The 57,671-nt window shown below is 70.7% G+C and carries 43 protein-coding genes and 4 pseudogenes; 23 read left to right on the top strand and 24 right to left on the bottom strand.

What is annotated here, in order from left to right:
• Positions 1-1,600, bottom strand: a 1,600-nt coding sequence (locus ABZ192_RS30320) for a helix-turn-helix transcriptional regulator (RefSeq protein WP_356927668.1), incomplete at its 3' end; no start/stop codon positions are given.
• Between the two features lie 207 nt (positions 1,601-1,807).
• Between ABZ192_RS30320 and ABZ192_RS30325 the strand changes: the two are divergent.
• The 11 genes and pseudogenes from ABZ192_RS30325 to ABZ192_RS30375 form a co-directional block, all read left to right on the top strand.
• Positions 1,808-2,252: pseudogene (locus tag ABZ192_RS30325) on the top strand (family 1 glycosylhydrolase); the annotation flags it as partial.
• A 24-nt stretch (positions 2,253-2,276) separates the two neighbouring features.
• Positions 2,277-2,393 (top strand): annotated as a pseudogene (locus tag ABZ192_RS30330) (hypothetical protein); the annotation flags it as partial.
• A 77-nt stretch (positions 2,394-2,470) separates the two neighbouring features.
• Entirely contained in the window at positions 2,471-3,100 is a 630-nt protein-coding gene (locus tag ABZ192_RS30335) for a TetR/AcrR family transcriptional regulator (RefSeq protein WP_356927669.1), read from the top strand.
• A 102-nt stretch (positions 3,101-3,202) separates the two neighbouring features.
• A complete protein-coding gene (locus ABZ192_RS30340) occupies positions 3,203-4,324 on the top strand; it encodes a PP2C family protein-serine/threonine phosphatase (protein ID WP_356927670.1) in 1,122 nt (373 codons plus the stop codon).
• 139 nt (positions 4,325-4,463) lie between these two features.
• Complete coding sequence (gene ltnD, locus ABZ192_RS30345; protein WP_356927671.1) at positions 4,464-5,381, top strand: L-threonate dehydrogenase; 918 nt, start codon at positions 4,464-4,466, stop codon at positions 5,379-5,381.
• A gap of 1 nt (position 5,382) precedes the next feature.
• Entirely contained in the window at positions 5,383-6,663 is a 1,281-nt protein-coding gene (otnK, locus tag ABZ192_RS30350; RefSeq protein ID WP_356927672.1) for a 3-oxo-tetronate kinase, read from the top strand.
• Positions 6,660-7,430 (top strand): aldolase, encoded by a 771-nt coding sequence (locus tag ABZ192_RS30355; protein ID WP_356927673.1) that lies wholly within the window; start codon positions 6,660-6,662, stop codon positions 7,428-7,430. The genes otnK and ABZ192_RS30355 overlap by 4 nt, the downstream gene beginning before the upstream one ends.
• A gap of 52 nt (positions 7,431-7,482) precedes the next feature.
• Positions 7,483-8,790, top strand: coding sequence for an MFS transporter (locus tag ABZ192_RS30360; protein WP_356927674.1), 1,308 nt, complete (start codon positions 7,483-7,485; stop codon positions 8,788-8,790).
• A gap of 36 nt (positions 8,791-8,826) precedes the next feature.
• Complete coding sequence (otnI, locus tag ABZ192_RS30365) at positions 8,827-9,645, top strand: 2-oxo-tetronate isomerase (RefSeq protein WP_356927675.1); 819 nt, start codon at positions 8,827-8,829, stop codon at positions 9,643-9,645.
• Positions 9,642-10,688 (top strand): D-erythronate dehydrogenase, encoded by a 1,047-nt coding sequence (denD, locus tag ABZ192_RS30370; protein ID WP_356927676.1) that lies wholly within the window; start codon positions 9,642-9,644, stop codon positions 10,686-10,688. Before otnI ends, denD begins: the two co-directional genes overlap by 4 nt.
• Positions 10,689-10,698: 10 nt before the next feature.
• Positions 10,699-11,445 (top strand): FadR/GntR family transcriptional regulator, encoded by a 747-nt coding sequence (locus tag ABZ192_RS30375; RefSeq protein ID WP_356927677.1) that lies wholly within the window; start codon positions 10,699-10,701, stop codon positions 11,443-11,445.
• Between the two features lie 39 nt (positions 11,446-11,484).
• On the opposite strand, the gene ABZ192_RS30380 is transcribed toward ABZ192_RS30375, so the two are convergent.
• Positions 11,485-12,606 (bottom strand): aromatic ring-hydroxylating dioxygenase subunit alpha, encoded by a 1,122-nt coding sequence (locus ABZ192_RS30380; RefSeq protein WP_356927678.1) that lies wholly within the window; start codon positions 12,604-12,606, stop codon positions 11,485-11,487.
• A gap of 194 nt (positions 12,607-12,800) precedes the next feature.
• Here ABZ192_RS30380 and purU point away from each other — a divergent pair, with 194 nt between their 5' ends.
• Both purU and ABZ192_RS30390 read left to right on the top strand, forming a co-directional pair.
• The gene (purU, locus tag ABZ192_RS30385) at positions 12,801-13,673 is read left to right on the top strand and encodes a formyltetrahydrofolate deformylase (RefSeq protein ID WP_356927679.1); all 873 of its coding nucleotides are present in this window, start codon (positions 12,801-12,803) and stop codon (positions 13,671-13,673) included.
• A 91-nt stretch (positions 13,674-13,764) separates the two neighbouring features.
• Positions 13,765-14,556, top strand: a complete 792-nt coding sequence (locus ABZ192_RS30390) for an IclR family transcriptional regulator (protein ID WP_356927680.1) — start codon at positions 13,765-13,767, stop codon at positions 14,554-14,556.
• A 100-nt stretch (positions 14,557-14,656) separates the two neighbouring features.
• On the opposite strand, the gene ABZ192_RS30395 is transcribed toward ABZ192_RS30390, so the two are convergent.
• From ABZ192_RS30395 to betA, 11 genes are all read right to left on the bottom strand, one after another.
• Positions 14,657-15,262 carry a sarcosine oxidase subunit gamma family protein gene (locus tag ABZ192_RS30395; RefSeq protein ID WP_356927681.1) on the bottom strand — a complete coding sequence of 202 codons (606 nt, stop codon included), beginning with the start codon at positions 15,260-15,262 and terminating at the stop codon, positions 14,657-14,659.
• Positions 15,255-18,680: a sarcosine oxidase subunit alpha family protein gene (locus tag ABZ192_RS30400; protein ID WP_356927682.1), complete on the bottom strand. Its 3,426-nt coding sequence runs from the start codon at positions 18,678-18,680 to the stop codon at positions 15,255-15,257. Before ABZ192_RS30400 ends, ABZ192_RS30395 begins: the two co-directional genes overlap by 8 nt.
• Positions 18,681-18,700: 20 nt before the next feature.
• Positions 18,701-19,933 carry a sarcosine oxidase subunit beta family protein gene (locus tag ABZ192_RS30405; RefSeq protein WP_356927683.1) on the bottom strand — a complete coding sequence of 411 codons (1,233 nt, stop codon included), beginning with the start codon at positions 19,931-19,933 and terminating at the stop codon, positions 18,701-18,703.
• Positions 19,930-21,213, bottom strand: coding sequence for a serine hydroxymethyltransferase (gene glyA / locus ABZ192_RS30410; protein WP_356927684.1), 1,284 nt, complete (start codon positions 21,211-21,213; stop codon positions 19,930-19,932). The genes ABZ192_RS30405 and glyA overlap by 4 nt, the downstream gene beginning before the upstream one ends.
• Positions 21,210-22,070 carry a bifunctional methylenetetrahydrofolate dehydrogenase/methenyltetrahydrofolate cyclohydrolase gene (locus ABZ192_RS30415; protein WP_356927685.1) on the bottom strand — a complete coding sequence of 287 codons (861 nt, stop codon included), beginning with the start codon at positions 22,068-22,070 and terminating at the stop codon, positions 21,210-21,212. Before ABZ192_RS30415 ends, glyA begins: the two co-directional genes overlap by 4 nt.
• A gap of 92 nt (positions 22,071-22,162) precedes the next feature.
• Complete coding sequence (locus ABZ192_RS30420; RefSeq protein ID WP_356927686.1) at positions 22,163-24,601, bottom strand: FAD-dependent oxidoreductase; 2,439 nt, start codon at positions 24,599-24,601, stop codon at positions 22,163-22,165.
• Positions 24,602-24,827: 226 nt separating this feature from the next.
• Positions 24,828-25,790: an ABC transporter substrate-binding protein gene (locus tag ABZ192_RS30425; protein ID WP_356927687.1), complete on the bottom strand. Its 963-nt coding sequence runs from the start codon at positions 25,788-25,790 to the stop codon at positions 24,828-24,830.
• Positions 25,791-25,803: 13 nt separating this feature from the next.
• Positions 25,804-27,804 (bottom strand): ABC transporter permease subunit, encoded by a 2,001-nt coding sequence (locus tag ABZ192_RS30430; RefSeq protein ID WP_356927688.1) that lies wholly within the window; start codon positions 27,802-27,804, stop codon positions 25,804-25,806.
• Positions 27,804-28,892 carry a glycine betaine/L-proline ABC transporter ATP-binding protein gene (locus ABZ192_RS30435; protein ID WP_356927689.1) on the bottom strand — a complete coding sequence of 363 codons (1,089 nt, stop codon included), beginning with the start codon at positions 28,890-28,892 and terminating at the stop codon, positions 27,804-27,806. Before ABZ192_RS30435 ends, ABZ192_RS30430 begins: the two co-directional genes overlap by 1 nt.
• A gap of 19 nt (positions 28,893-28,911) precedes the next feature.
• On the bottom strand, positions 28,912-30,381 hold the full coding sequence (locus ABZ192_RS30440; RefSeq protein WP_356927690.1) for an aldehyde dehydrogenase family protein: 1,470 nt from the start codon (positions 30,379-30,381) through the stop codon (positions 28,912-28,914).
• 195 nt (positions 30,382-30,576) lie between these two features.
• Positions 30,577-32,235, bottom strand: a complete 1,659-nt coding sequence (gene betA, locus ABZ192_RS30445) for a choline dehydrogenase (protein ID WP_356927691.1) — start codon at positions 32,233-32,235, stop codon at positions 30,577-30,579.
• A gap of 208 nt (positions 32,236-32,443) precedes the next feature.
• Here betA and ABZ192_RS30450 point away from each other — a divergent pair, with 208 nt between their 5' ends.
• The gene (locus ABZ192_RS30450) at positions 32,444-33,190 is read left to right on the top strand and encodes an IclR family transcriptional regulator (protein ID WP_356927751.1); all 747 of its coding nucleotides are present in this window, start codon (positions 32,444-32,446) and stop codon (positions 33,188-33,190) included.
• On the opposite strand, the gene ABZ192_RS30455 is transcribed toward ABZ192_RS30450, so the two are convergent.
• The 6 genes and pseudogenes from ABZ192_RS30455 to ABZ192_RS30480 form a co-directional block, all read right to left on the bottom strand.
• Positions 33,162-34,322: an aromatic ring-hydroxylating dioxygenase subunit alpha gene (locus ABZ192_RS30455; protein ID WP_356927692.1), complete on the bottom strand. Its 1,161-nt coding sequence runs from the start codon at positions 34,320-34,322 to the stop codon at positions 33,162-33,164. The two genes, ABZ192_RS30450 and ABZ192_RS30455, sit on opposite strands and share 29 nt — an antisense overlap.
• 37 nt (positions 34,323-34,359) lie before the next feature.
• Entirely contained in the window at positions 34,360-35,523 is a 1,164-nt protein-coding gene (locus ABZ192_RS30460; protein WP_356927693.1) for an FAD-dependent oxidoreductase, read from the bottom strand.
• Entirely contained in the window at positions 35,520-35,882 is a 363-nt protein-coding gene (locus ABZ192_RS30465) for a bifunctional 3-phenylpropionate/cinnamic acid dioxygenase ferredoxin subunit (RefSeq protein ID WP_037673830.1), read from the bottom strand. The genes ABZ192_RS30460 and ABZ192_RS30465 overlap by 4 nt, the downstream gene beginning before the upstream one ends.
• Before the next feature lie 214 nt (positions 35,883-36,096).
• Positions 36,097-36,732 carry an MBL fold metallo-hydrolase gene (locus ABZ192_RS30470; protein ID WP_356927694.1) on the bottom strand — a complete coding sequence of 212 codons (636 nt, stop codon included), beginning with the start codon at positions 36,730-36,732 and terminating at the stop codon, positions 36,097-36,099.
• On the bottom strand, positions 36,732-37,817 hold the full coding sequence (locus ABZ192_RS30475) for an S-(hydroxymethyl)mycothiol dehydrogenase (RefSeq protein ID WP_356927695.1): 1,086 nt from the start codon (positions 37,815-37,817) through the stop codon (positions 36,732-36,734). The genes ABZ192_RS30470 and ABZ192_RS30475 overlap by 1 nt, the downstream gene beginning before the upstream one ends.
• Before the next feature lie 250 nt (positions 37,818-38,067).
• Positions 38,068-38,291: pseudogene (locus ABZ192_RS30480) on the bottom strand (MFS transporter); the annotation flags it as partial.
• A gap of 94 nt (positions 38,292-38,385) precedes the next feature.
• Between ABZ192_RS30480 and ABZ192_RS30485 the strand changes: the two are divergent.
• Positions 38,386-38,538 (top strand): annotated as a pseudogene (locus ABZ192_RS30485) (DUF4396 domain-containing protein); the annotation flags it as partial.
• Positions 38,539-38,566: 28 nt separating this feature from the next.
• Here ABZ192_RS30485 and ABZ192_RS30490 read toward each other — a convergent pair.
• The 3 genes from ABZ192_RS30490 to ABZ192_RS30500 form a co-directional block, all read right to left on the bottom strand.
• The gene (locus ABZ192_RS30490; RefSeq protein WP_356927696.1) at positions 38,567-39,799 is read right to left on the bottom strand and encodes a GNAT family N-acetyltransferase; all 1,233 of its coding nucleotides are present in this window, start codon (positions 39,797-39,799) and stop codon (positions 38,567-38,569) included.
• A 198-nt stretch (positions 39,800-39,997) separates the two neighbouring features.
• Positions 39,998-40,300 carry a putative quinol monooxygenase gene (locus ABZ192_RS30495; protein WP_356927697.1) on the bottom strand — a complete coding sequence of 101 codons (303 nt, stop codon included), beginning with the start codon at positions 40,298-40,300 and terminating at the stop codon, positions 39,998-40,000.
• A gap of 14 nt (positions 40,301-40,314) precedes the next feature.
• Positions 40,315-41,301 carry a carbohydrate kinase gene (locus ABZ192_RS30500; RefSeq protein WP_356927698.1) on the bottom strand — a complete coding sequence of 329 codons (987 nt, stop codon included), beginning with the start codon at positions 41,299-41,301 and terminating at the stop codon, positions 40,315-40,317.
• Between the two features lie 245 nt (positions 41,302-41,546).
• Here ABZ192_RS30500 and ABZ192_RS30505 point away from each other — a divergent pair, with 245 nt between their 5' ends.
• From ABZ192_RS30505 to ABZ192_RS30520, 4 genes are all read left to right on the top strand, one after another.
• Positions 41,547-42,569 carry a sugar ABC transporter substrate-binding protein gene (locus ABZ192_RS30505; RefSeq protein ID WP_356927699.1) on the top strand — a complete coding sequence of 341 codons (1,023 nt, stop codon included), beginning with the start codon at positions 41,547-41,549 and terminating at the stop codon, positions 42,567-42,569.
• A 224-nt stretch (positions 42,570-42,793) separates the two neighbouring features.
• Positions 42,794-43,819, top strand: a complete 1,026-nt coding sequence (locus ABZ192_RS30510; RefSeq protein ID WP_356927700.1) for an ABC transporter permease — start codon at positions 42,794-42,796, stop codon at positions 43,817-43,819.
• Complete coding sequence (locus tag ABZ192_RS30515) at positions 43,816-44,643, top strand: ATP-binding cassette domain-containing protein (RefSeq protein ID WP_356927701.1); 828 nt, start codon at positions 43,816-43,818, stop codon at positions 44,641-44,643. The genes ABZ192_RS30510 and ABZ192_RS30515 overlap by 4 nt, the downstream gene beginning before the upstream one ends.
• Positions 44,644-44,720: 77 nt before the next feature.
• A complete protein-coding gene (locus tag ABZ192_RS30520; RefSeq protein ID WP_356927702.1) occupies positions 44,721-45,743 on the top strand; it encodes a LacI family DNA-binding transcriptional regulator in 1,023 nt (340 codons plus the stop codon).
• A gap of 445 nt (positions 45,744-46,188) precedes the next feature.
• Here ABZ192_RS30520 and ABZ192_RS30525 read toward each other — a convergent pair whose 3' ends face one another.
• Positions 46,189-46,908 (bottom strand): FadR/GntR family transcriptional regulator, encoded by a 720-nt coding sequence (locus ABZ192_RS30525; RefSeq protein ID WP_356927703.1) that lies wholly within the window; start codon positions 46,906-46,908, stop codon positions 46,189-46,191.
• A 288-nt stretch (positions 46,909-47,196) separates the two neighbouring features.
• On the opposite strand from ABZ192_RS30525, the gene ABZ192_RS30530 reads away from it, so the two are divergent.
• The 4 genes from ABZ192_RS30530 to ABZ192_RS30545 all read left to right on the top strand — a co-directional run bounded on the left by ABZ192_RS30530 (position 47,197) and on the right by ABZ192_RS30545 (position 55,923).
• Entirely contained in the window at positions 47,197-49,428 is a 2,232-nt protein-coding gene (locus ABZ192_RS30530; RefSeq protein WP_356927704.1) for an alpha-L-fucosidase, read from the top strand.
• 193 nt (positions 49,429-49,621) lie between these two features.
• A complete protein-coding gene (locus tag ABZ192_RS30535) occupies positions 49,622-52,090 on the top strand; it encodes a SpoIIE family protein phosphatase (protein WP_356927752.1) in 2,469 nt (822 codons plus the stop codon).
• 122 nt (positions 52,091-52,212) lie between these two features.
• A complete protein-coding gene (locus ABZ192_RS30540; protein ID WP_356927705.1) occupies positions 52,213-54,348 on the top strand; it encodes an alpha-galactosidase in 2,136 nt (711 codons plus the stop codon).
• Between the two features lie 48 nt (positions 54,349-54,396).
• Positions 54,397-55,923 (top strand): glycoside hydrolase family 43 protein, encoded by a 1,527-nt coding sequence (locus ABZ192_RS30545; RefSeq protein WP_356927706.1) that lies wholly within the window; start codon positions 54,397-54,399, stop codon positions 55,921-55,923.
• Between the two features lie 16 nt (positions 55,924-55,939).
• On the opposite strand, the gene ABZ192_RS30550 is transcribed toward ABZ192_RS30545, so the two are convergent.
• Positions 55,940-57,586 carry a ricin-type beta-trefoil lectin domain protein gene (locus tag ABZ192_RS30550; protein WP_356927707.1) on the bottom strand — a complete coding sequence of 549 codons (1,647 nt, stop codon included), beginning with the start codon at positions 57,584-57,586 and terminating at the stop codon, positions 55,940-55,942.
• Between the last annotated feature and the right edge of the window lie 85 nt (positions 57,587-57,671).

The following is a 57,671-nucleotide window of genomic DNA, read 5'->3' on the forward strand; positions in this document are numbered from 1 at the left end:
GCTCGGCCGGCCGGACGTGGTCGTCGTCGCGCTCGGCCGGCCGGGCATGGTCGTCGTCGCGCTCGGCCGGCCGGACGTGGTCGTCGTCGCGCTCGTCCGGCCGGGCATGGTCGTCGTCCGGCTCAGTGGGCCGGGGGTGGTAGCCGTTCGACTTGGCCAGCCGAACCAGTCCCGTGACGTCGACGTCCCGCTGCCGGGCGAACAGTTCCTCCGCCCGGGACAGCCGCGTCCCCCGGTACAGCGCGCCCGGGTCGCGTTCCAGTTCCTCCCAGCCGCGCGCCGCCTCGCCGAGCCGGCGTTGTGCGCGCAGGCGGTCACGGCCCTCCTCGATCCAGCCGGCCAGCCGCGGCCACCCGGTGATCAGCGCCTCGTGCGCGAGCTCCACCGTGTCGCCGTCCAGGGTGACCAGCCGGGCGCCGGCGAGGCGCTCCAGCACGTCCCGCGAGCCGCTGCCGAGCTCGGTCCGGGATGCCGGACGGCGAGTGTCGGCCGTGCCGTCGCCCGGCGCGATCAGCCGCAGCAGAATCCGCCGGGCGACCCGCCCCTGCGCCGCCGACAGTCCGCCGTACACCTCCTCGGCGGTGGCGGCGATCGCACCCCGTACGCCGCCCGCCTCCTCGTACGCCGCCACGGTCAGCATCCGGCCGCGACGGCGCCGCCAGGTCTCCAGCAGGGCGTGCGAGAGCATGGGCAGCGCGCCCGGCTGGTCGACGACTTCGTCGACGATCCGGGCGGTGAGAGCGCGTTCCACGGTCAGGCCGGCACAGGCGGCCGGCCCGGTGATGACCTCGCGCAGTTCGTCCCGGTCCAGCGGCCCGACCAGCAGGTTCGCCCGGCAGACGGCCTCGGCCAGTTCACGGTGGTCGGCGCAGTGACCGTAGAAGTCGCCGCGGACCGCGACCACCACGCGCAACCGGCTCTCCGGCCGCTGGGCCGCCAGCAGCAGAGCGAGGAACCGGTCGCGTTCCGCGCGGTCGTGGCAGAGGGTGAACAGTTCCTCGAACTGGTCGACGATCACCCAGGTCTCCGCGTCGCCGTCGCGCGCGACGAGCGCCTGCTCGTGCGTGCGCGCGGGCCGCTCCCCCGGTGTGAGCACCCGGATCACCGCCGGCCGCTCCGCCCCCGCCGCCTGCCGCAACCGCGGAATCAGTCCCGCCCGCAGCAACGACGACTTGCCGCTGCCGGACGCCCCGAACACCGCCGCGAACCGGTGCTCGCGCACCAGCTCCACCAGGTCGGTGACGAGCGCCTCCCGCCCGAAGAACAGGTCGCTGTCGTCCGGCTCGAAGCGGGCCAGCCCCCGGTACGGCGGCCTCTCGTCCGGCGCGGGCCCCCGGACCTCGGCGTCCGTCTCCCGCCAGCGCCGTTCCCACTCGTCCGGATCGCCGTCCAGCGCCTCGGCGTAGGCGCGTACCACCGCCAGGGACGGCAGCTGCTCGCCGGCCGCCGCCTGGGACACCGCGGTGATCGAGTACCCGGCCCGCTGGGCGATCTCCCGGTACGGGGGCTTCCCGGCCTTCTCCCGGAGCACCCGCAGATCGTGCGCAAGCCGCTGTACGGGACCGGCGTCGGGGTCGACCGGCTTCTCGCGTCGCCCCACCGGGACACCTCTCAAACACGCAGCTCGAAGAACAGGCGTTCAAGCTACGTTTTCGCCCCATCTCGCGCAATCTCCGCGTGACCGCAAGATCATCGCCGCTTCACACCGCACCCTTCCCGCGAAAACAAACCACGTGGCAGACATTGGCCACTCGCGAAGTGGGCCACTCACTCTCCAGCCGACCGACACTCAGGAAGGCAGTCGACGATGACTGAACGCGCTCCGGGATTCCTCTGGGGAGCCTCCACCGCCCCGCACCAGATCGAGGGCAACAACCTCAACAGCGACTTCTGGACGAGCGAGGGGCGCATGCCGGGCATGGAGCGCAGCGGTGACGCCTGCGACAGCTACCACCGGTACCGCGAGGACATGACTCTGCTCGCCGAGGCCGGGCTCGACGCCTACCGCTTCGGCATCGAGTGGGCACGGATCGAGCCGGTCCCCGGAATGATCTCGCGCGCCGAACTGGCCCACTACCGGCGGATGATCGACACGGCCTTCGAGCTGGGTCTGGCCCCGGTCGTGACCCTGCACCACTTCACCAGCACTCTCTGGTTCGCGCAGGACGGCGGCTGGCTCGGCGACCGAGCCGTCGAGCGGTTCCGGGCGTACGCCGAAGCGGTCGCCCCGATCCTCGACGGCCGTCGAGTGGCGCACGGCCGGCGACGAACCGACCCTCACCGTCGACGTGCCACCGGCCACCACCGCCCGTGTCGTCTTCCCCGACGGCACCACCGAGACCGCCACGGCGGGCACCTTCCGTGCCACTCGCCGTAGGAAGAGGACGCCGTGACCGGTGGTAGGTTTTCAGCGGTCAATCGCTGCGCACGACCTGTCCGGACCGGCTTCGTTGGGGAGAGTGAGCGCACCGTGGGTCAGGCAACAGCGCGCGGGCCGTACGCCAAGACACCGGCCCGCCGAGCGGAGATCGTACGGGCGGCCCGCGACAGTTTCGCCGAGAACGGCTACGCCAAGGCCTCCCTGCGGGACATCGCGGAGCGGGCCGGCATCACCCACGCCGGACTCCTCCATCACTTCCGCAACAAGGACGAGATCCTCGCCGAAGTGCTCGCCGAGCGGGACTCCGAGGAGTGGCAGCACGGCGCGGCGCAGGTCGACAGCGTCGACCAGCTCGCGCCCTACCTCGACGAACTCATCCGCCACCACCAGAAGGCGCCCGAGCTGATGCGCCTGTGGATCGAGCTCGCCGCGGCGGCCTCCCGCACGGATCACCCGGCCCACGCCTACTTCGTCGAGCGTTACGAACGCGGGCGCACACAGTTCGCCGAGGGATTCCTCGACAAGGCGGCCCGCGGCCGGTTGCGCGAGGGGGTCAGCCCCCAGAGCGCCGCGGCTCTCTTCCACGCCGTGCTCAACGGCCTCCAGTTGCAGTGGGTCCTGGACCAGGACCTCGACATCATCGGACCGCTCAACGACTTCGTCCGTCTGCTGCTCGACCAGGGCGACCGAGGCGACCTGGACGACCCGGACAACCAGTAGGGGAGCGCCACCCGGGCGGACAAGGGCGCGGCGGGGCGCCCGCCCGCGAGCGCCGGGCCTGCTTAACGTACGGGAGAGATCACGAGCTGCCCGGGAGTTCCCATGATCGACACCCGCCGGAGAAGGCCGTCGGACGCCCTCGAAGCGATCGAGCCCCCGGGCAACCTGGAGCTGGCCGCCGGCGTGGTCTCGGTGACGGCCCTGGTGGAGATCCTGGGCGCCCTGTCCGGGTCCGCGGTGTGGCTCCTCGGTCTCCTGGTCTTCCTCCCGGGTACGGCGTCGGCGCTGTGCACCGCCGCGCAGACGAGGTTCGTCGCCGCCTGGACCACGGTCATCGTCACCCTCACCGTGCTGCTGCGCGGCAGTGACGTGGGCCGGTCGCTCGACCGCGCCCTGCTGGTCCTGCTGACCCTCGCCTTGGGAGTGACCTCCGTCTACGCCTGCCAGCGCCGCATCAGGCGCGAGCACGAGATGCTCCGCCTGCGCTCCACCGCCGCCGCCATGCAGCGGCACATCCTGCACCCGCTGCCCCTGGTCACCGACGACGTCCTGGTCAACGGCGTCTACGAGCCCGTCCAGGAGGACCGGCTCGTCGGCGGCGACATCTACGAGGTCGTCGCCTCGCCCTTCGGGACCCGGGTGCTGATCGGTGACGTGCAGGGCAAGGGGCTGGCCGCCGTGGGGGCCGCGTTCGCCGTGATCGGCGCCTTCCGCGAGGCGGCCCACCGGGAACCCACGCTCACCGCGCTCGTCGACACGCTGGACGCCTCGGTCGTCCGGCACAACTCCTACGCCGAACAGAACGGCGACGACGAGCGGTTCGTCACCGCGCTCGTCGTCTCGGTCGACGCCCACGCCGAGGCGCAGGTCGTCAACTGCGGGCACATCCCGCCCCGCCTGATGCACGACGGCGTGGTCACGGCGCCGCCGCTGGAGTCCGGTGTGCCGCTCGGTCTCGCCGAGCTGGCCTGCGAACCGACGACCGTGGGCTGGTTCGACTTCCCGGCCGGTTCCACACTGCTGCTGACCACCGACGGCCTCACCGAGACCCGCGCCACCGACGGCACGTTCTACCCGGTCGACGAACGGCTGACGGAACACCTCGCCCTCTCCCCCACCGAACTGCCCCGGGCCCTGTACGAGGACGCCCGCGCCTTCGCCGGTGACGTCAACCAGCACGACGACGTCGCCGTCCTGACCGTGCGCCGGTCTCCGTACCGCTGACCGGCACCCCGGCCGGCTCCTCCGCATATGTGACCGACATCACAGCAGGCAAATCATCGTCCTCAGGTCATCATATGACCTGATCTCCTCCGGGAATCAGGCCGACCCTTCTGGACGACACGGCAGGACGAGGATGGGCATGGACGACGAGAGCAAGCCCGCACGAGTGCGTGTGGGCGTGGTGGGACTGGGAGCCATGGGCCTCGGGATGGCCCGCAGTCTGCGGAACGCGGGCTACGACGTGGGGGTCCACGACCTGCGGCCGGGGGTGTCCGCGGCCTTCGCCCGCGACGGCGGCACCGCGTTCGCCTCCTGCGGGCAGCTGGCAGCCGAGGTGGACGTCCTGGTCGGCGTGGTGGTCAACGCGGAGCAGGTCGAGTCCGTGCTGTTCGGCGCCGACGGCGCGGCCGGCCGGCTCCGCCCGGGCTCCGTGTTCGTCATGTGTTCCACGGTCGACCCGGGCTGGTCCGCGCGGCTCGAAGGCCGCCTGGCCGAGTCGGGTGTGCTCTATCTGGACGCTCCCGTCTCCGGTGGCGCCGCGCGTGCGGCGGCCGGCGAGCTCACGATGATGACGTCGGGCTCCGCCGCCGCGTACGCCCTCGCCGACCCGGTACTGGAGGCCATGAGCAGCACCGTCTACCGCCTGGGCGACCGCGCCGGACTTGGCTCGAAGGTCAAGATCGTGAACCAGCTCCTCGCGGGCGTGCACATCGCCGCCGCGGCCGAGGCGATGGCCCTCGGCATCAGGTCCGGCGTTCCCGCCGAGGCGCTGTACGAGGTCGTCACGCACAGCGCCGGCAACTCCTGGATGTTCGAGAACCGCATGGCCCATGTGCTCGCCGGGGATTACACACCCCTGTCCGCCGTCGACATCTTCGTCAAGGACCTGGGGCTCGTACTGGACTCCGCCCGCCCGGAGCGGTTCCCGCTCCCCCTGGCCGCCACCGCCCACCAGATGTTCCTCCAGGCGTCGGCGTCCGGGCTGGGTGCTGAGGACGACAGCGCGGTGATCAAGGTCTTCCCGGGGATCGACCTGCCCGAGCCGGTGGAGGCGTGACATGGGAATCCGCCTCGGATGCATCGCCGACGACTTCACCGGCGCCACCGATCTGGCCAACAACCTGGTGCGCGCGGGCATGCGCGTCGTCCAGCTGATCGACGTGCCGCCGGCCGGCGCCGGGCGGGCGGTGGACGCCGATGCCGTGGTCATCGCCCTCAAGTCGCGTACCGTTCCGGCCGCCGACGCCGTGGACGCCTCGCTCCGGGCGCTCGCCTGGTTGCGGTCCGCCGGCGCCGAGCAGGTGTACTTCAAGTACTGCTCCACCTTCGACTCGACACCGGCCGGCAATATCGGCCCGGTCACCGAGGCGCTGATGGACGCGCTGGGCACCGACTTCACGATCGCGACGCCCGCCTTCCCCGACAACGGACGCACGGTCTTCAAGGGCCATCTCTTCGTCGGTGACGTGCTGCTCGGCGACAGCGGCATGCGCCACCATCCGCTCACCCCGATGACCGACTCCAACCTGGTCTCCGTCCTCGGCGCGCAGACCCGGCGGGCAGTCGGCCTGATCGACCACACGGTCGTCGCCGGCGGCGCCGAGGCGATCCGGGCCCGTATCGACGCCCTGCGCGAGGACGGCTTCGGGATCGCCGTCGCCGACGCCGTCTCCAACGACGACCTCCTGCGCCTGGGTGCGGCGGTCCGGGGGCTTCCGCTGGTCACCGCCGGTTCGGGTCTGGCGATCGGGCTGCCGGCGAACTGGGGGTTCGAGCCGTCCCCCGCCGCAGCGCAGCTGCCGCCCTCCGGCGGCCACCGGGCCATCGTCTCGGGATCGGTCTCCGCCGCCACCAACGGCCAGGTCCTCCGGTACCTGCGCGGCGGCCGGCCCGCGTTCAGCGTGGATCCGCTGCGCGTGGCGGCCGGTGAGGACGTGGCCGGGCAGGCCCTGGCCTTCGCAGAGTCCCATCTGGACGACGGGCCGGTGCTGGTCTACTCCACCGAGCCGGCCGACGCGGTCCGCTCCGTCCAGGGCCGGCTCGGTGCCGCCGCGGCCGGTGAGCTCGTGGAGCGGACGCTGGCCCGTGTCGCGCAAGGGCTGGTGGAACGGGGCGTCCGCCGGCTCGTCGTCGCGGGCGGTGAGACCTCGGGAGCGGTCGTGCGGGCGCTCGGTGTCACCGGGCTCAGGATCGGACCGCAGATCGACCCCGGTGTCCCGTGGTGCGCGGCCACCCTGTCCGACGGGGACACGCTCCACATCACGCTCAAGTCCGGCAACTTCGGCGGCCCCGACTTCTTCACCTCCTCCTTCGCCCTGCTGGACGAGGAGGCCGCATGACCGAGCAGCCGGACACCACCGCCGGGACAGGCCACGACGCGGCGGTCGACAAGGCCGTGGACGAGGCCGTGAACAGGACGATGGACAACGTCGTGGACAAGGCCGTGGACGGGACCCTCGACGAGGCGCGCGACGAGATCGTCCGCGTGGGCACCACTCTCTTCACCCGGGGCTACGTCCACGCCAGCGCCGGCAACATCAGCGCCAAGGCCGGCGACCACCACCTGATCACCCCCACCGACGCCGCCCTCGGGTTCCTGGAACCCGGCCGCCTCGCCCTGGTGGACCCCCGCGGCGAGCAGATCGCCGGTGATCGCGCCAGCAAGACCCTGACCCTGCACCGGCGCGTCTGCTCCGCCGACCCCACGGCCCGGTTCGTCATCCACACCCACTCCACGCACCTGGTCGCGCTCACCCTGGCCGGCGTGTGGAGCGACGACGACGTCCTTCCGCCCCTCACGCCGTACTACGTGATGAAGGTCGGGCACGTCCCGCTCATCCCCTACCACCGGCCCGGCGACCCGCGCGTGGCCGACCTGGTGACCGCCCGGATCGCCGCACACGCGGCGAGCCGTACATCCCTGCGGGCCGTGCTGCTCGACAGGCTGGGCCCCGTCGTCTGGGGACCCGACGCGGCCACCGCCCTCGCCGTCCTCGAAGAACTCGAGGAGACGGCACGTCTCTGGCTCCTGACCGACCGTCGCCCCGAGCCGCTCCCGTCCCACGCGATCGACGAACTGAGGTCCGCGTTCGACGCCGCGTGGTGACCCGCTCCCCACCCGTCAGAGAATTCCCCCTGAGCCGCACGAGGGATCACCCATGTCCATGCCCATAACGGCGTCGGCATCCGCCGACGTCGCCCGTGAGAACGCCGTCTTCCGCAAGGTCGTGCGGCGTATCGTCCCCTTCCTCGTCCTGTGCTACATCGTCTCCTACCTGGACCGGGTCAACGTCGGCTTCGCCAAGCTCCAGATGGCCGGTGACCTCGGCTTCAGCGAAGCGGCGTACGGCCTCGGTGCCGGACTGTTCTTCATCGGCTACTTCCTCTTCGAGGTGCCGTCCAACCTGATGCTCCAGCGCGTCGGCGCCCGCACCTGGATCGCCCGGATCATGATCAGCTGGGGTCTGGTCTCGGGGGCGTTCATGTTCGTCCACAACGAGGCGATGTTCTACGTCCTCAGGTTCCTGCTCGGAGCCGCGGAGGCGGGGTTCTATCCGGGGGTGATCCTGTACTGCACCTACTGGTTCCCCTCCCACCGCCGTGCCCGGGTGATCGCGCTGTTCATGTCCGCCATCCCGGTGGCCGGCATCTTCGGCAACCCGCTCTCCGGCTGGATCATGGACCGGTTCCAGGGCGTGAACGGCTGGCAGGGCTGGCAGTGGATGTTCCTGCTGGAGGCGATCCCCGCCCTCCTCATCGGGGTGGCCACGCTGTTCTACCTCGACAACAGCGTGCGCGCCGCGAAGTGGCTCACCGACGAGGAGAAGGCCGTCGTCGAGCGGGCGATCGCCGAGGACGCCGCGCACCAGACCGTGCACGGCCGGGTCTGGGACGCCTTCCGCGAGCCCAAGGTGTGGCTGATGTGCCTCATCTACTTCTGCTTCGTGATGGGCCAGTACGCGCTGACCTTCTGGATGCCCACGTTCATCGAGACCACCGGGATCGAGGGCAACCTCGCGATCGGCCTGCTCAGCGCGGTGCCGTTCCTGGCCGCGCTCGTCACGATGAACCTGCTCGGGCGTTCGGCGGACAAGCGCCGTGAGCGCCGCTGGCATCTGGTGGTGCCCAGTCTCATGGGCGCGGTCGGCTTCTCACTGGCGGCGGGCTGGGCCGGGTCGACCGCGCTGTCCCTGGTCGCGCTGTCCATCGCCGCGGCGGGCGTACTGACCTGCGCGCCGCTGTTCTGGTCGCTGCCCACCGCGTTCCTCGGCGGCACCGCCGCCGCGGTCGGCCTCGCCGCGATCAACTCGGTCGGCAACCTCGCCGGCTTCGTCAGTCCCTACATGATCGGCGCGCTGAAGGACGCCACCGGCTCGACGTCGGTTCCGATGTACGTCCTGGCGCTCAGCCTCGTCGTCGGTGCCGCCGCGGTGCTCACCACCGACAAGCACGTCGTCAACCGCTGACCGGGCCTCCCGGTCCCCCCACACACAGGAGCCAGCATGCCGAGGTTCGCAGCGAACCTGTCCCTGATGTACACCGAGCACGATTTCCCCGACCGCTTCGCCGCGGCCTCGGCCGACGGCTTCACCGCCGTCGAATACCTCTTCCCCTACGCCTACGACGCCGAGGAGCTGCGCCGCCGGCTCGACGAGCACGGCCTCACGCAGGTGCTGTTCAACGCCCCGCCCGGAGCCTGGGAGTCCGGAGAACGCGGGATCGCGGCGCTGCCCGGCCGTGAGGCGGAGCTGCGCTCCGGGATCGCCCGGGCCCTGGAGTACGCCGCCGCACTGGACTGCCCGCGGCTGCACGTGATGGCCGGGCTGGTACCGCCCGACGCCACGCCGGAGGAACGGGCCGGGCATCGCGCCACCTACCTGGCCAACCTCGCGTGGGCCGCCGAGCGCGCCGCCCCGCAGGGCGTCGACATCCTGATCGAGCCGATCAACGGTCGCGACATGCCGGGCTACTTCCTGTCCCGGCAGGCCGAGGCGCACGCGGTCGTGCGGGAGGTGGGGGCCCCGAACCTCAAAGTGCAGCTCGACCTCTACCACTGCCAGATCGTCGAGGGCGACCTCACCACCACCCTGCGCCGCGACCTGCCGACCGGCCGGGTCGGTCATCTGCAGATCGCGGGCGTGCCCGACCGTCATGAGCCCGACCGGGGCGAACTCGATGTGAGCCACCTGTTCCGCGTCGTCGACGACCTGGGTTTCGACGGGTGGATCGGCTGCGAATACGTCCCCCTCGCCGGCACGAGCGAAGGCCTCGGCTGGCTGAGCGACTACCGCCCGAACGACTACCGAGGAGACACCGCATGAGGATCGTCATCACGGGCGGCTTCGGCTTCCTTGGACGACAGGTCACCGGCGCCCTGCTCAGAACGCGGACCTTCCGCGGCGCACCGATCGACCGGCTGGTGCTCGCCGACCGGATCGTGCCGCCCGGTGCCCCGGAGACGGCCGACCCGCTCGTGGAGACGGTGCGGGGTGACCTGGCCGAGTGCCTCGACGCCGTGTTCGCGGAGCCGGTGGACGTGCTGATCCACCTCGCCGCCGCCGTCTCGGCGGAGTGCGAGGCCGACTTCGACCTGGGCATGAGCGCCAACCTGGACACCACCCGCGCGCTCCTCGAAGCCGCCCGGGCGCAGTCGTCGGCCGGCGGGCCCGCACCGCTCCTGGTGTTCGCCAGCAGTGTGGCGGTCTACGGCTCCGACCCGGCGCTGCCGCTCCCGCCGGTGGTCAGCGAGTCGACGCTGCCCACGCCCCGCTCCAGCTACGGCATCCAGAAACTCGTGTGCGAGCAGCTCGTCGCGGACTACACCCGCCGGGGCTTCCTCGACGGGCGCGTGGCCCGTCTGATGACCGTGTCGGTGCGGCCCGGCAAGCCGAACGCGGCCGCCTCCGGCTTCCTGTCCGGCATCATCCGCGAGCCGCTCGCGGGCCTGCCCGCGGTCTGCCCCGTGCGTCCCGATCTGCGGGTGGCCCTGGCGTCGCCCCGGCGCACGGTCGAGGGGATCCTCCGCATCGCGGAGGCCGAGCGCGGTACCGGGAGGGGCCGCTTGCAGGGCGGCCTGCCGGTCAACCTTCCGGGGCTCACGGTCTCGGTCGCCGAGATGCTGGCCACGCTGCGGCACCTGGCCGGCGACGCCGTCGCCGACCTGGTGACGATCGCACCCGACCGCGATGTCGAGGCCATCGTGGGTTCTTGGCCTTCCGTCTTCGACCACACGCGGGCCGCGGCACTCGGGCTCGGGCCCGATCCGGACTTCGCGGCGGTGGTGCGGGACTACGTCGCCGATCACCGTGACGCGGTCCTGGTCGACGGGCCGCTCACGGCGGAGCGACCGAGCGGGGGTCTATAGACTGAAAACCATGTTTTCCAAGGTGCCCGGTCCCGTCCGGCTCGCCGACCAGGTCGCCGCGACGCTCTCCGAGGAGATCGAGTCGGGGCGGCTCGCCGAGGGCGACCGGCTGCCGACCGAGGTGGAGCTGGTCAAGCAGCTGGGCGTCAGCCGCACCGTGGTGCGCGAGGCCCTGTCCAGGCTCCGCAACGCGGGCCTGATCGAACCCCGGCAGGGCATCGGCGTCTTCGTCCTGCCGCGGCGCACCCGCCCGCTCGACCTCGACGCCGCCGACACCAAGGCGAAGGTGCTGCAGATCGTCGAGGTGCGCCGGGCCATGGAGGGCGAGGCGGCCAGCCTCGCCGCCACCCGGGCCACCCCGCAGGACCTCGCGCGGATGCGCGAGGCACTGGACACGATCGACTCGGCGGTCGCGGCCGGCGGCGACGGCGTGGACGAGGACCTGGCCTTCCACCGGTCCATCGCCGAGTCGACCGGCAACGCCGTGATGGTCTCGACGGTGCGGTACCTGGGCGACGTGTCGCGCAGCGGTATCCGCGTCACACGCGCGAACGAGGCACGCCGGAACGACTTCATCGAAGCGGTCCGGGACGAGCACCACGCCATCCTCGCCGCCATCGAAGCAGGCGACCCCGAGGCGGCACGCGCCGCCGCACGCCGCCATATGAAACACGCCGCCGGCCGGCTCCAGGACGCCGACGACGGCTTCTGGACGGAGACCGAGGATCTGGCCGTGGATCTCGGCACGGCCCCCTGACAGCGACCGAGCCGGCGTCAGGAGTTGCCCCGGGCCGGGTTACTCCGACAGTGCGACCCGGACCCAGTCGTGGAACTCGCCGATGTGGTGCTCGCTGGGGACCAGGACGCCGCCCTTGGCGTAGAGCCGGGAGCTCATCGCGGGCTGGCAGCGCTCACAGGCGTCGAAGTCCTGCCGGTTGACGCGGTCGAACAGCTCGACCGACCGGCTCACGTCCCGGCCGCTGTCCACCACGCCCTTCAGGTACAGCCAGTCGCACTCCACGATCGTGCGGTCGACCGACACCGGGAACATCCGGTGGAAGATCACGTGGTCGGGGACCAGGTTGATGAACACCTGCGGGCGCACCGTGATCGCGTAGTACCGGCGGTCCTGTTCCTCGGAGACCGTGGGGATGCGGTCCAGGCCCTGCGAGCCGTCCACGGTGAAGCCCTGGACGTCCGAGCCGAACTCGGCGCCGTGCCCCACGTAGAACTGCGCCGCGTAGCCGTCGGCGAACTCCGGGAGGACCTCCGTCAGTTCGGGGTGGATCGTCGCGCAGTGGTAGCACTCCATGAAGTTCTCGATGATGAGCTTCCAGTTGGCCTTGACGTCGTAGACGATCCGCCGGCCGACCTCCAGGCTCTCGACGTCGTACCGCTCGATGGATTCCACGTCGCCCAGGCGCGCGACCACGTCCGCGATCACCGACTGCTCGAACGAGGGCGGGTTCTCGGCCAGGCACACCCACACATAGCCGAGCCACTCGCGTACCGCCACGCTCGCCAGGCCGTACTCGGTGCGGCCGACGTCCGGCATCCTGGTCAGGTTGGGGGCCGCGACCAGCTTGCCGTCGAGGCCGTACGTCCAGGCGTGGTACGGGCACTGGAAGGCCCGCTTCACCTCGCCGGACTCCTGTGTGCACAGCCTCGCGCCCCGGTGCCGGCACACGTTGAAGAAGGCCCGGACGGAGCCGTCCCGCGACCGGGTCAGCAGGATGCTCTCCCGCCCGACGTCCACGGTCCGGAAGGCGCCCGGCTTCGACAGTTCCGACGCGCGTGCCGCGCAGAACCACATGGACTCAAATATGTGTTCCTGCTCCAGGCGGAAGATCTCCGGGTCCGTGTAGTGGTCACCGGGGAGGGTCGCGATCAGGCTCTCCGGCAGGCCGGTGGTCGTCATGGTTCACCTCGGAGGGAAGCGCCTCGGGGCAGGCGAGTGGTTGCCTCATGTGCAACGTGCTTCTTGCTACGCAACTCACGGTGCAGTCCGACCGAAGCGGTGTCAAGCCCTTGACCGCGGACCGTCGCAGCCAGGACCATGTTGCGTATCAGTCAGCTCGTTGCGTAATACGCACTTCCCTCTGGGAGGGCTCCGTGTCTCTTCGACCCACCACCGGCCGCGAGTTCGTCCTCACTTTGTCGTGCCCCGACCGCTCGGGCCTCGTCCACGCCGTCACCGGCTTCCTGGTCCGGCACTCCGGGAACATCCAGGAGAGCCAGCAGTTCGACGACCGGCTGCGGGACCGCTTCTTCATGCGGGTGCACTTCGACGTGTCGGAGCCCGGCACGACGCTGGAGGACCTGAAGTCCGGTTTCGCGCAGGTGGCGGAGGCGTACCGCATCTCCTGGCAGCTGTACGAGGCGTCGACGCCGACGCGCACGCTGATCATGGTGTCGAAGTTCGGGCACTGCCTGAACGACCTGCTCTTCCGCTGGCGCGCGGGCGCGCTGAACATCGAGGTGCCGGCGATCGTCTCCAACCACCGGGACTTCGAGCCGCTCGCCGAGAGCTACGGGATCCCCTTCCACCACGTGCCCGTCACCCGTGAGACGAAGCCCGAGGCGGAGGCGCGGCTGCTGGAGCTCGTCGGCGAGCTGGACATCGATCTGGTGGTCCTCGCCCGCTACATGCAGATCCTGTCGAACGACCTGTGCAAGCAGCTCGAGGGCCGGGCGATCAACATCCACCACTCGTTCCTGCCGAGCTTCAAGGGCGCCCGCCCTTATGTCCAGGCGTACGACCGCGGCGTCAAGCTCGTCGGGGCGACGGCGCACTACGTCACCCCGGACCTCGACGAGGGCCCCATCATCGAGCAGGACGTCATCCGCGTGAACCACTCGCAGGGGCCCGACAGCATGGTCGCCCTGGGGCGCGACGTCGAGGCGCAGGTCCTGGCGCGGGCGGTGGAATGGCACAGTCAGAGCCGCGTCATGGTCAACGGCAACCGTACGGTCGTCTTCCGTTGAGGAATCCCCTGAGGAAGCCACTGAGGAATCTCCTGAGGAAATTCATTCCCACCCCCTCACACCTGTTGCTCAATTCACCTAGGGTTTCGCCATGAGCAACCACGGCGCTGAGACCTCAGGCGCTCCCAGTGGCGGAGTGCAATCCGTTGACCGTGCTGTCGCCGTGCTGGAGATCCTCGCCCAGCACGGCGAGGCGGGCGTGAGTGAGGTGGCCGCGGCGATCGACGTCCACAAGTCCACCGCTTTCCGTCTGCTCGGCGCGCTGGAAGCACATGGGATGGTCGAGCAGGAGAGCGACCGGGGAAAGTACCGTCTCGGCTTCGGTGTCGTGCGCCTGGCCGGCGCCGTGACGGGCCGTATCGCCGTCACCAGGTACGGGCGCGGGATCTGTGAGCGCCTCGTCGACGACGTGGGCGAGACGATGAACATCGCCGTGCTCGAGGCTCACCACGCGATCAACCTCTACCAGGTGCGCGGCTCGGCGGCCATCGCCGCGCAGAACTGGGTGGGACGGCTGACGCCGCTGCACTGCACGTCGAGCGGCAAGATCCTCCTGGCCCACCTCGCCCGCGAGGAACGCGACGCGCTCCTCGCCGAGGCCGGCCTCCCCCGTCTGACACCGCGCACGGTGACCTCCAGGAAGAAACTGGAGGCGGACCTGTCCGAAGCCCGTGAGCAGGGCTATGCCATCACGCTGGAGGAATACGAGGAGGGTCTCAACGCCCTGTCCGTCCCCGTGCGTTCGGACGGCGGCGAGGTCGTCGCCGCCCTCAGCGCGTCGGGGCCGGCCTTCCGGCTCACCGTGGAGCGGATGCACGAACTCGCGCCCCTGCTGGTCGCGGGAGCGGACGAGCTCGGCCACCGTCTCGCCCATGCGGACTGAGGTGCACGACAAGCGCCGAACAGGCCCCTCACGACAAGCGACAGGCGGCGGTCGGTGATCCGGTGTCCGGATCGCCGACCGCCGCTTCGCGCTGCCCGCGTCAGCCCGTCCACTCCACGGCCGCGTCCAGCAGCCAGTCCGTCAGGTAGCCGGCGAAGGACGAACGGACCAGCACCCAGAACCCGGCCCTGGGCTCGTCGCGGGCGACCAGGACGACCTGGGCGCGGGCCAGGTTCGTCTGGGCGCAGCGCCCCGGGCCGAAGACCCGCGGGTGAAGATCGAGCGAGCAGCCGTGGGCCAGCAGGTCGCGGGCCCGGGGACCGGCGACGAGGAGCGTGGTGCGCTGAGCCGACACATCGATGACGGACACGGGCTCCTCGCCCGCGGCCTCACGGATCCGGCTCTCCAGGTCCCGCCCACCGCCCGGCGGTCCCACCACGAGCCATTCGTCGGGGCCGAGCCACAGCGCGGTCAGTTCCCCGGCCCGCACCACGGTGCCGGGTTCGACGGGGAGTTGGAGCCCCAGCGCCAGCCCCACGGCGTCCGCCGCCGCTCCCTTGGGGTCGAGACGCACATTGATCTGGGTCAGGAAGGGCAGTTCCGCCAGCCGGATCGCGCCCCCGGAGGCGCGGGTCGCGGCGGCCAGCCGGCCGGCGGCATGCGACAGGGGGCTGCGGAGCGGGGTGGTAACGGCGGTGTCAGCCATCGCGGCGGGCTCCCTCGGGGTCGTAGAGGACGGGGCTCGCGACGGTCACCGGGACCAGCCGGTCGCCCACGGGTGCGAAGAGGCGCTCACCGATGCGGTCCCGGCCGCCCTTGACGAGCGCGAGGGCGAAGGTCCGGCCGAGGGCCGCGCTGCGGTAGCTGGACGTGACGTGACCGAGCATCGGGACGGGCGGCGCGGGCAGCACGCTGTCGGCGACCAGGTGCGTGCCTTCGGGGAGGAACGTGCCCGGGTCCTCCGGAAGCAGCCCGACCAGGTGCTTGCGGTCGGGGCGGGCGGTGTCGGCGCGGGCGTGGGACCGCTTGCCGATGAAGTCCCGCTTCTTCTTCGACACCACCCAGCTCATGCCGAGGTCCTGCGGCGTCACCGTGCCGTCGGTGTCCTGGCCGACGATCGGATAGCCCTTCTCCGCGCGCAGGACGTGCATGGTCTCCGTGCCGTAGGGGGTGATGCCGTACGGCGCGCCGGCCTCGTACAGCGCCTCCCACAGGGCGACGGCCTCCCACGGTGACACGTTGATCTCATAGGCGAGTTCGCCGGAGAAGCTGATCCGGCACACGCGCGCGTCGATGCCGGCGACGGTCGTATCGCGCCACGCCATGAAGGGGAAGTCCTCGTTGGCGACGGCGAGTCGGGGCGCGAGCGAGCCGAGGACCTCGCGGGAGCGCGGGCCGACCAGGGCGACGGTGGCCCACTGTTCGGTCACCGACGTGCAGTGGACGCGCAGTTCGGGCCACTCCGTCTGCAGCCACTCCTCCATCCAGTCCAGCACGGCGGCGGCGTTGCCCGTCGTGGTGGTGACCAGGTAGCGGTCCTGGTCGAGGCGGATCACCGTGCCGTCGTCGAAGACCATCCCGTCCGGGCGGCACATCACGCCGTAGCGGATCATGCCGACCTTCAGGGTGCTCATCATGTTGGTGTAGAGCAGGTCGAGGAAGACGCCGGCGTCCGGGCCCTGCACGTCGATCTTGCCGAGGGTGGAGGCGTCCATGAAGGCGACGCCCTCGCGGGCGGCTGCGCACTCGCGCAGTACGGCCGTCTCCATGTCCTCGCCGTCCTGCGGGTAGTACCAGGGCCGCTTCCACTGGCCGACGTTCTCGAACAGGGCGCCGTGCGCGACGTGCCATGCGTGCAGGGCGGTGATGCGGATCGGGTCGAGCAGGGCGCCACGGTCGCGGCCGGCGAGGGCGGCGAAGGAGACGGGGGTGTACGGCGGCCGGAAGGTGGTGGTGCCGAGCGCGGAGATGTCCACGCCGAGCAGTTCGGCGACGACGCCGCTGGCCAGGACGCCGGAGGTCTTGCCCTGGTCGTTCGCCGTGCCGGCCGTGGTGTAGCGCTTGGTGTGCTCCACGGAGCGCATGCCGGCACCGGTCGCCCGGGCCAGGTCGTCGACGGTGACGTCGCGTTGCAGGTCGACGAAGCGCGGGGCGCCTTCCCGGCCCGGGACGGTGAAGACCTGCATGGGCGGCGTCTGCGGCATGGTGGCCACGCGTGGCAGATGGACCTCTTCCGGGGTGTAGCCCTCGGCCTCGATCGCGCGGGCGCCGGCGGCGGCCCCTTGTGCGAGAACTCGCGCCAAGCCGAAGACGCCGCTCGCGGCGCCCGCGACGTCGACCGCCTGGCGGCAGGTGTCGGGGACGAAGGTGCCGAGTTCCTCGTCGTGGCGGAGTTTGCCTCCCGCCTGGCTGAACAGGTGTGCGACCGGGTTCCAGCCGCCGGAGACCAGGAGCAGGTCGGCGGCGAACTCCCGTCGGCCTGCTGTCTGTCCGTACGGAGCGACGGTCACGGAAGTGAGCCGGGGGGCGCCTTCCGTGCCGGTGACGGCGTGGCCTGTCAGCACCTCGATGCCGGCCTCGCGGGCGCGCTCGGCCCACGCCCCCGGCTCGGCGCGGGTGTCGACGACGGCCTCGACGGTCACGCCCGCCGCGGCTAGGTCCAGTGCTGCCGCGTAGGCGCTGTCGTTGGTGGTGAAGACGACCGCGTGACGGCCGGGCAGGACGCCGTGGCGGTTGACGTAGGCGCGGGCCGAGGCGGCCAGCATCACGCCGGGGCGGTCGTTGTCCGCGAAGGCCAGCGAGCGTTCGTGCGCGCCGGTGGCGAGGACGACCCGGCGGGCGCGGATGCGCCAGACGCGTTCGCGCGAGACGTGCTCCGGGGCCTCGGCGCCGAGGTGGTTGGTGCGGCGCTCCACGGCGAGGAGGTGGTTGTCGTCGTAGTAGCCGAAGACGGTGGTGCGGCGCAGGACGCGTACGTCGGGAGCCGCGTCGAGTCGGGCGGTCGTGTCGTCCACCCAGTCGAGGAGTTCGCCGGTGCCGAGGAGGCTGCCGCCGGGTTCGGGCTGGTCGTCGGCGACGATGACGCGGGCGCCTGAGCGGGCGGCGGCTGCCGCTGCGGCGAGGCCGGCCGGGCCCGCGCCGACGACCAGGAGGTCGCAGTGGGCGTGTACGGCGTCGTAGCGGGCCGGGTCGGGGGTGGTGGCGAGGCGCCCCTGGCCGGGGAGGCCGGTCGCGGCGAGGCCGTCGTAGAGCTCGACGGTGGTGGCGGGGAGCATGGGCTCGGGGAACGGGGCCTCGATCTGGACGACCGCGTTGGGTTCCTCGGCGCCGGCCGAGAAGATGCCGCGGGGGCGGCCCAGTTTGATGCTGGTGCCGGTCTGGATGACGCCGTTGGCGAGGAGGGCGGAGGCGAGGGTGTCGCCCTTGTAGCCCTGGTATGCGGTGCCGTCGAAGGTGAAGGTGAGCGGGGTGTCGCGGTGGATTCGGCCGTGGGTGGGGTGGCGGAACGGCTGGGTTTCCTCGCCCCCGCCGCCCCTACCCGTCCCATCCTCCAGGGGCTCCGCCCCTTCGACCCCGCTGGGGGCTACGCCCCCAGGCCCCCGCGGGGGCTTCGCCCCCTGCACCCCCACCGGGGCTGCCGCCCCAGGCCCCGACACCCGAGCGGGCTGCGCCCCGTGCCCCCCTACCGGGGCTGCCGCCCCAGGCCCGGACGCCGGCGGGGGCTTCGCCCCCTGCACCCCCACCGGGGCTGCCGCCCCGGGCCCCGCTTCGGCCTGAACGGCCTCGTCCTCAAGCGCCGGACGGGCTGGTTGTGCCGAACTCGGCTGGAATGTGGCCGGACGCGAGTTCACCGTTTCCGGGCGCTCCTCCCCCGCCCGGTACACCGTGAGGATCTCGTTCGTCGATGTGTCCCGCACCGCGTTGAACCAGCGGCGGCAGCCCGCCGCGTGGGTCCAGCGTTCGGCGAAGGGGCCCCGGGGGTTGTCGCGGAAGAAGAGGTAGCGGGCCCACTCCTCGTCGGTGAGGGAGGACGGGTCCTGCGGGTAGGGCACGTGGGCCTGGCCGCCGTAGTGGAACTCGGCCTCGTCGCGCGGCCCGCACCACGGGCAGGGGATCAGCAGCATGGGTCGGCTCCCTGATGGTCCTAGTGGGCCACCGCGGCCGCGCCGTGCTCGTCGACGAGCGCGCCGGTGGTGAAACGGTCGAGCGAGAAGGGGGCGTTCAGCGGATGCGGTGTGTCGTGGGCGATGGTGTGGGCGTAGACCCAGCCGACCCCGGGGGTGGCCTTGAAACCGCCGGTTCCCCAGCCGCAGTTGAGGTAGAGGTTGTCGACGGGGCTGAGCCCGATGATCGGTGAGGCGTCGGGACTGACGTCGACGATGCCGCCCCAGGTGCGCAGGACGTGGGCCCGGGCGAAGACCGGGAAGAGCTCCAGGGCCGCCGACATCTGCTCTTCGATGATGTGGAAGGCGCCGCGCTGGGTGTAGGAGTTGTACGCGTCGATGCCCGCGCCCATGACCAGCTCGCCCTTGTGGGCCTGGCTGACGTACACGTGGACGGCGTTGGACATGACGACCGTCGGGTGGACGGGTTCCAGCAGTTCCGACACCAGGGCCTGCAGGGGGTGGCTCTGGACGGGGAGTTCGATGCCCGCCATGGCCGCCAGGACCGAGGTGTGGCCGGCCGAGCAGAGTGCGACCTTTCCCGCCGCGATCGGGCCGCGGGTGGTCCGGACTCCCACCACCCGGTTGCCGACGACGTCGAGGCCGGTCACCTCGCAGTTCTGGATGATGTCGATCCCGGCGGCGTCGGCGGAGCGGGCGAGGCCCCATGCCACGTGGTCGTGCTTGGCGATGCCCGCGCGCGGCTGGTAGGTCGCACCCAGGACCGGATAGCGCACGTCCGGGGAGATGTTGACGATGGGGCAGACGTCCTTGACGCCGTCCGCGTCGAGCCACTCGGCGTCCACGCCGTTGAGGCGGTTGGCCTCGACGCGGCGCACGCTGTCGCGGACGTCCTGAAGGCTGTGGGCGAGGTTGAGGACGCCACGCTGGGAGAAGAGGATCGGGTAGTCGAGCTCCTCGGCCAGGCCCTCCCACAGCTTGAGCGCGTGCTCGTAGATGCCGGCGCTCTCGTCCCAGAGGTAGTTGGAGCGGATGATCGTGGTGTTGCGGGCCATGTTGCCGCCCGCCAGCCAGCCCTTCTCCAGCACGGCGACGTTGGTGATGCCGTGGTTCTTCGCCAGGTAGTGGGCGGTGGCCAGGCCGTGGCCGCCGCCGCCCACGATGACGACGTCGTACGAGCGCTTCGGCTCGGGGTTGCGCCACAGCCAGTCGGGGTGTTCGGGGAGCTCGGCGCCGGGGGTGCGGGGGCTCATCGGGCGTCTCCGTCCTCGGACAGGTGCGGGTAGAGCGGGTGCTTTGCGGCCAGGGCCTCCGTGCGGGCGCGCAGGGCGGCGACGTCCGGCTCCGGCTGGAGGGCGAGGGCGATCACGTCCGCGACCTCGGCGAAGTCCTCCTCGGTGAAGCCGCGGGTGGCCAGGGCCGGGGTGCCGATGCGCAGGCCCGAGGTGACCATGGGCGGGCGCGGGTCGAAGGGCACGGCGTTGCGGTTGACGGTGATGCCGATCTCGTGGAGCAGGTCCTCGGCCTGCCGGCCGTCGAGTTCCGAGTCGCGCAGGTCGACCAGGACGAGGTGGACGTCCGTGCCTCCGGTGAGGACCCGTACGCCGGCCGCCGCCGCGTCCGCCCGGGTGAGGCGTTCGGCGAGGATCCGGGAGCCGGCGAGTGTGCGGGCCTGGCGTTCGGCGAACTCCGGTGACGCGGCGACCTTGAACGACACCGCCTTCGCGGCGATGACGTGCTCCAGGGGGCCGCCCTGCATCCCGGGGAAGACCGCCGAGTTGATCTTCTTGGCGAGGTCGGCCTCGTTGGTCAGGATGACTCCGCCGCGCGGGCCGCCGAGGGTCTTGTGGGTCGTGGTGGTCGTGACGTGGGCGTGCGGTACGGGGTTGGGGTGCAGTCCCGCCGCGACCAGTCCCGCGAAGTGCGCCATGTCGACCATGAGCAGGGCGCCCACTTCGTCGGCGATCCGGCGGAAGGCCGCGAAGTCCAGCTGCCTCGGGTACGCCGACCACCCCGCGATGATCATCTTGGGGCGGTGTTCCTTGGCGAGGTGCTCGACCTCGTCCATGTCGACGAGGTTGTCCCCCTCGGACACGTGGTACGGCACGACGTTCAGCATCTTGCCGCTGTAGTTGATGCGCATGCCGTGCGTGAGGTGCCCGCCGTGCGCGAGGTCGAGGCCCAGGACGGTGTCGCCGGGCTGGAGCAGAGCGAAGAAGACGGCGGTGTTGGCCTGGGCGCCCGAGTGCGGCTGCACGTTGGCGAAGCCCGCGCCGAAGAGGGACTTGACGCGCTCGATGGCCAGCCGCTCGGTGACGTCGACGTGTTCGCAGCCGCCGTAGTAGCGGCGGCCGGGGTAGCCCTCGGCGTACTTGTTGGTCGCGACCGAGCCCTGTGCCTCCATCACGGCGGTGGGCGCGAAGTTCTCGGAGGCGATCATCTCCAGGGTGGACTGCTGGCGGTGCAGTTCGGCGCGGAGCGCGGCGTGGACCTCGGGGTCCAGCTCCGCCAGGGGGGTGTTCAGCGCGTTCATACGGGGTTCACGTTCCTCTCGGCGGCCTCGACGACGTTGGCGAGCAGCATGGCCCGGGTCATGGGGCCCACGCCCCCGGGCATCGGCGCCAGCCATCCGGCGACCCGGGCGGCGTCCGGGTGGATGTCACCCACCAGGCCCTGGTCGGTGCGGGTGATGCCGACGTCCAGGACGGCCGCGCCGGGGCGCAGCATGTCCTTGGTGATCAGTCCGGGCGAGCCGGCGGCCGCGACGACGATGTCCGCCTCGCGTACGTGCCAGGCCAGGCCCCTGGTGCCGGTGTGGCACAGGGTCACGGTGGCGTTCTCGGACCTGCGGGTGAGCAGCAGCCCGATGGGCCGTCCGACGGTGATGCCCCGGCCGATCACGCAGACCCGCGCTCCGGCGAGCGGCACGTCGTGGCGGCGGAGCAGTTCGACGATGCCGCGCGGGGTGCACGGCAGCGGGGCATCCACGCCGAGGACGAGCCGGCCGAGGTTGACGGGGTGCAGTCCGTCGGCGTCCTTGGCCGGGTCCATGCGTTCCAGTACGGCGCCCGCGTCGAGGTGGCCCGGCAACGGGAGCTGGACGATGTAGCCGGTACAGGCGGGGTCGGCGTTGAGCTCGTCGATCGTCTCCTCGACCTGCCGCTGCGAGGCACCGGCGGGCAGCTCCCGCCGGAGGGAGGCGATACCCACCTGCGCGCAGTCCCGGTGCTTGCCACCGACGTAGGCGTGACTGCCCGGGTCGTCACCGACCAGGACGGTACCCAGACCGGGCACCCGGCCGGTGATCGCGCTCAGCTTTGCGACGCGTTCGGCGAGTTCACGACGAATGACAGCGGCGGTGGCCTTGCCGTCGAGCAGTTGTGCGGTCACCTCGAGAGTTCCTTCCAAGGAGGCTGAGCTTGAACGCCTTCAGGGGCGCGGGGAACTGCGCGACCAGCCACAACGCAGCCGCAGACGAAAACTCAGCCACGAAGCCGGGACATGGCCGGATCGAACAGAGGCTCCTCGGCGACCACGGCCTCGACGGACTGATCGAAGTACCCGATGTGCACGACGGTCCCCGGCTGCGCGAGTTCCACGGGCAACCACGCATAGGCAATGCCCTTGCCGATCGTGTAGCCATAAGCCGCACTGGTGACGTACCCCACCGCACAGTCCCCGTCGTACACCGGCTCCTTGCCCATGACGACGGCCTGAGGGTCGTCGATCGTGAGACAGGTCAGCTTCCGCCGGACATCGGCCTTGCGCCGCTCCAGCGCCGCCTTTCCGATGAAGTCGTCCTTGTCGAGCTTCACGGCGAACCCGACCCCGGCCTCGTAAGGGTCGTGCTCGTAGGTCATGTCCGTGCCGAACGAGCGGTACCCCTTCTCCAGCCGGAGACTGTTGAACGCACCACGCCCGGCCACGATGCCACCCAACGGCTCCGCAGCCCGCCACAGCGTGTCCCACAGCTTCAGTCCCAGGTCCGCGGTGGTGTACAGCTCCCAGCCGAGTTCGCCGACGTATGACAGCCGCATCGCCGTCACCGGCACGGAGCCGACGTGAGCACGCTTGGCGCGGAAGTACTTCAGACCCGTCGCCGAGAAGTCGGCGTCGGTGAGCGGCTGGAGGACATCACGCGCGCGCGGCCCCCACAGGCCGATACAGCACGTGCCGGGTGTGATGTCGCGGACCTGGACCGCGCCGTCGGCGGGGAGGTGACGCGTGAACCAGTCGAGGTCCAGGTTGCCGTTGGCCCCGACCTGGAAGCGGTCGGGGGCCAGCCGGGCGACGGTGATGTCGCTGCGAATGCCGCCGTCGTGGTCGAGCAGCAGCGTGTACGTCACCGAGCCGACGGACTTGGCGACCTTGCCGGTGCACAGCCGCTCCAGGAAGGCGGCGGCACCGGGGCCGCTCACCTCCAGGCGCTTGAGGGCCGTCATGTCGTACATCGCGACGGTCTCGCGGGTGACCTGGGCCTCGGCGCCGACGATGGGCGACCAGTAGCGCGCGGCCCAGTCGTTGGGGGTCGGGATGGAACGGCCTTCGGCCAGGCCCGCGTTGGCCTCGTACCACTGCGGGCGCTCCCAGCCGTTGGCCTCCAGGAAGAAGGCGCCGAGCTCCTGCTGGCGGGTGTGGAACGGGCTCGTGCGGATCGGGCGCGGGTCTCCCGACGGCTGGAGGGGGTGGAGGATGTCGTAGACCTCGACGAAGTTCTGGCAGTCGCGGGCCAGCACGTACTCGGGCGAGAGCTGGTGCGGCTCAAAGCGGTTGACGTCGCACTCGTGCAGGTCGAACGAGGAGCAGTGGCCGTCGACCAGCCACTCGGCCATGGCCCGTCCTACGCCCGCGGAGTGGGTGACCCAGACGGCCTCGGCGACCCAGAAGCCCTTGAGGTCCGGGGATTCACCGAGCAGCGGCAGGCCGTCGGTGGTGAAGGAGAACAAGCCGTTGATGCCCTCTTCGACCTTGGCGTCCTTCGTCGCGGGAAGCAGGGACTGGGTCTCGCTCCAGGCCGCTTCGAAGTCCTCCTCGGTGAACTTCAGGACGGACGGCATGTCCTCGGACTCGTCCACGGAGAGGATGTCATCGGCGGAGACGGGCATCGGGCGGTGGCCGTAGTAGCCGATGCCCAGGCCGTCGAAGCGGTCGCGGTAGTAGAGGTCGGCGTCCTGGTGGCGCAGGATCGGGCGGACCGCCTCCTGCGTCTGGCCCGCCAGGGCCGGTACCGGGCCCGTCCAGGCGAGCTGGTGGGCGAGCGGCGTGAGCGGGAGGTTCATGCCGGCCATGCGGGCGATCTTCGGGCCCCAGATGCCGGCGCAGCACACGACGATGTCGGCGGGGATCTCGCCCTGATCGGTGAGGACGCCGGTCACCTCGCCGTCGGCCCGCTGGACGTCGAGGACTTCGTGTCGGGCGAGGAAGCGCACGCCGCGCTCGGTGGCCCGGCGGATCTGCGCCTCGACGGCGAGGACCGCCTTCGCGAGGCCGTCCGTGGGCACGTGGAGGCCGGCGAGGACCTTGTCCGGGTTGACGAGCGGGTGCTGCGCGACGCACTCCTCGGTGGTCAGCAGCCGTGACTCGATGCCCCAGGAGGTGAGCCAGCCGTGGCGCCGCCGGAGTTCCGTGACGCGCTCGGGGCTGGTCGCCACTTCCAGGCCACCGACCTGGAGGAAGCAGGGCTCGCCGTCGACGTCGAGCGAGCAGAACTTCTCGACGGTGTAGCGGGCCATCTCGGTCATGGTCTTGGAGGGGTTGGTCTGGAAGACCAGGCCCGGGGCGTGTGACGACGATCCCCCGGTGGCGGGCAGCGGGCCCTGGTCGACGACGGTCACGTTGGTCCAGCCTCGCGCGGAGATCTCATCGGCGAGCGCTGCTCCCACGACGCCCGCTCCGATGATGATCACCCGGGGTCCCGCCATCGCCGCACCTCCGACGTTGAAAGCGATGCAGTTGCTGTGTGCGCAACAGAGTTCAGGTTGCGCAACTCAATGTGCCCGCCGTGGACAGGCGTGTCAAGGGGTCCGCGACGCCGGAAAACCCCCGGAAGCGGCGGGGAGGAATCACCGGAAAACGAAGAGGCCCGGCAGGCTGGATACGCAGCCTGCCGGGCCTTCCCGGCGGGGTTCACACAGACAGTCGTGCGCCCTACTTGATCCAGGCGTCGACCTTGCCGCGGTTGGCCTCGACCCACTTCTTCGCCGCGGCCTCGGGCGCCATCTTGTCCACCGCGATGTACTTGGCCACGGTGTTCTGGTCGTCGTTCGTCCAGTTGAACTTCTTCACCAGGTCATAGGCCGGGCTGCCCGACTTGGCGAACTTGGCGCTGACGATCTTGTCCAGTTTGTACACCGGGTAGTCGCAGGCGACCTTCTCGGCGTCGGCGTCGCAGCCCGACTTGTACTCGGGCAGGCTGACCTTCTTGAGCGGCACCTCGGACAGGAACCACTGCGGCTCGTAGAAGTAGCCGATCACCCATTCCTTGTTCTTCTCGGCGTTGCGGTACGCCTGGATGAGCGCGGTCTCGCTGCCCGCGTACACCACCTTGAAGTCCAGTTTGAGGTTCTTCACCAGCGCCTCGTCGTTGGTGACGTACGAGGGGTCGCCGTCGAGGAGTTGCCCCTTGCCGCCCGACTCCGAGGTCTTGAACTTCGACGCGTACTTGTTCAGGTTCTTCCAGTCCAGGATGTCCGGGTGCGCCTTGGCCAGCCACGGCGGCACGTACCAGCCGATGAGGCCCTCGTTGCCGGTCGGGCCCGCGTCGACGGCGGTCTTCTGCTGGGTGATGTACTTCTTCTTCAGATCGTCGTGGCCCCAGTTCTCGACGACGGCGTCGACCTCGCCCGTCCCGAAGCCCTGCCAGGCGATCTCCTCCTTCAGGTCCTTCTGCTCGACCTTGCAGCCGAGGTCGTGCTCGGCGACGTAGGCGAGGACCGCGGCGTTCGCCTCGTAGCCCACCCAGGGGTTGATCGCGAGGTTGAAGGTGCCGCACTTGCCCGAGCCGCCCGCGCCGCCCGCGCTGTCGTCGCCGACCTTCGCGCCTGAGCAGGCCGTGAGGGTGAGGCCGAGGACGGCCAGGCCGGCAGCGCCGGCTCTGAAGTGTCGTGCCATGGTGTGGTGCTCCTTAAGCTCCGGCGCGGCGAGCCGCTGCCTGAGTGATCCGGTCGAACATGACTCCGAGCAGGACGATGGCGAGCCCCGCCGCGAGTCCCTTGCCGTACAGCTGGCCCTGTGAGAACCCGGCCACGACGTCGTAGCCGAGGGCGCCCGCGCCCACCAGACCGCCCACCACGACCATCGACAGCACGTAGATCAGGCCCTGGTTGGTCGCGAGGGTCAGGGCGCCCCGGGACATGGGCAGTTGGACCTTGGTGATGATCTGCCAGGTGTTGCACCCGGTGGACGTCGCCGCCTCGACGGTGGTCTCGGGCACGGCCCGCACGCCGTCCGCGATGATCTTGATGGCGACCGGCGCCGCGTAGACGACGGCGGCGACGATGGCCGTGAACCGTGTCGCGCCGAACAGCGCGAGGAACGGCACGAGATAGACGAACGGCGGCATGACCTGGGCCGCGTCCAGGGTGGGCCGCAGCAACCGGTCCACGAGCGCGCTGCGTCCCATCCACACTCCGAGGACGGCGCCGAGCAGCATCACCAGCACCGTCGCCACCGCGGTGGACGCCAGTGTCGTCATGCCGTCCGACCAGACACCGGTACCGACGAGCAGGCCCACGCACACGGCCGTGGTGGCCCCGGCGCGCCACCCGCCGAGCACCGTGCCGATGGCGACGAGGGCGGCGCCGACGAGCCACCACGGGGAGTCGGTCAGCACGGTCTGGAACGGATTGAGCAGGCCGTTGGTGAGGGCGTCGCGGAAGGCGTTGGTCAGGCCCGACAGATTGTCCTGTGCCCAGGTGGTCACATCGTCAGCCGTCCTGGCGATGCCGCTGCCGATGCCGCCCGCGCCGGGGAACTCGGCCGCCCATATATATGTGTGCGACAGATACACCAGCACCGCCGCCACCACCGCGCCTGCCGCGAGCAGCTGCCGCCGCCACTTGAGGAAGGGACTGTCCGAGCCCCGGGCCGTCTCCGCCCGGCCGCTGGCCGCGGTGGTGACCCGGTCCAGCACGATGGCCATGACGACGATGGCCAGACCGGCGTTGAAGGCCGTGCCGACGTCCAGCGACTGCAGGGCCTGGATGACGGTCGCGCCAAGGCCGGGCGCGTTGATCAGGGCCGCGATGGTCACCATGGCCAGGGCGGCCATGATGGTCTGGTTGATGCCCATCACCACGGTCCGCTTGGACATCGGCAGCAGGACCTTCAGCAGCGCCTGCCGCCGCGTCGCACCCATCGAGTCCGCCGCCTCGACGGTGGCCTGTGGTACGGAGCGGATGGCGTGCGCGGTGATGCGGATCGCCGGTGGAGCCGCGTAGATGGTGGTGGCGATCGTGGCGGAGGCGGGACCGATCAGGAAGAACAGGGTCAGCGGCGCCAGATAGACGAAGGTCGGCATCGTCTGCATGAAGTCCAGGAACGGCGTCACGATCCGGTTGACCCGGTCCGACAACCCGGCCCACACGCCCAGGGGAATGGCGAACAGCAGCGCCACGAAGACCGCGGAGAGGGTCAGCGCCAGCGTGTCCATGCTCTCCTGCCAGAGCCCTTGCAGGCCGAGGAAGGTGAAGCCGGCCACGGCCAGCAGCGCGACCCGCCAGTTGCCCACGGCCCAGGAGACGTAGCCGACGACGCCGACGACACCGAGCCAGCCGACTTGCGGAACCGGGCGGCCCGGGGTCGGCTGCGAGATCAGATCCTGCACGAAGGTCACCAGGGAGTCGATGACCAGGCGGATCTCGTTGAAGAAGTAGAGGAAGAGCGGGTTGGAGTTGCGGTTCGCGCCGATCGAGTCGTTGACGTCGTTGAACCACCGGTGCAGATCGGTCAGGTCGGCCGCCGCGAGGGACAGGGTCTGCTTGCCGCGCAGCACGGCGAAGAGCACCAGCCAGACCAGCAGGATCCCGGCCACCACCACGGCGCGGTTGACCGTGCGCACGCGCCGGGCGGGAGCGGGCGGCTCCACGGTCCCGGTCTTCTCCGGTTTCTCGATCGCGACGGTCATCACGCGTCGCCTTCCTGCCCGGCGACCACCGCGAGGATCTCATCGTCGCCGACGATGCCGAGCAGCTTGCCGTCCTCCACGACCTTGACCGGCTTCTCGGCCGCGAGCACCGCCCGCGTGGCCTCCTTCACCACGACGTCCGGACCGAGCTCGGGACCGTCCAGGGGGTCGTCGGGCTCCGCCGGGCGCATGATCCAACGCAGGGTGAGTACGTCACCGCGGGGCACGTCCCTGACGAAGTCGCGTACGTAGTCGTCGGCGGGGGCCCCGACCAGTTCGTCGCCGGTGCCGCACTGGACCATCCTGCCGTCGCGCATGATGAGGATGCGGTCGCCCAGCCGCAGCGCCTCCGACAGATCGTGGGTGATGAACACCATCGTCTTGCCGACCTCGTGATGCAGCCGGACGACCTCGTTCTGCATGTCGCGGCGGATCAGCGGGTCGAGCGCGGAGAACGGCTCGTCGAAGAGGAGTATGTCCGGGTCGCCGGCCAGTGCGCGGGCGAGACCCACGCGTTGCTGCATACCGCCGGAGAGCTGGTCGGGGTAGGAACTCTCGTACCCGGAGAGCCCGACGAGTTCGACGACCTCCAGCGCCCGTCTCGTGCGCTCGGCCCGGCTCATGCCGCGGATCTCCAGCCCGAACGCCACGTTCTCGACGACCCGGCGGTGCGGCAGCAGCCCGAAGTGCTGGAAAACCATGGAGAACTTGCTGCGGCGCAGTTCGCGCAGGCGGCCCGCGTCCGCGTCGCGGATGTTCTCGCCCTCGAAGAGGATCTCGCCGGCGGTGGGTTCGATGAGCCGGGTCAGACAGCGCACCAGGGTGGACTTGCCGGAGCCGGACAGGCCCATGACGACGAACACCTCGCCGGGCGAGACCTCGAAGTCCACGTCGCGCACGGCGGCGGTGCATCCGGTACGGTCCATCAGTTCGCGGCGGGTGAGCCCGCGCAGTTCCTCGGAGCCCGGTACCTGGTCCGCCTTCGGTCCGAACACCTTCCACAGCTCGCGTACGGAGATGACCGGCGTGCCTGCCGCGTCCTGGGGTGTGCCGCGCCGCTGCGGCACCTCGGTCGTTGCTGGGGTCATGTTCGACCTCTTTCGGCGTTCAGCCGCGGAACCAGTGCTGCGGCCTGGGTTGGATGTTCTGCCAGATGTGCTTGGGCTCCCGGTACTCGTCCAGGCCGGTCGGACCCAGCTCGCGGCCCACGCCGCTGTGCCCGAACCCGCCCCATTCCGCCTGCGGCACATAGGGGTGGTAGTCGTTGATCCACACCGTGCCGTGGCGCAGCCGGCGGGCGACCCGCTGGGCCTTCCCGGCGTCCTGCGTCCAGACGGCGCCGGCGAGCCCGTACTCGGTGTCGTTGGCGATGCGTACGGCGTCGTCCTCGTCGGTGAAGCGCTCCACGGTGAGCACGGGCCCGAAGGACTCCTCGTGCACCACCCGCATGTCCTGACCGCACTCGTCGAGGACGGTGGGCGGGTAGTAGTGGCCGTCGGCGAGGGCCGGGTCGTCGGGGCGTGCGCCACCGCAGCGCAGGACGGCGCCCTCGGCGAGACCGGCCGCGACGTACGCCTCGACCTTCGCCAGGTGCTGGGCGGAGATCAGCGGGCCGGTCTCGGCCTGCGGGTCGAAGGGGCCGCCGAGCCGGATCCGCCGGGCGCGGCGGACCACCTCGTCGACGAACCGGTCGTGCAGCGAGTCCTCGACGATCAACCGGGCGCCGGCCGAGCAGACCTGGCCGGAATGCAGGAAGACGGCCGTGAGCGCGAAGTCCACGGCCGTCTCGAAGTCGGCGTCGGCGAAGACGACATTGGGATTCTTGCCGCCGAGTTCCAGCGCGACCTTCTTCACGGTCGCGGCGGCGGTGGCCATGATGCGTCTGCCGGTGTCCAGGCCGCCGGTGAAGGAGACCAGGTCGACGGCCGGGTCCTCGGCGAGGGGTGCGCCCACCTCGGGCCCGGCTCCCAGGACGAGGTTGGCGGCACCGGCCGGGAGCCCGGCCTCCGCCAGCGCCTTCATCAGCAGGACGGACGTCGAGGGGGTGAGCTCACTGGGCTTGAGGACGATCGTGTTGCCCGCGAGGAGAGCGGGCGCGACCTTCCAACTCGCCTGGAGCAGCGGGTAGTTCCAGGGGGTGATCAGTGCGCAGACACCGATCGGCCCGTACTCGACGCGGCTGACGGCGTCGTCGCGGCCGGTGTCGATCACCCGGCCCGCGTCGGTGCCGCCGAGCCCTCCGTAGTAGCGGAAGCAGGAGACGACGTCGGCGATGTCGTACTCGCTCTCCACCAGCCGTTTGCCCGTGTCCAGCGATTCGGCGCGGGCGAACGCGTCGGCGTCGCGTTCGAGCAGGTCGGCGGTGCGCAGGAGGAGGGCGCCGCGCTCGCGCTCGGGGGTGCGCGGCCAGGGCCCGTCGTCGAAGGCCCGGCGGGCGGCGGCGACAGCCGCCTCGGCGTCGGGGCGGGTGCCTTCGGACACCGTCACGGAGAGCGAGCCGTCGGCGGGGCAGCGGATGTCCCGGTGGCCGCCGGCCACGGGATCCCGCCATTGTCCGTCCACGTACAGGTCTGCCACGTCGGGGCCCTTCGAGCGAATCGCGTTGCGCATCGTGCGTCGAATTGCTTGTGGTGGAACACTCTGGAGAAGGCGACAACCCACGTCAAGGGGTTGACGATGACGGTTTAGCCAAGGAGACAGCCACGGGGACGCAGCACCGGCAGGCCCGGAACGCCTTGCCTCCGGGCCGGTCGGCTGTCTGAAACGCGCTGGTTACGGCAGGGGGCGGTGCCGGTGATAGGCGGCGGCGGACGGCGGCAGCGGATCCTTCCCGAGGATGAGGTCGGCCGCCTTTTCCGCGATCATCATCACCGGTGCGTAGATGTTGCCGTTGGTAATGTACGGCATCACCGACGCGTCGACGACGCGCAGCCCCTCCACCCCGTGCACCCGCATGTCGGCAGGATCCACGACGGCCATCTCGTCGGTGCCCATCTTGCAGGTACATGAAGGATGCAGCGCGGTCTCGCCGTCCTTGGCGACCCAGGCGAGGATCTCCTCGTCGGTCTCGACGGACGGTCCCGGCGAGATCTCCCCGGCGTTGTAGGGAGCCATGGCCGGCTGATTGAGCAGTCTGCGGGCGACCCTGACGGCCTCGACCCACTCGCGGCGGTCCTGCTCGGTGGACAGATAGTTGAAGCGCAGCGCGGGATGCTCGGCCGGGTCCTTGCTCTTGATCTTCACCGAGCCGACGGCGTCGGAGTACATCGGCCCGACGTGCACCTGATATCCGTGCCCGCCGGCGGGCACGGAGCCGTCGTAGCGGACCGCGACGGGCAGGAAGTGGAACATCAGGTTGGGGTAGGCCACATCCTCGTTGCCGCGGACGAAGCCGCCCGCTTCGAAGTGGTTGGTGGCGGCGGGGCCCGTACGGAAGAGCCACTGGAGTCCGATGAAGGGGGCGCGCCACTTCGCGAGGTACGGCTGCATCGAGACCGGTTGCTTGCAGGCGTACTGGATGTACACCTCCAGGTGGTCCTGGAGGTTCTCGCCGACGCCCGGCAGATCGTGTACGACGTCGATGCCGAGGGCGCGCAGCTCCTCGGCGTTGCCGACGCCGGAGAGCTGCAGCAGTTGCGGGGAGTTGATCGCCCCTCCGCACAGGATGACTTCGCGGGCACGCACCCGCTGGGGTCTGCCACGGCCCCGCCGGTACTCGACACCGACGGCCTTCTTGCCTTCGAAGAGGACGCGGGTGACCAGGGCGCGTGTCCTGATCGTGAGGTTGGGGCGCTTGCATACGGGTTTGAGGTAGGCCTTGGAGGCCGAGAGGCGGCGGCCGCGGTGGACGTTGCGATCGAACCGGGCGAAACCTTCCTGCCGATAGCCGTTCACATCGTCGGTGGGGGCGTGGCCCGCCTCCTCGGTGGCCTTCAGGAAGGCCTCGAAGAGCGGGCCGGCACCCGGGCCTCGCTCCAGGACGAGAGGGCCGTCGTGACCGCGGAACTCGTCGTCCGGGTCGGCGGCGAGACAGTTCTCCATCCGCCGGAAGTACGGCAGGCAGTGCGCGTAGTCCCAGGTCTCCATGCCCGGGTCGGCTGCCCAGCGCTCGTAGTCCATGGGGTTGCCGCGCTGGAAGATCATGCCGTTGATGCTGCTGGAACCGCCCAGTACCTTGCCTCGCGCGTGGTAGACGCGCCGGCCGCCCATGTGGGGCTCCGGTTCGGACTCGTACTTCCAGTCGTAGAACCGGCTGCCGATCGGGTAGGTCAGTGCCGCGGGCATGTGGATGAAGACGTCCCAGGGATAGTCGGGCCGGCCCGCCTCCAGGACCAGCACCTGGTTGCCCGGGTCCGCGGAGAGCCGGTTGGCCAGCGCACTGCCGGCCGATCCACCACCGACGATGACGAAGTCGTACTGCAAGTCAGCCATGGGGCCTCGTCTCGCTCGCGCCGTTGAGAATGCGCGGCATGCTAGTACTCGTACCGCTATGCGCACCAGGTTGCGAACCGCGCAACTTCTCCGAGGTCTGCACAAGGCCTTGACCTGCACCGCTGGCCGCTATGTTTAACGCCCGTATAGTTGCGTTGTGAGCAACTACCATGCAGAAACCGAAACGACAACCGCGCCGACCGGCGGGGTGCAGTCCGTCGACCGCGCCATCACCGTGCTGGAGATCCTGGCCCGGCGCGGCGAGGCGGGAGTCAGCGAGGTGGCCGCCGAGATCGATGTTCACAAGTCGACCGCGTTCCGGCTGCTCGGCGCCCTGGAGGTGCGCGGTCTGGTGGAACAGGCGGGCGAGCGCGGCAAGTACCGCCTCGGCTTCGGCCTCGTGCGGCTCGCCGGCGCGGTCACCGGCCGCATCGACATCACCCAGCAGAGCCGCCCGGTCTGCGAGCGTCTCGCCGAGGAGATCGGCGAGACCGTGAACCTCGCGGTGATGCAGGAGCACTACGCGATCAACCTGTACCAGGTGCGCGGTCCCGGCGCTGTCACGGCGTTCAACTGGGTCGGCCAGCTGACGCCGTTGCACGCCACCTCCAGCGGCAAGATCCTGCTGGCCCACATGCCGCCGAAGGAGCGTGCCGCGCTGCTGTCGGAGACCGGTCTGAAGAAGCTGACCCCCCGCACCCTGACCGCGAAGACGAAGCTCGAGAAGAACCTCGCCGAGGCGCTCGAACGCGGCTACTCCTGGACCCTGGAGGAGTTCGAGGTGGGACTGCACGCCATGGCCGCCCCCGTCCGTAACAGGGACGGCGAGGTCATCGCGGCGCTGAGCGCCTCCGGACCGGCGTACCGGCTCACCGAGGACCGGATGCACGAGCTCGCCCCTGTGCTGGTCAAGGGCGCGGACGAGATCAGCCACCGCATGGGCTACCTGGGCTGACCTCCTGCGGCCGCCCCGCGCGCAGACGTTCCTGGACGAAGGCGTGGAACTCGGCGATGTGGTGCTCGCTGGGCACGAGCACTCCGCCCTTGGCGTACAGCCGTGAGCTCATCGCGGGCTGGCAGCGCTCGCACGCGTCGAAGTCCTGCCGGTTGACCCGGTCGAAGAGCTCCACCGACCGGCTGACGTCCTTGCCGCTCTCGACGACGTGCTTGAGGTAGAGCCAGTCGCACTCGACGACGGTGCGGTCCACCGCGACCGGATACATCCGGTGGAAGATCACATGGTCGGGCACGAGGTTGATGAACACCTGCGGCCGGACGGTGATCGCGTAGTAACGGCGGTCCTGATCCTCGGTGATGCCCGGAATGCGGTCGAGGCCTTCCGAGCCGTCGACGGTGAAGCCCTTGACCTCGGAGCCGAACTCCGCGCCGTGTCCCACGTAGTACTGGGCGGCGTACCCGTCGGCGAACTCGGGGAGCACCTCGGTCAGTTCGGGGTGGATCGTCGCGCAGTGATAGCACTCCATGAAGTTCTCGACGATGAGTTTCCAGTTCGCCCGCACGTCGTAGACGATGCGCCGGCCGACTTCGAGGTCGTCGATGTCGTAGTGCTCGATCGACTCCTTGTCGCCCAGGCGCGCGACCACCTCCCCCACGACCTCGTCGAAGGGGGGCGGGTCCGCCGCGAGGCAGACCCACACATAGCCGAGCCATTCCCGCACGGCCACGGGGGCCAGGCCGTACTCGGTGCGGCTGACGTCGGGCATCTTGGTGAGGTTGGGTGCCGCGACGAGTTTGCCCGTCAGGTCGTACGTCCAGGCGTGATAGGGGCACTGGAAGGCGCGTTTGACCTCGCCGGCCTCCGCCGTGCAGAGCTTGGCTCCGCGGTGCCGGCAGACGTTGAGGAAGGCGCGGACGGAGTTGTCCCGTGCCCGGGTGATCAGGATGCTCTCGCGGCCCACCTCGACGGTGCGGAAGGCACCGGGCCTTGCGAGGTCGGCGGAGCGTACGGTGCAGAACCACATCGCCTCGAAGATGTGTTCCTGCTCCTGGGCGAAGACCGCGGGATCCGTGTAGGACGAGCCGGGGAGGGTGGCGATCAGGCTGTCCGGCAGGCCGGTCGAGGTCACTGGGCACTCCTCGGGGAAACGTGATGGATCGCCCCTGTCAGGGCGCCTTGGCCGCGAGTTGCTTGCGCCAGCGCGTGAACAGCTTCGGCTGGTTCATCCCGAGCACGGCGACCGGGTGTCCGGCACGCCGGTAGACGGCGAGGACGTTGCGGTCGTCCGCTGTGCCTTCCTCGATCGACACGCTGTCGGCACGGGTCGCGTTGCCGGCGAACTGGATCTTCACGCCGTACTGGTCGGACCAGAAGTACGGCGGCCGGGGCAGGCCCGGTTCGCACTCGCCCCAGGACAGCAGGGCGGCCACGGCCGCGTCGGGGCGTTCCCGGGCGCCGGTCCAGTGCTCGACGCGGCGGTGGGTGCCCGCGCGCGGGTCGTACCAGGAGGCGCAGTCGCCGACCGCGACCACCCCGGCCAGGCTGGTGCGGCCGTCCGCACCGCACCTGACGCCGTCGTCGAGTTCTATGCCGGATCCGGCCAGCCAGTCGACGCAGGGACGGGCTCCGACGCCCACGACGACGATGTCGGCGGGGATGCTGCGGCCGTCCTCCATCAGGACGGCGTCGACCCTCCTCTCGCCGCTCAGCCCCTTGACGCCCACGCCGCACAACAGGCGTACGCCGTGGTCCGCGTGGAGAGCGGAGACGATGCGTCCCATGGCCGCGCCGAGCGGTCCGGCCAGGGGGGTGGGCGCCGCCTCGACGATGGTCACGTCGAGGCCGAGAGCAGAGGCGGTGGAGGCGACCTCGGCACCGATGAAGCCGCCGCCGATCACGACCAGGCGCCCGCCCTGAGCCAGTTCGCCCCGCAGGGCGCGGGCGTCGTCCAGGGTGCGCAGGGTGTGCACACCGGCCAGTCCGTCCATGCCGGGCAGGGTCCGGGCGGCGGCGCCGGTGGCGATGACGATGCCGTCGGCCCGCACCTCGCGGCCGTCGGTGAGCCGCACGGCGCGGGGCGTGGTGCCGAGTCCGGCGGCGCGGGCTCCGAGCAGCCACTCCGCTTGCAGGTCCTCGTCGTCCGGCTCCAGTGCGAGCTCGGCTTCGCCGATGCCGCCGGCCAGGAACTCCTTGGACAGGGGCGGCCTGTCGTAGGGGCGGTGGATCTCGTCGCCGATGACGACCAGCCGTCCGTCGTATCCCCGCTTGCGCAAGGAGCGCGCCGCGGACAGGCCCGCCAGCGACGCGCCCACCACGGCCACTGTCCTCACGCGACGCCCCCGGCGAGCCGGGCGGCGATGCAGGGGGGCAGGTTCGGGGCTGCCGTGGACAGCCGGACGTAGATCATGCCGTCCTCGACGAAGACCTCGTGCGTGCGCACCGGGAGCTTGGCCGGCGGGGCGTCCACGGCTCCGGTCTTGAGGTTGAACTTCGAGGCGTGCAGCGGGCATTCGACCTCACAGCCCTCCAGCCAGCCGTCGGCGAGCGAGGCGTCCTGGTGGGTGCATGTGTCGTCGATGGCGAAGAGTTCGCCGTCGTCGGTGTGGAACACCGAGACCGGCGGGTCGATGTCGAGCCTGTGGGCCTCGCCTCGGGGCAGATCCACGAGACGGCACGCGGCAATCATCATGACACCTCGGTGCGTATAGCGAAACGGATTGCGGTGAACGCAACGCCAGTTTGAGGGCGCCTTCAAACGCTTGTCAAGGAGTTCGAGGGACACCTGACGGCCTCATTCTCGGTTGCGCGATGCGAAACGCTCCGCGCTATAGGAAACGCAGGTCAGCGCGGAGCAACTGCCCGAACCGGGGCGCGAGCGCCCCGGTCGGCCTGGTGGGGCTGGGTCACCAGCCTCGGGCGGCCCACTCCTCCAGGTGCGGCGCTTCGGCCTCGACGGTCGTCGTCCCGCCGTGTCCGGTGTGGACGACCGTCTCGCCCGGGAGGGTCAGCAGCCGCTCGCCGATGGAGCTGATGATCGTGCCGAAGTCGCTGTACGAGCGTCCGGTCGCGCCGGGCCCGCCGGCGAACAGCGTGTCACCGCTGAACAGCGCGCCCAGGTCGGGTGCGTACAGGCACACGGCACCGGGAGCGTGTCCGGGCGTGTGGAGGACACGCAGGCCGATGCCCGCCACCGTGAGTACGGCGCCGTCGGCGAGCGGCCCGTCGGGGCGCCGGCCAGGGTGCGCCATCTTCCACAGGACCTGGTCGTCAGGGTGCAGGAGGATGGGCGCGCCCGTGGCCAGGGCGACGTCCGGAGCGGCGCGCACATGGTCGTCGTGGGCGTGGGTGCACACGATGGCCGACAACCGACGGTCACCGACGGCCGCCAGGACGGCGTCGGAGTCGTGTGCCGCGTCGATGACGACCACCTCGTCGTCGTCACCGACGATCCAGACGTTGTTGTCCACGTCCCAGGTCCCGCCGTCGAGGCTGAAGGTCCCGCTGGTGACGAGGTGTTCGACACGGGGTGCGCCGGCCATCACAGCACCACCACCGAGCGCAGCACGTCACCGTGGTGCATCTTCTCGAACGCTTCCTCCACGTCACCGAGACCGATGGTCTCGGAGACGAACGCGTCCAGGTCGAAACGGCCTCCGAGGTACAGGTCGATGAGGGCCGGGAAGTCGCGCGAGGGCAGGCAGTCGCCGTACCAGCTGGACTTCAGCGAGCCGCCCCGCCCGAAGACGTCGAGCAGGGGCAGCTCCACCTTCATCTCCGGGGTGGGCACGCCGACCAGCACGACCGTGCCCGCCAGGTCGCGGGCGTAGAAGGCCTGCCGGTACGTCTCGGGGCGGCCGACCGCCTCCACGACGACGTCCGCGCCGAAGCCGCCCGTGAGTTCGCGCACCGCTTCCACGACGTCGCCCTTCGCCCCGTCGACCGTGTGGGTGGCGCCCATGGCCATGGCCCGGTCCAGCTTGCGCCGGTCGATGTCGACGGCGATGACCTTGCTCGCTCCGGCGAGCCGCGCCCCCGCGACGGCGGCCATGCCGACGCCGCCGCAGCCGATGACGGCGACGGAGTCGCCCCGGCCGACGGCCCCGGTGTTCACGGCCGCGCCGAAACCCGCCATGACGCCGCACCCGAGCAGACCGGCCGCCGCCGCCGGCGCTGCCGGGTCCACCTTGGTGCACTGTCCGGCGGCGACCAGCGTCTTCTCCGCGAACGCGCCGATGCCGAGCGCCGGCGAGAGCGGGGTGCCGTCGAGCAGCGTCATCGGCTGGGTGGCGTTGTGGGTGGCGAAGCAGTACCAGGGCCTGCCCCTGCTGCAGGCCCGGCACTGGCCGCACACCGCACGCCAGTTGAGGATGACGAAGTCGCCGGGTTCGACGCCGGTGACTCCCTCTCCGACCGCCTCGACGCGACCTGCCGCCTCGTGCCCCAGCAGGAAGGGGAACTCGTCGTTGATCCCGCCCTCGCGGTAGTGGAGATCGGTATGACAGACGCCGCAGGCCTCGACCTCGACCAGCGCCTCACCCGGACCGGGGTCGGGGACGACGATCGTTTCTACGGAGACCGGTGCACCCTTCTTACGGGCGACGACAGCACGAACCTCGTGAGCCATGAGCTGCTCCTCAAGCGGGGATCCTCGCGAGTGCGTTGCCTCATTCGCTACACGCACCGCTATACGCAACCGAGCATCCCGGAGGAGCGCACCGAGGGTCAAGGGCTTGGTTCCACCCGGGCCGACTCGACCATGACCGGCGCCCGAGCCGCCGCGCCTGGCCGTGTGCGGCCGATCGGATTCAGCCGCACACGGTCAGGCGGTCAGGCGGTCAGGTGGCGACGGGCTGCGGCCCGGCCGCCGGAGCGGCCAGACAGATCCACGGCAGCGCGGGCACCCCCGCCTCGCGGGCGGCGGCGAGTGACGCGCCGGTGAGGAGGTTGCCGAGGGTGATGCCGATGCGCAGATGGTGTCCACCTTGAGGGGGCAGGCGATCATCGTGCCGACGGCCAGCAGTAGCGCGGCCAGCATGGGCGGTACCGCGGCCGACAGCCACAGGCCCACACCCGAGTCCGGAACGGGCACCGCGGTGGCCGGGGCACGAAGGCCAGGCCAGCCGGTTGGCGAGGATGCCGCGCCACGCGTCGGCGGCCCGCACCGGTTTGCTTCGACGTGCCGCCGACGGCCCACGCCCGGCGCGATGGACGCCGAGCTGTCCGACGGGCTGTTCTGGTCGGCACTGCTGGGCGGCTTCGCGGTCGCCTTCGTGATCACCACGCCGATCAACAAGTGGATGATCGGCCGCGGCAAGGGCCACGCCGTCGTCCACGCCTATCACTGACGATCAGCCGGACCGCCCCGGCGGAGGGTCAGAACCAGTGCAGGCAGTGCGGGGGACGGTCGGCGCGGAAGAGGGCGTCGGCGAGGGGGGCAGCGCCCGGGTGGTGGGCCCGGATGTGTCCGGCCCGCACGAGCGTGCTCGGGGCGGTGCCGCCGAGGTAGACCGAGCCCAGGTCGCGTACGTCCAGGGACAGGTCGGGCTCCCGGTCCGTCGGGATGCAGTCGGCCTTGCCCTCCTGGACGGTCAGCAGGTAGCGGCCGTGTTCGCCGAGGAACGGGTCGTCGACGTCGAGGACGAGTTCGCCGTCCGTGAACCAGCCGCGTGCGGTCAGCGCCTGCGGGATGTCGAGGAGCCGTACCCAGAGCCAGTCCATGTCGTCGCTCACCTGACCGGCGCGGAAGTCCGCAAGCTGCCATCGCAGCGGGTGCTCGCGCGGGACGTGCTTGAACACGACCTGAGAGACCAGGTCGTGTCCGAGTACGAACCGGGCCAGGGCCCTGAAGGCGGCGGCGTCGGTGGCGATGGTCTCGTCGACCGTCAAGGTGTTGGTGTCGCCGATCGAGTAGCTGGCGTACCCGTCCGGCACGCCGTCGGCGTCCCGGTGGACGGCGATGTAGCGCGGCGCCGGCGAGATCGGGGGCTGCCCCGCGCGCAGGGCCCACCAGCGGTGCGGCCGGGACAGCGCGCCGGGCTGGGCGCGGCGATACCGGTCGTACACCTCTTCCAGGATCTCGCCGCACTCGGCACGGCGCAGTACCTCGACCGAGTCGTCGCCCGAGCCGGCCGCCGGGGCGCCCGCCATGGTGCGGGCCCGGGGTCCGGCGAGGGCGGCCCGGTGGCGCGGCACCGTCAGCTGCTGCGTGTACGTCGCCGGTCCATAGCCGAACCTGCCGTAGATCGTGGCTTCGGAGGCCAGCAGCACGGAGAGGAATTCGCCTCGGGCCCGCAACTCGGTGAGCTGGTGCCGCATCATCGCGCTGAGCACGCCTTGGCGCCGGTGGGAGGGCAGGACGCCGACGGCGGTCACCCCGGCGGCCGGGACGAGGGTCTCACCGGGCAGGGTGAGTTCGAAAGGGTAGGTGGCGGCGGTGCCGACGGGCCGCCCGTCCGCCGTCAGGGCGAGCAGGCAGCGGTCCATTTCGAGCGCCGACCACCAGAGCCCGCCGCCGTCTACCGAGGTTTCCGGGAAGCGCCCGAACGCGGCATGGACCGTGTCGACGAAGACGTCGAGATCATCGTCGGTCGTGGAACGGATCTCCATTGCGGCCGCTGCCTCCTCGGTACGCCTGCACCACGACGCGTGGTCTCCCGACACAGTGCAACGCCGCCCCGTGGCCCGGTCAAACGAATTACGGCTCAGCCCGCGGGCGTTCCCGGGATGTTTTCGTTGCGCGTACGCGGTGTCGAGACTTGGTTCATCGTCGGTCCGGGTGGCAGAAGGCCCCTCGGAGAGCGCCCGCTACGGACGCGTGTCCAGGGGATCGAGGAACGTCAGCACCGAGGCGTCCTCCTCGATCAGCGGAGTGAGGGCGGCGTTGAACGGGGCGCCGTACGGGGCGTCCAAGTGCGCCTTGAAGGCGTCCTCGTCCCGGTAGACCTCGAAGATCCAGTAGGCGCGCGGGGCGGCCGCCTTGGTGTAGACGTCGAAAGCCAGGTTGCCTTCCTCTTCGCGCACCTTCAGGGCGTACTCCCGGATCAGACGGGCGACCTCGTCCTCCGCTCCCTCTCGGGCGGTGAACTCGGCGAGCAGGGTTTTCGTCATGGTTTCCTGTCCTTTCAGTGGGTGGAGTCGAGGTGCCGGGCGACGGCCCCGTCCGTCGTGAAGGGCGCCAGTTGGTCCTGCCACGGCGGGTTCGGGCCGGCTGCCGAGCAGGTCAGGGCCGCGACCCGCGTGGCGAACAGACAGGCCGCCTCGACATCGCCGGGACGCAGGTCCGTCAGCCTGCCGCCGAGGAGTCCGCGGGCGCCGAGGTGGTGCAGCAGTCCCGCCGTGAAGGAGTCCCCCGCACCGACCGTGTCGACGACCTGCGCCGGCGCCGCGGGCACCCGCACCCGTTCCCCGTCGAGTGAGGCCAGGGCGCCGTCGGCACCGCGCGTGATCACGACGAGCCGGGCCCCGGCCGCGTGCCAGGTGTCGCACGCCTGCTCGGGCAGCGTCCCGGGCAGCAGGAGTTCCAGGTCGTCCTCACTCAGCCGCAGCACATCCGCGAGGCCGCACCAGTGCGCCAGCCGGGCGCGGTAGACCTCGGGGTGCACCAGGAGGGGGCGGACGTTGGGGTCGATGCTGATGGTCGCGTGGGGCGCGGCCGTTGCCAGGAAGTCCTCCACCACCCCTGCCCCGGGTTCCTTGACCAGGGCGAGTGACCCGGTGTGGACGCAGGCGGTGCCGGCCAGGTCCACCCCGGCCAGTTCCGCGCTCGTCCACTGCCAGTCCGCGGTGGCCTGGGCGTGGAAGGAGAACGCGGCCTGCCCCTGCGCGTCCAGCTCGGCCACGGCCAGCGTGCTGGGCTCGGCGGCCTCGACGGCGTGCGACAGGTCCACGCCGGACGCCTCCAGATGGGTCCGGAAGAGGCGGCCGAACACGTCGCCGGACAGCCGTGCGAGGAAGCGGGCCGGGGTGCCCAGCCTGGCCAGGGCCACCGCTGTATTGGCCGGCCCGCCGCCCGGCAGGACACGCAGGGCGAGTTCGTTCCGGGACCCTGCGGATGCGGTGAACGCGTCGGCGACGCACTCCCCGAGGACGGTGATCTGACGCGGGCACATGGGCGGCTCTTCTCTTGGGACGCGCCGGCGAGACGGGCACGTTGCGGGCAGTCCCTGGAGCGGTTCGGGCGGGCGGCGGCCACGGCGTTGCCGATTTGTGACGGGTGAAAGGCATTGACGTTGCCTGAAGGCGGAGTCCATCATCCTCGCCAAGCAGTGTCAACGCTGACATGAGTCAACGATGACACCTCGGGCGGCATGCGCCCGATGCCGGCCGCTCGTCCGCAATCCCGCAGGAGTCGTTCATGTCACGTATCTCTCGTCTGCCTTCCTCCATGCTCAGAGTCGCCGCGTGCACGGGCATCGCGGCCCTCACCCTGACCGCCTGTGGATCCGGATCCGGATCCGGATCGGGCACGGCGAACGCCGGATCGGGCAGTGTCAAGGTCGGTCTGATCACCAAGACCGACACCAACCCGTTCTTCGTGAAGATGAAGGAAGGCGCGGAGAAGGCCGCCAAGGAGAACGGTGTCGAACTGTCCACCGCGGCGGGCAAGTTCGACGGGGACAACGCTGGTCAGGTCACCGCCATCGAGAACATGGTCGCCGCCGGAGTGAAGGGCATCCTGATCACGCCGAGCGACTCCAAGGCGATCGTGCCCGCGATCGAGAAGGCCAAGGCCAAGGGTGTTCTCGTCATCGCCCTGGACACCCCGACCGACCCGGAGAGCGCTGTCGACGCCCTCTTCGCCACCGACAACCTCAAGGCGGGCGAGCTGATCGGCCAGTACGCCAAGGCCGCGATGAAGGGCAAGACCGCGAAGATAGCCGCCCTCGACCTCGCGCCGGGTGTGTCCGTCGGCGTTCAGCGGCACAACGGTTTCCTCAAGGGCTTCGGCGCCACCGACAAGGACGTCGCCTGTGCTCAGGACACCGGCGGCGACCAGTCCAAGGGCCAGACCGCGATGGAGAACTGCCTCCAGAAGGAACCCGGCATCAACGTCGTCTACACCATCAACGAACCGGCCGCGCTGGGCGCGTACACCGCGCTGAAGGCCAAGGGCCGGGAGAAGGACGTGCTGATCGTCTCCGTCGACGGCGGCTGCACGGGCACCCAGGCCGTCAAGGACGGCAAGATCGCCGCGACCTCGCAGCAGTACCCGCTGAAGATGGCCGCCGAGGGCGTCAAGGCCGTCGCGACGTACGCCAAGGACGGCAAGAAGGCGTCCGGTTACACCGACACCGGCGTCACGCTGATCACCGACAAGGCGCAGGACGGCGTCACCTCCAAGGACACCGCCTACGGCCTGGACAACTGCTGGGGCTGAGCCGCCGGCCGACCTCCGGCTGGCGCCGTAGCCGCCGCTGTTCGACACCCCTCAGCGGGGCGGTCGGCCCCTCCTCCCCGACCGGGGACGGCCGCCCCCTCGTCCTCTTGCCGTCCGACAAGGACTGACGCTCCCGTCCGACACGGACTGATCTTCCCGTCCGGACCGATCTTCCCGTCCGACAAGGACCGGCAAGGACTTCTGTCTTCCGACAAGGACCTCGCATGACCGCCACGTCCACGCCACCGTCCACGCCGCCTTCCGCGTCCACGCCGTACGCCGAGCTCAAAGCGCCGACCACGGTCCGCAGACTGCTCACGCAACCGACCACCGGCCCGCTGGCCGCCCTTCTCCTGGCCTGTGTCTTCTTCTCCGTCTCGACCGACCAGTTCCTCACCGGCGGGAACTTCTCGCTGATCGTGCAGCAGGTCATGGTCGTCGGCACCCTCGCCATCGGCCAGACGCTCATCATCCTCACCGCGGGCATCGACCTGTCCTGCGGAGCGGTGATGGCGTTCGGCAGCATCGTGATCGCCAAGATGGCGGCCGAGGGGTCCCTGCCGCCGCTCGCCGCGATCGCGCTGGGCCTGGTCGTCTGCGGCGGCTTCGGCCTGCTCAACGGCGCGCTGGTGCAGAAGATCCCGCTGCCGCCGTTCATCGTCACCCTCGGCATGCTCAACGTGGCCTTCGCGCTGACGCACATCTACTCCGAAGAGCAGACCGTCACCAACCTGCCGGGACCGCTGACGGCTCTCGGGCAGACCTTCCCGCTCGGCAAGACCGACATCACGTACGGCTCGTTGGTCACGATCGCCCTGTTCCTGCTCCTCGCCTACGCGCTGAGCAGCACCGGCTGGGGCCGGCACGTTTACGCCCTGGGCAACAGCCCGGAAGCGGCGCGGCTGAACGGCATTCGCACCTCCCGCCTGACCATCGGCGTCTACACCGCGGCCGGCGTCCTCTACGGCATCGCCGCCCTGCTGCTCATCTCCCGCACCGGCGTCGGCGACCCCCAGGCCGGCCAGACCGACAACCTCGACAGCATCACCGCCGTGGTGCTCGGCGGCACCAGCCTCTTCGGCGGACGCGGCTCGGTCCTGGGCACGTTCATCGGCGTCCTCATCGTCGGCGTCTTCCGCAACGGCCTTCAGCTGATGGGCGTCGCCTCCATCTACCAGACCCTCATCACCGGTGTCCTGGTGATCCTCGCGGTGACCGTGGACCAGATCTCCCGGAAGAAGGCCCGATGACCTCCCCCACCCCTGTCCTTCAGGCCCGCGGTCTGGTCAAGCGCTACGGCCATGTCACCGCCATCGACGGCGCCGACTTCGACCTGCTGCCCGGCGAGGTCCTCGCCGTCATCGGCGACAACGGCGCCGGCAAGACCAGCCTCATCAAGGCCCTGACCGGCGCCGTGGTCCCCGACGCGGGCGAGATACGCCTGAACGGTGAGCCCATCACCTTCTCCGGCCCGCAGAGCGCACGCGCCCACGGCATCGAGACGGTCTATCAGGACCTGGCCGTGGCCGCCTCGATGGACATCGCCTCGAACATGTTCCTCGGCCGCGAACTGCGCCGCCCCGGCCTCCTCGGCAGCGCCTTCCGCATGCTCGACAAGAAGCGCATGCGGAAGGAGGCCGCCGAGCACATGGCCGACCTGAAGATCGGGCTGCGCTCGCTGACCCAGTCGGTCGAGACGCTCTCCGGCGGGCAGCGGCAGGCCGTCGCGGTCGCCCGGGCCGTGGCCTGGGCCCGCAGTGTCGTCGTCATGGACGAACCCACCGCCGCGCTCGGCGTCAAGGAGTCCGGCCAGGTCCTCGACCTCATCCGCCGCGTCCGCGACAAGGGCATGCCGGTCGTCCTGATCAGCCACAACATGCCCCACGTGTTCGAGATCGCCGACCGGATCCACGTCCACCGGCTGGGCAGGCGGGCCGCCGTGATCAAGCCCTCCGACTACTCCATGGCGGAGGTCGTCGCCATCATGACCGGCGCGCTCAGCGTCGACGAGGCCGGAGATACTGTCGTTGCGGATTCCGCGGCGGCGAAGGCCGCCGGAGTCCAGGCCACCTGACAGCTCAACCCCGCTCTCGCATGTTCCGGCCGAGGCCGCGGCCGGAACGCGGGAGCACTCAGGAGACGGTTTCCTCCATGGCTGCGAGCCGCCGCCCCACCCTGGCCGATGTCGCACGAGAGGTCGGCGTCAGCGCCAAGACAGTCTCGCGCGTCCTCAACGAGGACGGTCCCGTCTCGGCGCAGACGCGGGAACAGGTACTGGCCGCGGTGGCCAAGCTGGGCTTCCAGCCGAACCTCATGGCACGCAACATGCGCGTCGGCGGCCCGGACACCACCATCGGACTGGTCATCCCCGACCTCGGCAACCCCTTCTTCGGAGCCGTGGCCCGCGCCATCGAGGACACGGTCCGCGAACGCGGACTGACCCTGCTCATGGGCTCGTCCGCGGACGACCCCGACCGGGAACGCGCCCTGACGGACAAGTTCCTCGCCCGTCGCGTCAGCATCCTCGTCGTCGTGCCGTCCGTCGGCGCCGACCACTCCCATCTCAAGTCCCACCGCAGGTCCGGGCTGCCCGTGGTCTTCCTCGACCGCCCGGGAGTCGGCCTGCCCACGGACAGCATCGTCAGCTCCAACCGTGCCGGGGCCCAGGAGGGCGTCGCCCACCTCATCGCCCACGGGCACCGCCGCATCGGTTTCGTCGGCGACCTGCCGGTCAAGCTGTACACCCGCCGCGAGCGCCTCGCCGGATACCGCGCGGCGCTGCAGGAAGCCGGCCTCCCCTACGACCGTTCGCTGGTCGCCAACGCCCATGACCAGCCGGGCGCCGAGGCCGCGACCGCCCGCCTCCTCGAACTGGCCGATCCGCCCACCGCCCTGTTCGCCGGCAACAACATCATGGCGCTCGGCATCGTCGCCCAACTCGCCCGCGGCAAGCGCAAGGACGTGGCGGTCGTCGCCTTCGACGACGTATCCCTCGCCGAGGCACTCGAACCGGCCCTGACCGTCGTCGCGCAGGACCCCGAAGAACTCGGCCGCAGCGCCGCGGCCACCGCCCTGGCCCGCCTCGACGGCGACCGCTCCCGCGCTCGCACCATCACCGTTCCCACCCGGCTGATCGTCCGCGGCTCGGGGGAGCAGGCCGCGCCCCGTCGATAAGGGGGGCGCCGCCAACGCGTGATGAACCTGCACAAGGAGCTGGCCGACACCGGCACCGGCACCGGCACCGGCATCCAGGCCGCCCAGGCCGGATCGGCCCCGCCGGGTGAGTTGCCCGGCGGGGTGACGGGGATGTGGGCCGTCAGCAGGGGGAGTTGGTCTGGGCGAGCAGGCCCATCCGCCAAGGCTTGGTGAGGTAGTCGCCGTTGGCTTTGGGGTCTATGCCCTGGTAGACGTACTGCAGTCGGCATGGATTGATTGGGGCGCGGCCCGGTAGTTGCCACCCAACCCTTCGCCGGCCGTGACAACGTCACCTTCCCCGACGGCGTCTGGACCGATTGTTGGAACCTGTTCGGTTCCGTCGCAGGACAGTAGGCATGCGACATGACCTCGTCAAGAGCTACCTGAGGTAATACATCCCGCGTATTGGCGTCCAGGGCACCCGCTACGCCGGAGGCGTTCCGACGGGGAGCGGTTCGCTGGAGCGCAGGTGTTCCCTCAGCCACTGCTCGGTGTTGCTCACGTGGAGGAGTGCGGCGGCCTGGCTGAGGGCGGCGTCACGGGTGGACAGCGCGTTGAAGATCGCCTCGTGCTCGGCGAGAGTGCGGCCCGCGGCCTTGTCGTCGACCAGACCGCGCCAGATGCGGGCGCGCAGGGTGCGGCCGGAGATCCCTTCCAGGAGGGTGAGGAGGCTCTCGTTGCCCGTGGCCGAGACCACGGCGCGGTGGAAGGCGGCGTCGTGGGCGTTGAGCTGCTCGACGTCGTCACGGGCCTCGCGCATGGCGTCCAGGTGCCGCTTCACCTCGGCCAGTTGGGCGTCGGAGATCCGGGTCGCGGCCAGCGCCGTGGCGACCGGTTCCAGCAGCCGCCGTACCTCCATGAGGTCCTGCAGGGCGACCGAGTCGCCCTGCAGCAGTTCCACCGCGCCGCCGAGGCCCTCCAGCAGCAGGCTCGGCTGCAGGCTGGTCACATACGTGCCGTCACCGCGCCGGACCTCCAGGACCCGGGCGACGGCCAGGGCCTTGACGGCTTCGCGGGCGAGATTGCGGGAAAGGCCCAGCTGGACGGCCAGGTCAGGCTCCGGAGGGAGCTTGGAGCCGGGAGGCAGGGCACCGGTCCGGATCAGTTCACGGATCTGCTCGATGGCCTTGTCCGTCAGAGACACCGCTCGCCCCTCCCCCCACCGTGCCCGTGAGCACGTCCGACCTGATCAGCGTGACGCTGATGATACGGGGACGCGGGTGCGGGGCGGCGATCGCCCGGACACGAGGAACTGCGAGACATGCCATGTCTGGTGATCGAAACACTCGCCACATCACCGCAAATCAGTCAACTCACCTGAAGCAATGGCCACTTTCATCCCTGCGCAGTGGTTGACATCCCAGGGCGGCATGACCGACCTTCATCCGTGGCCCTGCGTTTCCCCTGCCCCTTCCGCATCAGGGATGTGCCCATGTCGAGCTCGATCAACAGACGCCAGTTCGTGGCCTCCGCAACCGGCGTGGCCGCGGCGGCCGTTGCCGGAGATGTGTGGGCTGCCGGTGCCGCCGAGGCGGCGCCCCGCGGCTACACGCCCGACTGGGACTCGGTCGACCAGCACCCGCCGGCCCCGGAGTGGTTCCAGGACGCGAAGTTCGGGATCTACTTCCACTGGGGCGCCTTCAGCGTCCCCGCCTTCGGCAACGAGTGGTACCCGCGCAACATGTACGAGAGCGGGAACGACGCCAACCAGCACCACATCGCGACCTACGGCCGGCCGTCGGCGTGGCCCTACCACAACTTCATCGACGGAGCGAAGGACCTGGCGGGCAACGCCGTGAAGTTCGCGCCGAAGCTGAAGTCGGCCGGCGGGACGTTCGACCCGGACGAGTGGGTGCAGCTGTTCGTCGACGCCGGCGCCAGGTTCGCCGGTCCGGTCGCCGAGCACCACGACGGCTTCTCCATGTGGGACAGCCAGGTCAACGAGTGGAACTCGGTGAAGAAGGGCCCCGGTCTCGACCTGCTGCGGCTGTTCTCCACGGCCATCCGCGCCAAGGGCCTGAAGCTGCTGGTGGCCATGCACCATGCGTACAACTTCACGGGCTTCTACGAGTACGCCCCCGCCCAGACGGATCCCAGCCTCAAGAAGCTCTACGGGCAGTTGGCACCGGCCGCACAGAACCAGCTCTGGTTCGACAAGCTCAAGGAGGTCGTCGACCGCGCCCGGCCCGACATCCTCTGGCAGGACTTCAATCTGGACGCCGTCGACGAGAAGCAGCGTCTGAACTTCCTGGCGTACTACTACAACCAGGCGGACGGCTGGGGCCGTGAAGTCGTCGCCACGTACAAGGACGGCATGAACGGCAAGGGCGAGGTCTTCGACTACGAACGCGGCGGCCCGGCCGATCTCACCACCCCGTACTGGCTGACCGACGACAGCATCTCCAGCAGCAGTTGGTGCTACACCCAGGGCATCGGCTACTACACCGTCCAGCAGATGCTGCACTCGTTCATCGACCGGGTCAGCAAGAACGGCAACGTGCTGCTGAACATCGCGCCGATGGCCGACGGCACCATCCCCCAGGCGCAGAAGGACATCCTGCTCGGTATCGGGGACCACCTGAAGCGCTTCGGCGAGTCGGTGTACGCGACCCGCGCCTGGACGGCGTACGGCGAGGGCCCGACGAAGATGGGCGGCGGTTCGTTCACCACCCCGCACGCCGGCACCGCGCAGGACATCCGCTTCACCCGCAACAAGGCGAACGACGTCCTGTACGCCACGGTCCTGGGCTGGCCCGGCAGCTCTGTGACGATCAAGACTCTCAGCTCGGACCGGATCAACCTCTCCTCGCTGACCTCGGTGAAGCTCCTCGGCACCACCGCCGGCACCTACGTCGACCTGCCCACACCGGACCGGAGTGCCTCCGGACTCAAGGTCACCCTGCCGTCCTCGGCGCCGTACCGCGCCAACGCCTACGTCCTCAAGCTCACCTTCTCCGGCACGATCCCCGGCCTGCGGCCACTCGCCGGAGCCGTCGCCTTCACGGACGTCCACTACACGGGCGGGTCCGCCGTCCTCACGGTCGGCGACTACACCGCGGCCGACCTGTCCGCCGCCGGACCGGGCCCGCGCACCCTCTCCTCCCTCCGGCCGGCCCCCGGGTACCGGGTGGTCGGCTACTCCGGGGACGACTTCACCGGTACCTCCTGGACCTTCGCCGCCGACAACCCCGACCTCAGGGACACTGGCAACAACGACCAGATCACCTCGCTGCGGGTCCAGTTCAACCCGGCGACGTCCTTCCGGATCACCAACGCCACGAACGGCCTCGCCCTGGACAGCGGGGGCGACGTCGCCTCCGGCTCCGACCTCAAGCAGTGGACCTGGGACGGCAGTCCGAACCTGCAGTGGCATGCGGAGGCTGTCGGAGGCGGCTACTACAGGCTGGTCAACCGCAGGAACGGCATGGTCGCCGACGGCTGGGGCGCCACCGCCGACGGCTCCGCCGCGCGGCAGGCCCCTTGGAACGGCGGGACCAACCAACAGTGGTCCCTCACCCACCGGGGCGGCGACCGCTATTCGATCGCCAACCGCACCACCGGCCTGGTCCTCGACGGCGGCGGCAACGTCCCTTCGGGCTCCCTCACCAAGCAGTGGACCTACGGCAACAGCACCAACCTGCTGTGGACCTTCACCGCGCTGTAGCCCACAGAGAAGGGGACGGCTCCTTCAGGTTGTCCGAGCGGGGCGGGCGCAGCCCCGCTCGGCCCCCGTCCCGGAGGTCGGGCACGGCCCGGCCGGAGCGCCGTGGAGCACAAGCCGACCTACGCTGGAAGCTGCGGCTGGAAACCGGTCCTGACGGGCCCAGGGTGTCCGGACGGAGGCGAGGCGCGTGGACATGGCCGACGAGCGGGACGTCCGCGCCGCCGCGCTCGTGGTGGACCCGGACGGCGTGGTGAGCGGCTGGAGCGAGAGCGGGCGGCTGCTGCTGGGCTGGACTGCCGAGGACGCCGTCGGGCGCCCCGTGACCGACCTGCTGGCCGCTCCCCCGCCACCCGGTTTCCCCGAGAGCTCCGGCAGCGGCCCCGACCACACGGCGCTCATACCGCTGCGCCACCGGGACGGCTCCACGGTGGACGCCCTGGTGTCGACTCACCCTCTGTTCGACGCCGACGGCGGGGCGCTGGGCCATGCGGTGACCGTCCAGCGCTGGGATCGCCGCCCGGTGATCGCCGACCTGGCCTTCGAGCAGAGCCCCTTCGCTCTGGGCGCCTACGACCCTGAGCTGCGGTTTCTGTGGATCAACGCCTCCTCGGGCCGGGTGATCGCGCACTCCGAGGACCAAGTGCTCGGTAAGCACTACCGCGAGGTGCTTCCCGAATTCGACCGCGAACTGTTCCCCGAAAGGGACGACAAGCCCTACACCGACCAGCTGGCCGAAGTGGCGAGGACGGGCGAGCCCGCACGCCTCATCACCGTCTTCCGGCCACTCGGCAGTAACTACGCCAACGCCTGGGCCACCAGCATCTGGCCCGTCCGGGATGCCGAGGGCAGGGTCCGCGCGGTCGCCAACTGGGGATTCGACATGAGCGCGGAGTACTGGGCCAGGCAGCGGCTGCTCATGCTCAACGAGGCCAGCCGCGGCATCGGCCGGACGCTCGACGTGATCGGCACCGCCCAGGAACTGGCCATGACCTCCGTGCCGGGATTCGTCGACTCCGTCACCGTGGATCTCTTCGACGAGGTGCTGCGCGGAGAGGAACCGCCTCTTTCCCCCGCCTCCGCCTCCGGCGAAGCCGTCGCGCTCAGACGCGCCGCCCACCACAGCGCGAAGGGTGACACCGACCGGGCTCCCGGGCCCCCGACGCCGGTCCGTCACGCTCCCGGTTCCGTCGCCGTCCGCTGCATGGTCACCGGCAGATCCACGGTTCAGCTCGCCGTCGAACCGGGCGAGGGCGGCGAATGGGCCTTCGGGCCCGGGCTCGCCGCCGACCCGGCCCACTGGCCGCCCGGCAATCCGTTGATCGACGATTCGATCGCCGCTGAGGGGCTGACCGGCCGGATCACCGTGCCGCTCCGGGCCCGCGGCGCGCTGCTCGGCGTGGTCGCGTTCTCCCGCAGCGACCGGCCCGAGGCCTTCACCGCCGACGACCTGATCCTCGCCGAAGAGCTGACCGCCAAGGCAGCCGTCGCCATCGACAACGCCCGCCGGTACTCGCGCGAGCGCACGACCGCGCTGACGCTGCAGCGCAGTCTGCTGCTGCAGCAGCTGCCCAGCCAGGAGGCGCTCGAGGTGGCCTCCCGCTACCTGCCCGCCGGGACCGGCGCGGAGGTGGGTGGTGACTGGTTCGACGTCATTCCGCTCTCCGGCGCGCGGGTCGCCCTGGTCGTCGGCGACGTGGTCGGTCACGGTCTGCACGCCTCGGCCAGCATGGGCCGACTGCGCACGGCGGTCCGCACGCTCGCCGACGTGGACCTGCCGCCGGACGAGCTGCTGACCCACCTGGACGACCTGGTCATCCACCTCGCCAGCGACCTCCAGCCCGCCGGCCATTTCCAGCCGACCGGCGAGTTCGGGGCCACCTGCCTGTACACCGTCTACGACCCGGTCTCCCGGCGCTTCACCATGGCGAGCGCCGGGCATCCGCTGCCGCTGATCATCTCCCCGGACGGCACCCGGACCCCGGCCTCCGCGCAGCCGGGACCACCGCTCGGCATCGGCGGGCTGCCGTTCGAGTCCGCCGAACTCGAGCTGCCCGAGGGCAGCCTGCTCGCCCTCTACACCGACGGACTGGTGGAGAGCCGTGAGCGCGACGTCGACGAAGGGGGCACCGAACTGCTGCGGGTCCTGAACCATGCGGTCACCTCGCTGGAGGGCCTCTGCGACACGGTGATGGACGCCCTGCTTCCCGAACGCCGCACCGACGACGCCGCCCTGCTGCTCGCTCGCACGCACGCGCTGGACCCCCAGCACGTCGCGGACTGGGACGTCGAACCCGACCCCGAGCAGGTGCCTCGGGCCAGGAAGTTCGCCCTGGAGCAGCTGGCCGCCTGGGGCCTGGAGGAGGCGTCGTTCGTCACCGAACTGGTGGTCAGCGAACTGGTCACCAACGCCATCCGGTACGGCGAGCCCCCGATCATGCTGCGGCTGATCCGCGACTCCTCCCTGATCTGCGAGGTCTCCGACGCCAGCAACACCGCCCCGCATCTGCGCCGGGCGCGCGCCTTCGACGAGGGCGGCCGGGGCCTGCTGCTGGTCGCCCAGCTCACCCAGGGGTGGGGCACCCGGCACACCACCTACGGCAAGACGATCTGGTGCGCGCAGAGCCTCTCCGAGCCCCAGCCGTTCCCGGACAACAGGCTGTAAGCCTGGTGTCGAAGCGCTTCAACTCTGGCCCTTCTGCGGTACAGACCCTTGTTTCGGATGAAAATTGTCCGTTACCTTGCGCCTGGAAGTGAAGCGCTTCGACAGCCGCCGAAAGGGCCGACATGTCCAAGGAACAAGGCACCTTCCACTGGGGGCACGAGGCCCTTCACCTCGAAATCGGCCTCGATGACGACGGCAGCCCGCGTCTCACGCACCTCGGACTGCCCGGCGAAACGCAGAGCACCGCCGGTGCGTCCCTGCCCTTGGTGGAGGTGACGGCCGCGGGTCACGGCCGCGCCTGGTCGGGCGGCCGCCTCGTGGGCACCGATCTCGGCGGGCGGCTGCGCCACCGGAGCCACCGCGCGACCCGCGACGGCGACTGGCACACACTGACCGTCGAACTCCACGACCCCGAAACGGGGCTGGCCGCCGAGGTGACCTACCGGTCACCGGCCGGCATCCCCGTGCTGCGCGGCGAGGTGACCCTGCGCAACGAAGGGCCGACCACACTGCACCTGGAGTCGGTCAGCTCGCTCGCGGTGGGCGGCCTCACCCCGCAGGACCCGGCGGCCATCGACGCCGCGGACCTGCTGTGGGCGGAGAACGACTGGCTCGCCGAATGCCGCTGGCAGCGACAACCGATGCGCCGGACCACACCGGTCCACAGCGGACGCGTGAGCAACGGGCACGGCAAATCCGGCTTCTCCCTCAACGGACAGGGCACCTGGTCCAGTTGCGGACACCTCCCCATGGGCGGCCTGACGGACCGGCGTACCGGCCGCACCTGGGTGTGGCAGATCGAGCACAACGGCGGGGGCTGGCGCTGGGAGTGCGCCGAACTGGACAGGTCGGCCTACGCGGCGCTGTTCGGGCCCACCGACACCCACCACGGCTGGCGTCACCCCCTGGAACCGGGCGCCGTCTTCCGCACCGTACCCGTCGCCTTGTCCTTCAGCGCCGGCGGCGGCCCCGACGCCGCGTTCGCCGCGCTGACCCGCTACCGCCGCGCCCAGCGCCGCCCGCACAGCGATCACCGGCGCCTGCCCGTCATCTTCAACGACTACATGAACTGCCTGATGGGCGATCCCACGACCGAGAAGCTGCTCCCCCACATCGACGCGGCGGCCGACGCGGGCGCGGAGTACTTCGTCATCGACGCCGGCTGGTACGACGGCGACAACGGGGGCTGGTGGACCACCGTCGGTGCCTGGGAACCGGCCGCCTCGCGTTTCCCCGGGGAGAAGGGGATCCACGAGGTGCTGGACCGCATCCGGGAGCGTGGCATGGTTCCCGGTCTGTGGCTGGAGCCGGAGGTGATCGGCGTCCGCAGCCCCATGGCCGGGTCCCTGCCCGACGAGGCGTTCTTCCGCCGCGACGGCGTCCGCGTCACGGAGACCGGCCGGCACCACCTGGACCTGCGCCACCCGGCCGCCCGTGCCCACCTGGACCAGGTCGTGGACCGCCTGGTCGGCGAGTGGGGCGTCGGCTACCTCAAGCTCGACCACAACATCGACCCCGGCTCCGGCACCAGCGCCCACCCCGGCGAGACCCCGGGCGCCGGCCTGCTCGGCCACAACCGCGCCCACCTCGACTGGCTCGACGGCATCCTGGACCGCTACCCGCACCTGGTGGTGGAGAACTGCTCCTCCGGCGGCATGCGCTGGGACCACGCCCTGCTGTCCCGGATGCAGCTGCAGTCCACCAGCGACCAGCAGAACCTCCACCTCTACGCGCCCATCGCCGCGTCCGCACCCACCGCCGTCACACCCGAACAGGGTGCCGTCTGGGCGTACCCCCAGCCGGAGGACTCCCTCGACGAGGTGGCCTTCACCATGGCGAGCGCGCTCCTCGGGCGGATCCATCTCTCCGGCCGCATTCCCGAACTCGCCCCGGAAGCCCGTGCTTTGGTCCACGAGGCGGTAGCGGCCTACAAGGCCATCCGCGCCGACCTGCCGCACGCCGTGCCGTGCTGGCCCCTGGGCCTTCCCGCCTGGGACGACCCCTGGATCGCCCTGGCCCTGCGCACGCCCGCCACCACCTACCTCACCGCCTGGCGCCGCCCAGGAAACGACGCCACGGCGACGCTTCAGCTGCCCCACCTGCGGGACACCGCCGCCCGTGTCGAGCTGCTCTACCCCTCGGTCAGCCGGGCCGTTTCCGCCTGGATGCCCGGCACGGCCGAGCTGAGCCTGACCCTGCCCACCGCGCCGTCCGCCGTGCTGCTCCGCATCACCCCCACGGCCCCCGCCGCTCCCTGAACCGAACCACCCCACGCCCGCATCACGCATCGACGAGAGGACCATCGGGTGCCCCCTCTGCACCAGCCGGACGGACGCGTCGCCAACGCCGTGAACCCCGTGATCCCCGGCTTCCACCCCGACCCCAGCATCTGCCGCGTCGGCGACGACTACTACCTGGCCTGCTCCAGCTTCGAGTACTTCCCCGGGGTGCCCCTCTTCCACAGCCGGGACCTGGTGCACTGGACGCAGATCGGCAACGTGCTGGACCGGCCGGAGCAACTGCGTCTGCCGGCCTCCATGCCGTCCTCCGGCGGGATCTACGCCCCCACCTTGCGCCACCACGACGGCCGTTTCTGGCTGATCGTCACCAACTGCAGCGAGGGCGGCGGCAATCTGATCGTCACGGCCACCGACCCCGCCGGACCGTGGTCGGACCCCATCCGGGCGCCGGGTGTCCCCGGCATCGATCCCGACCTGGTCTGGGACGAGGACGGCACCTGCTGGTGCACGGTCGCCGGCGTCTCGCAGGTCCGCCTCGACCCGTCCACCGGGCAGACGTACGGAACACCGCACAAGCTCTGGTCCGGCGGTCCGGGCGCCAAGGCCCCGGAGGCACCGCACCTGTACCGGATCGGCGCCTACTGGTACCTGCTCATCGCCGAGGGCGGCACCGAACGCGGCCACGGTGTCTCGATCGCCCGCGGCCGAACGCCGGGCGGCCCGTTCGAGCCGTGCCCGGCCAACCCGATCCTCACCCACCGCGGCACCGACCACCCCGTGCAGAACACCGGGCACGCCGACCTGGTCCAGGGCCCCGACGGCTCCTGGTGGATAGTGCTGCTCGGCGTACGGCCGGGCGGCGGCACGCCGGGCTGGCACGTGCTCGGCCGGGAGACCTTCCTGGCCCCCGTGACCTGGGTGGACGACTGGCCGGTCGTCGGCGAGGTCGCCCTGGACCTTCCCGAGCTCCCGTGGCCGCTCTCCTCCGGCCATGCCGAGGAGCACCGGGACGACTTCGAGCTCGCTGAACTGCGGCCGTACTGGATCTCCCTGCGCGACCGGCCCGCCGAACTCTGCACCACCAAGGAGCGCCCCGGATGGCTGACGCTCCGCGCACGGGGCGGCTCCCTGGACGAGCCCGACGTGGTGTTCACCGGCCGGCGCCAGCAGCACCTGTCGTGCCGGGCGCGCACACTCGTAGATGCCGCGGAGGGCAGTGGTGGCCTCGCCGTCCGGCTCGACGAGAGGCACCACTACGAGATCGAGGTGTTGTCCGGCACGCGGGTGCGGGTGATCGCGCGGGTCGGCTCCCTGCGCACGGTCGTGGCCGCACAGTCCGTGCCGACCGGGCCGGTGGTCCTCGCCGTCACGGTCTCGGAACCGCCGTCTTTGCACGGACCGTGCACCGGACCCGACGTCGTGTCCCTCGGTGTCGAGCAGCCCGACGGCACGTTCAGCGAACTCGCGACGCTCGACGGCCGCTACCTGTCGACCGAGGTCGCCGGCGGCTTCACCGGCCGGGTCATCGGCATGTACGCCGCGACGGGCACCGTCCACTTCGACTGGTTCGACTACGAGCCCCTCGACGGCTGAACCGAGCCCCGGTTCCTCAGGCGTGGGTCCACTTCTGGTTGGCCTGGCCGGTGCAGGTCCACAGCACCAGCGGGGTTCCGTTGGTGGTGCCGGCCCGGTCGACGTCGAGGCACAGCCCTGCGTGGACGTTGCGGATCGACCCGTCCGAACCGACGGTCCACTTCTGGTTGTTCTGGCCGTTGCAGGGCCAGGTGACGACCCGGGTGCCATTGGTGGTGCCCTGGTTGCGGGCGTCCAGGCACTTGTCGCCGAAGACGCGGATCTCGCCGCCGGCCCATGTGGTCCACAGCTGGTTGGCGGCCGTGTGGCAGTCCCAGAGCAGGACCGTTGCCCCGGCCGCGGTGGAGGAGTTGTCCACGTCCACGCAGCGGCCGGACGCGTTACCGCGCAGCCGCGAGGTGGTGGCGGCCAGCGGGCTGCCCCCGCTCACCCGGAACACGGCCACGCCGTGCGCGGGGACGTTCGCCGAGATCTGCCCGGACGTGCTCGACGCGCCGCCGGTCCACAGGTCGGTGAGGGTGAACGACCCTCCGGACAGGCCGACTTGCGCGGCCGTGGTCGTGACCGTCGCCGTGCCGCCTCCCCGGTTGAACAGGCCCACCGCGACCGAGCCGTCGGACAGGGGTTTGGCGAACACCTCGGTGTTGCCGTCGTCGCGCACCCTGCGTCCGCCCGCGCCCAGCGGGTCCTGGTTCACCGCCAGCAGACGCGGGTTGCGCAGGATCGCGCTCACGTCGGCGGACATGGTGCGGATGTCGTTGCCGGCCATGAGCGGTGCGCTCAGCAGCGCCCACAGGGCGAAGTGCGAGCGGGATTCGGTCAGGGACAGGCCGGGACGGCCGACGACCAGCATGTCGGGGTCGTTCCAGTGCCCCGGGCCCGACTGCGCCGCCAGCGGCGCGGTGACGTCCAGGACGTTGCCGACGCCCATCGGATAGCTGTTGGTGTTGCCGTTCTGCCAGATGTCGAGCAGGTCCTCGGTCGTCCGCCACAGGTCGGCGACCTCACCCCAGTTGTACGTGGCGCCGGTGATGGCGTGGAAGCTGTTGGGGTTGATGCTGTAGACGATCGGCCGCCCGGTGGCACGCAGGGCGTCGCGCATGAGCTTGAAGCGCGCGACCTGCTCGTCGCGGGTGCCCTCGGAGGAGCACCAGTCGTACTTGAGGTAGTCGACGCCCCACGAGGCGAACGTGTTGGCGTCCTGGACCTCGTGCCCCCTGCTGCCCGTCGCCCCGGGATAGGCGCCAGTGGTCTGGGCGCAGGTGCGTTCGCCCGGCACCTGGTAGATGCCGAACTTCAGGCCCTTGCTGTGGATGTAGTCCCCGAGCGCCTTCATCCCGCTGGGGAACTTGGTCGGGTTGGCCCGTAGGTTCCCCGCCGCGTCTCGCTGTGGGTCGAACCAGCAGTCGTCGACCACCACGTACCGGTAGCCGGCCTCCCGCATGCCCGAGGACACCATCGCGTCGGCGGCCTGACGGACCTGAGCCTCGGTGATCCCGCAGCCGAAGCTGTTCCAGCTGTTCCAGCCCAGCGGTGGGGTGAGGGCCGGGCTGCCGGGCGCCGCCGAGGCGGTGGAGTGAGCGGAGGCCGTCACGGACGCGGTGATCGTCAGCGCGACGGCCGCGAGGAGACGGAGCAGTCGTCTGCCTGATCGTCTGGGCACGGTGGGCTCCTTTGGTCGGCTGGGCCGACACGAGACAGGGGATGGCTGCTGCATTGCCGCCGATCATTGGCAGGCACATGACATT

Origin of the sequence: Streptomyces sp. NPDC006235, from assembly GCF_040613735.1 — a bacterium.
Taxonomy (GTDB): domain Bacteria; phylum Actinomycetota; class Actinomycetes; order Streptomycetales; family Streptomycetaceae; genus Streptomyces.

Excerpts from the sequence above, each read along its gene's own strand:
- ABZ192_RS30340 (WP_356927670.1), top strand. The coding sequence starts at position 3,203 with ATGATCGACACCCGCCGGAGAAGGCCGTCGGACGCCCTCGAAGCGATC.
- ltnD (WP_356927671.1), top strand. The coding sequence starts at position 4,464 with ATGGACGACGAGAGCAAGCCCGCACGAGTGCGTGTGGGCGTGGTGGGA.
- otnK (WP_356927672.1), top strand. The coding sequence starts at position 5,383 with ATGGGAATCCGCCTCGGATGCATCGCCGACGACTTCACCGGCGCCACC.
- ABZ192_RS30355 (WP_356927673.1), top strand. The coding sequence starts at position 6,660 with ATGACCGAGCAGCCGGACACCACCGCCGGGACAGGCCACGACGCGGCG.
- ABZ192_RS30360 (WP_356927674.1), top strand. The coding sequence starts at position 7,483 with ATGTCCATGCCCATAACGGCGTCGGCATCCGCCGACGTCGCCCGTGAG.
- otnI (WP_356927675.1), top strand. The coding sequence starts at position 8,827 with ATGCCGAGGTTCGCAGCGAACCTGTCCCTGATGTACACCGAGCACGAT.
- denD (WP_356927676.1), top strand. The coding sequence starts at position 9,642 with ATGAGGATCGTCATCACGGGCGGCTTCGGCTTCCTTGGACGACAGGTC.
- ABZ192_RS30375 (WP_356927677.1), top strand. The coding sequence starts at position 10,699 with ATGTTTTCCAAGGTGCCCGGTCCCGTCCGGCTCGCCGACCAGGTCGCC.
- ABZ192_RS30380 (WP_356927678.1), bottom strand. The coding sequence starts at position 12,606 with ATGACGACCACCGGCCTGCCGGAGAGCCTGATCGCGACCCTCCCCGGT.
- ABZ192_RS30390 (WP_356927680.1), top strand. The coding sequence starts at position 13,765 with ATGAGCAACCACGGCGCTGAGACCTCAGGCGCTCCCAGTGGCGGAGTG.
- ABZ192_RS30395 (WP_356927681.1), bottom strand. The coding sequence starts at position 15,262 with ATGGCTGACACCGCCGTTACCACCCCGCTCCGCAGCCCCCTGTCGCAT.
- ABZ192_RS30400 (WP_356927682.1), bottom strand. The coding sequence starts at position 18,680 with ATGCTGCTGATCCCCTGCCCGTGGTGCGGGCCGCGCGACGAGGCCGAG.
- ABZ192_RS30405 (WP_356927683.1), bottom strand. The coding sequence starts at position 19,933 with ATGAGCCCCCGCACCCCCGGCGCCGAGCTCCCCGAACACCCCGACTGG.
- glyA (WP_356927684.1), bottom strand. The coding sequence starts at position 21,213 with ATGAACGCGCTGAACACCCCCCTGGCGGAGCTGGACCCCGAGGTCCAC.
- ABZ192_RS30420 (WP_356927686.1), bottom strand. The coding sequence starts at position 24,601 with ATGGCGGGACCCCGGGTGATCATCATCGGAGCGGGCGTCGTGGGAGCA.
- ABZ192_RS30425 (WP_356927687.1), bottom strand. The coding sequence starts at position 25,790 with ATGGCACGACACTTCAGAGCCGGCGCTGCCGGCCTGGCCGTCCTCGGC.
- ABZ192_RS30430 (WP_356927688.1), bottom strand. The coding sequence starts at position 27,804 with ATGACCGTCGCGATCGAGAAACCGGAGAAGACCGGGACCGTGGAGCCG.
- ABZ192_RS30435 (WP_356927689.1), bottom strand. The coding sequence starts at position 28,892 with ATGACCCCAGCAACGACCGAGGTGCCGCAGCGGCGCGGCACACCCCAG.
- betA (WP_356927691.1), bottom strand. The coding sequence starts at position 32,235 with ATGGCTGACTTGCAGTACGACTTCGTCATCGTCGGTGGTGGATCGGCC.
- ABZ192_RS30465 (WP_037673830.1), bottom strand. The coding sequence starts at position 35,882 with ATGATGATTGCCGCGTGCCGTCTCGTGGATCTGCCCCGAGGCGAGGCC.
- ABZ192_RS30470 (WP_356927694.1), bottom strand. The coding sequence starts at position 36,732 with ATGGCCGGCGCACCCCGTGTCGAACACCTCGTCACCAGCGGGACCTTC.
- ABZ192_RS30475 (WP_356927695.1), bottom strand. The coding sequence starts at position 37,817 with ATGGCTCACGAGGTTCGTGCTGTCGTCGCCCGTAAGAAGGGTGCACCG.
- ABZ192_RS30490 (WP_356927696.1), bottom strand. The coding sequence starts at position 39,799 with ATGGAGATCCGTTCCACGACCGACGATGATCTCGACGTCTTCGTCGAC.
- ABZ192_RS30495 (WP_356927697.1), bottom strand. The coding sequence starts at position 40,300 with ATGACGAAAACCCTGCTCGCCGAGTTCACCGCCCGAGAGGGAGCGGAG.
- ABZ192_RS30500 (WP_356927698.1), bottom strand. The coding sequence starts at position 41,301 with ATGTGCCCGCGTCAGATCACCGTCCTCGGGGAGTGCGTCGCCGACGCG.
- ABZ192_RS30505 (WP_356927699.1), top strand. The coding sequence starts at position 41,547 with ATGTCACGTATCTCTCGTCTGCCTTCCTCCATGCTCAGAGTCGCCGCG.
- ABZ192_RS30510 (WP_356927700.1), top strand. The coding sequence starts at position 42,794 with ATGACCGCCACGTCCACGCCACCGTCCACGCCGCCTTCCGCGTCCACG.
- ABZ192_RS30515 (WP_356927701.1), top strand. The coding sequence starts at position 43,816 with ATGACCTCCCCCACCCCTGTCCTTCAGGCCCGCGGTCTGGTCAAGCGC.
- ABZ192_RS30520 (WP_356927702.1), top strand. The coding sequence starts at position 44,721 with ATGGCTGCGAGCCGCCGCCCCACCCTGGCCGATGTCGCACGAGAGGTC.
- ABZ192_RS30530 (WP_356927704.1), top strand. The coding sequence starts at position 47,197 with ATGTCGAGCTCGATCAACAGACGCCAGTTCGTGGCCTCCGCAACCGGC.
- ABZ192_RS30535 (WP_356927752.1), top strand. The coding sequence starts at position 49,622 with ATGGCCGACGAGCGGGACGTCCGCGCCGCCGCGCTCGTGGTGGACCCG.
- ABZ192_RS30540 (WP_356927705.1), top strand. The coding sequence starts at position 52,213 with ATGTCCAAGGAACAAGGCACCTTCCACTGGGGGCACGAGGCCCTTCAC.